Source organism: Nonomuraea sp. NPDC048892, assembly GCF_040649735.1.
GTDB lineage: Bacteria > Actinomycetota > Actinomycetes > Streptosporangiales > Streptosporangiaceae > Nonomuraea > Nonomuraea maheshkhaliensis.
This window is the reverse complement of the sequence record NZ_JBEZFZ010000001.1, coordinates 214,726-270,836: the sequence shown is the minus strand read 5'-3', so window position 1 is coordinate 270,836 and position 56,111 is coordinate 214,726. Positions and strand designations below refer to the sequence as shown.

Here is a 56,111-nt window from a genome sequence, read left to right as displayed (position 1 = left end):
GCCCCACGGCCACCAGCGCGTCCAGGAAGTCGGGCAGCAGCCTGGGGTGCAGCTCCAGCCGCGCCCTGATCTCCTCCACCGTGGCGGTGCGGCCGGCCAGCAGGTCGAACAGCCGCAACTCCATCGCGGTGAGCAGGGACATGTACCCGAAGAAGGAGATGCCCAGTTTCCAGATGGCAGAGCGGTCCAGGGTGTCGTCGAACGCCATGGTCACTACCTCACTTGTCCTTGTGTCCCACGATGAGGGACTCGCCCTGGGCCAGTGGCCGGATCTCGACGCGGGCGAAACCCGCCTGAAGCAGCCAGGAGCGGCAGTCCTCCATCAGCGGCACCCGCCCGTCCTTGGACACGAGCATGATGTTCAGGCTGACCATGAAGCTGGCCACGTTCGAGGACCGGGCGTCGTCGAGCATGTGGTTGGCCGCCAGGACGACGCCGCCGGGACGGAGCGCCTCGTACGCGGAGCGCAGCATAGCCAGCCGCTGCTCCTCGCTCCAGTCGATGAGCATCCCGCCGAACAGGACGGCGTCGGCCCGCGGCAGCGGGTCGGCGAAGAGGTCGCCCGTCTGGAAGGACACCTTCCCCTGCGTGCCGAGCCTGGCCATCTGCTCCTCGAAGGCGGGCTTGGCGTTGGGCAGGTCGAAGACCGTGGCGCGGACGTGCGGGTTGTCCCGTACCACGTGCGCCGCGGCGGTGCCGTTGCCGCCGCCGGCGTCCACGAAGTCGACGACTCCGCTCCAGTCCACCTGGCGTGCCAGGGCGACATTGCGCGCGGAGGCCAGGTAGTCGGCCCAGGCGAAGAACTTGCGCCAGTCGTCCTTGCCCTGGCGCAGGTTGTCCATGGTCGCGCCGGCCGGCTTCATCGTGACGAGCGGCTCTCCGGAGCGCAGCGCCTGCAGGAGGTTCTGCCAGCGGAACTGCGCGCCCTTGACGTACCTGATCACGTTCGTGGGGGACTGCTCGCGCAGGTAGTGATCGCTCAGCCGGGTGTTGCCGTAGTCGCCCGTCTCGCGCGTGAGCAGGCCGACGGCCACCAGCGAGTCGAGGAAATCGGCTGTCAGCCTGGGGTGCAGGCCCAGCTCCGCCCTGATCTCCGCCTCACTCAGGGTGCGGCCGGCCAGCAGGTCGAACAGCCGCAACTCCACGGCCGCGAGCGCGGTGGTGTAGGCGAAGTACTGGTGGCTGAGGCCGAGGATCGGCCCGGCATCGATCGAATCGTCGAAACTCATGATGGGTGTCTCCTTCATGCGGATCGCTGGTAGGAACGGAAGGCGTTCACAGCGATCAGGATGGATACGGTGCAGGCGGCGGTCAGCAGGCCGAGCCCGAGCCAGACGGCCGGCCAGTCCGGATGGGCGCTCAGTGCCGTCCTGCTCGCGTCCACGGCCCAGCTCACCGGGTTCAGCGTGGTCGGCAACCACGAGGCCATGAGACCTTCCGGCATGAAAGCCGTGGACAGGAAGGCGAAGGGGAAGATCAGCAACTGGATGACGGTGATCTGCACTTCCCGGCTGCGGACCCGAAGCGCGAGCGTGTTGGAAAGGGCCGCGACCGTGAGCGCCAGCAGCATGACCGCGGCCGTCATCACCGCCAGGCCGGCCGGCCCTCCCGGATAGCGGACCCCCAGCAGCAGGGCCGCGGCCAGGAGGACGAGGGTCTGCACGACGGCGATCAGCGCCTGGGGGATCAGGTTGCCCGTGATGATCGCGACGCGCCTGACCGGCGACATCAGCAGCCGGTCCAGCACACCGCGTTCGAGGTCCATGAGCATGGTCAGGCCGGCCCACGCGCTGCCGAACATGGCGCCCACGGCCGCCATCCCCGGCGTGAGGAACTGGGGGTAGCTCGCCGCAGGGAATCCCGGCAACCGGGCCACTCCACTGAGCAGGCCGCTGAGGAAGACCATCCAGATGAGCGGCTGGGCGAGGGTGGCGGCCAGATACCAGGAGCGGCCGGCGAACACGCGCAGCTGGCGCGTCGAGAGCAGGAGGGAGTGCTCCGCCACCGCCCTCATCGCCGGCCCCCGGCGTGCCGGAAGTAGATGTCGTTCAGCGACGGGCGGCTCACCGACACCGGCCCCGTGACCGAGTGAGCCGTCAGCACCTCCAGGACCGAGCCGAGCGCCCGCGCGTCGCCCTGAACGTCGACCCGCAACTCCGTCCCGGCCCAGGCCACGTTCCTGACCTGCGCGACCCGCCGCATCGCGGCCTCGACCCGCCTTGCCGTGGCGGAGTCGGTCAGCCGCACCGAGACCACGTCGCCCCTGAGCTCCTCCTTCAGATCCCGCGGTGATCCCTGGACGACCACGGCGCCCTTGTTGAGGATCACCACCCATGAGGCGAGCCGGTCCGCCTCGTCGAGCTGGTGCGTGGTGAGCAGGACGCTCATCCGCCGGTCCCGGCACAGCTCGGTGACCAGCGACCACAGCCCTTCGGCCGCCACGGGGTCCACCGCGGCGGTCGGCTCGTCCAGCACCAGGACGGCCGGCTCGTGGACGAGCCCCATGGCGAGTTCGAGCCTGCGCCGCATGCCGCCCGAGTAGGTACGCACCAGGCGTCCGGCGGCGCTGCCCAGATCCATCCACTCCAGCAGCTCGTGCAGCTGGCCGCGCAACCTGTCGCCACGCAGGCCGTAGATCCTGGCCTGGAGCCGGAGGTTGTCGTATCCCGTGGCCGAGGGGTCGGAGGAGTAAGCCTGGCTGACCACCCCGATCCTGCGCCGCACCTCGGCGGGCCGCGCGCGGACGTCGACGCCGTCCACGCCGATGCTTCCCGCCTCGAACCCCGTCAGCGTGGCCATCGCCTTGATCAGCGTGGACTTTCCCGCCCCGTTGGGCCCGAGGACGGCCGTGATCTCCCCGCGGGCGGCGCTGAAGGAGATCCCGTCCAGCGCCCGCACCCCGCGCGGGTAGGTCTTGACCAGGGACCGCACCTCGATCGCCGTCGGGCGAGCGGGATGAGCGGCGGGAGCGGCCCTGGCCGGCTCGATGATTCCCGGTTCCGCCGCCATCAGACGAGCCGCACTCGGTAACCGCTCAGCCAGGCGTTGAGCTGCAGGACCATGTGGATGTCGGTGCGGTCGCGCCACGCGCGCTCGGGCCGCGGCGGCGAATCGAGCAGTTCCCGGGCCGCGGGGACGTCGATGAGGTCCAGTGCGGGGCTGCCGCCGTCCTCGATCAGCGCGGCCAGCCTTTCCCGCATGGCCGCGCCGCCGTGCGGGCCGGCCCCGATGGGGAAGGGGCTCGGCGTCCTGTTCAGGATCGCCTCGGGCAGGTCGTCGCGCAGGGCCGCGGAGGCCACGTTCAGCGGCCCGCCGTCCTCACCCTTCATGTCGTACGGGATGTTGAAGCAGTATTGGATCATCTCGGGCGTGCAGTACGGCCAGCGGGCCGACAGGCCGGCCGTCTGGGTGAGCCCGGTGTCGAAGACCGTGACGTACTCGTGCCAGCCGTACAGGCTGAGATACCGCAGCTCGCGCGCCTTCCTGGCGGACTCGCTCTCCCCCTTGAGCACGGGCACGGCCGCGACGGTCTCCCGGTACCTCCTGGCGCAGTATCCGGGCAGGTCGAGCCGTTCCAGCAGGCCGGGCGCGAGCAGGCCGGTGCCGATGCCGCTCCGGTGGGTGCGGCGCTGGGTGAAGGAGATCCAGGGGAAGGTGGCGCCGCCGGTGCTCTGTTCGTCGCTCATGCCCAAGGCGCCGCCGAACATCAGCCCCGCCTGCTGTCCGCTCAGCACGACCGGCACGCTGGAGCTCACCGTCCGGCACAGGAAGCGCAAGGCGATGGCGAAGTCGCTGGTCGGTGTCGGGCGGTCCTGCTGCGCGGCGACCATCGTCCGCTGGAGCACCGGGTCTTCCAGCTCGGCCCGGTCGACCACGATCTCCGTGTGGTCGGTGCCGAACTCGCGGGCGACCATGGCCGCGTGAGGCGCGTCCCGCGACACCTGGAGCAGCCCGGGACCCGTCTGCGTGCCGGCGAAGTCCAGGGTGAAGGTGCGCAGGGCGGGCCCGCCTCTCTCACGCATCACCCGGGCCGCCAGCGCCACCAGCGCGCTGGAGTCCACACCGCCCGACAGCAGCACGCCGACGGGGACGTCCACGTCCAGCCGCGCGTGCACTGCCGCCTCCAGCAGCTCGCGCCAGGTCGCGGCGGTACGGGTCGCGGAGTCGGGATGCGGCGCGGCCTCAAGGGTCCAGTACCGCTGTTCCTTGACCCCTCCGGCGGTGATCCTGACCAGGTGTCCCTGGTTGAGCCGACGCATGTCCTTGTAGACCGACCTGCCGGGGACGACGGTGAAGGACAGCGCGTCCCGCAGCCCGTCCTCCTCCACCACGGCGTCGATCTCCGGATGGGCCAGGAGCGCCTTGGGCTCCGAGCCGAACAGGACCCCGGTGGGGGTGGTCTGGTAGTAGATGGATCTCAGCCCCAGCCGGTCTCCCACCAGCACCAGTTCCTCGCCGCGCACGTCCCAGATCGCGATCGCGAACACGCCGTCCAGCCTGCTCACGCACTCGATCCCCCACTCCAGGTACGCCCTGGCCACCACCTCGGCCTCGCCCGAGGTGCGGAAGTCGTGCCCGTGACCTTTCAGCGCGGCCCGCAGCTCGCGGTGGTTGTGGATGTCGCCGTCGAGGGCGACCACGACCAGCGGGTGCCCGTCCTCCTCGACGACGAGGGGCTGAGCGCTGCCCGCCACGTCGACGAGAGCGAGCCGGTGGTGCCCGATGACGGCGCGGGGGGAACTCCAGATCCCGTATCCGCCGGGCCCTCGCCAGGCGACCTGGCCGGCCATGGTGGCGACGATGTCACGGGCGGGTGTGAGGTCACGCTGGTAGTCGATCCATCCGGCCATCCCGCCCATGTGAAAGTCCTTTCTTCTCGCCGAAGCTGAGGCAGAGCATGCATGGGCGCTCTAGAGAGACGGTCGAGGAACGCTCGGCTCGGATCTCGACCGAGACTCGAATCGCGCGAATGACAATGACCCGGCCAGTCATCGCCCTCGCGAGGAGGAACCGTGTCGTCACCCCATTCCGACCGCCGTGCCGTCCAAGGTCAGGGAGCCCGGCTCCGCGATCTCATGCGAAATTCGGCGGTGTTCCCGCTCCTCGGCGTGCACGACGGGCTGTCCGCGCGCATCGGGAGCGACTGCGGGTTTCCCGCTCTGTGGGCCTCCGGGCTGGGCATGTCCACCGCCCTCGGCGTGCGCGACTGCGAGGAGGCGTCGTGGACGGAGCTGATCCAGGTCGTCGAGCACATCACCGCGGTGACGGACGCGCCCGTGCTGGTGGACGGCGACACGGGCCACGGCAACTTCAACACCGCGCGGCGGTTCGCCTGCCGGGCCGAGCGGGCGCGCGCGGCCGGCATCTGCTTGGAGGACAAGGCCTCGCCCAAGATGAACTCCTTCGTCGGCGACGCCCACGCCCTCGCCCCCATCGCCGAGATGTGCGGGAAGATCGCCGCCTGCCGGGACGCCGTGACCGATCCCGACTTCGTCATCATGGCCAGGGTGGAGGCCCTGATCGCGGGGGCCGGCATGGACGCCGCCCTGGAGCGGGCCACCGCTTACAAGGCCGCGGGCGCGGACGCCATCTTCATCCATTCGAGGCAGCCGACGGTCGCGGAGATCGCGAAGTTCTGCGCCCTCTGGGATGACCGGCTGCCCCTGATCGTGGCGCCCACGACCTACCACAGCACACCCATGAGCCAGTTCCAGAGCCTGGGCATCAGCGGGGTGATCTGGGCCAACCAGGCGTTGCGCGCGGCCACGGCCGCCATGCGGCGCGCCTGCCTGGTCCTGCGCGAGAACGGGCCCACGGGGCTGGACGACTCGATCAGCACGCTCAAGGAGATCTTCACGCTGCTGGAGTACGAGGAGCTCGAACGCGAGGAGCAGCACTACGCGGAGCTGCTCACCAAGCTCAACGGCTACGCCGAGTTGGGGGCGTGAGGCGGTGCTCGACCCCACCGCGTTCCTCTCCGCTCTGAGGCGACGAGGGGTGACGGCGTTCACCGGCGTTCCCTGCTCCCATGTGGCGTCGCTGATCAACGCGGTGGCGGGCTTCCCCGAGGTCGCCTACGTCCGGGCCACCCAGGAGGGCGAGGCGCTGGCCATCGCGGCGGGGCAGTGGCTGGCCGGCTCGACCGCGTGCGTGTTCAGCCAGAACTCCGGGCTGGGCAACATGGTGAACCCGCTGACGTCACTGACCCATCCCCATCGCATCCCGGTGCCGCTGATCGTGACCTGGCGGGGCGAGCCGCGGCAGCCCGACGAGCCGCAGCACGCACTCATGGGCGAGATCACCCGTGACCTGCTCGACCTGCTGCGGATCGGCTGGCAGGTGCTGCCCGCGGAGCCGGACCGGGTCGCCGCCACCCTGGACGAGGGATGGAGGCAGATGGAGGAGCGCTCCGTGCCGTACGCGTGGGTGGTGCGGCGTGGGACGTTCCTCTCCACGACGCTGCACGAGCCCTCGCCCGCCAGGACCCAGACCGAGTGCGTACGGTGGCCCGCGGTCGCCCAGGGGAAGGGGCCCACCAGGACCGCCGCCCTGAACCGGATCCTGGAAGTGGTGCCCGACGACGCCGCGATCATCTCCACGACGGGCATGACCAGCCGTGAGCTCTTCACCCTCGCGGACCGCCCCCAGCACTTCTATCTGGTGGGCGCGATGGGGTCGGCGGCGGCGGTGGGGCTCGGTGCGGCGCTGAGCACCTCCAGGTCCGTGGTGGTGATCGACGGCGACGCCGCCGCCCTGATGCGGCTCGGCACGCTCACGGCCGTCGGCGCGTGCCAGCCCCGGAACCTGGTGCACGTCGTGCTGGACAACGGCGTCCATGACTCGACGGGCGGCCAGCGCACGCTGGCGCACCAGGCGGACCTGCCCGCGATCGCCATGGCCAGCGGCTACCAGTACGTCCACGGCTGCCGCAGCCTCGACGAGCTGGGCCAGGCCCTGCGGGCCGCCGTGCTCGGATCGGGACCGGCCTTCATCCATCTGTCGATCAGGCCGGGATCCCCGGCCTCGCTGGGGCGGCCCACCGTGCATCCCGCCGACGTCGCCCGGCGCTTCAGGGATTTCCTCAGCCCCGCTCCGGCGAGGCCTTCCACCAAGAATTGAATGACGCTCTAATCGCTGCGCTCACCATCTCGTCATCACTCACAGGCACATTCAAGAGGAGCACGCGATGGTGGCCGATCAACGCAAGCTGTCTGTGTATCTCCTGCAACAAGGCGTCTGGGACATGCCGCTGGAGTCGATGCCACTCGCCTCGGGTTACCTCAAGGCCATGGTGTCGTCCGATGACCATCTGCGCTCGCGGGTGGACGCGACGATCCACAATTTCCGCGGTGGCGTGACGCTCATGAAGATGGCCGTCGAGGTTTTCCACGACGGCGCGCCGGACGTCATCTGTTTCTCGGTGCTCGGCTGGAACTACCAGAAATTCGGCGCGCTGGCCGAGACCTTCAAGCAGATGAACCCCGACGGCTGGGTGATCTTCGGTGGCACCCATGTGGCCAACCAGGCCGAGCGGACTTTCCGCATGTTTCCCGACGTGGACGTCATCGTCAACGGTGAGGGGGAGGAGGTGTTCGTCGAGCTGCTCAAGGCCCGGCTGGCCGGCGTCCCGGCGACCGACCTCGGCGGCATCGGCGGCATCTCGTTCGTGAACGCCGAGGGGGAAGTGGTCACCACGCCGCCCAGAGAGCGGATCAACGACCTCGACGTCATCCCGTCCCCCTTCCTGACCGGCGCCATCGAGCTCACCGACGCCGCCGGCCGCTTCAGGTACGACGTCGCGCTCATGGAGACCAACCGCGGCTGCCCGTACAAGTGCTCCTTCTGCTACTGGGGCGGCGCGGTGGGCCAGCGGGTACGGGCGTTCTCCCGCGAGCGGCTCCGCGCGGAGCTGGAGCTGTTCGCCGGCCACGGAGTGCACACGGTCGTGCTGTGCGACGCCAACTTCGGGATGCTGCCGATCGACGCGGAGTTCGTGACGGACCTGCTGGCGGTCAGGGACCGCTACGGCTACCCGCGAGCCCTGGAGACCTCGTGGGCCAAGAACAAGTCGAAGGTCTTCTACGACATCGTGCGCACCATGAAGCGCGAAGGACTGCGCAGTTCTTTCACCCTCGCCCTCCAGACGCTCACCGACGACGCGCTCCAGCTGATGAACCGGCGCAACATGAAGGTCAACGACTGGGAGGACCTCGCGGAATGGCTGGACCGGGAGGGACTCGACGCTTACGCCGAGCTGATCTGGGGTGCGCCGGGTGAGACGCTGGGCACCTTCTTCGAAGGCTACGACCGGCTCTCGCGGCACGTCTCACGTATCGCGGTCTATCCGCTCCATCTGCTGCCCAACACCGAATACGCGGAGAAGAAGGCCGAGCACGGGATCATCTCGGTCCGCGGTGACCATGACGATTTCGAGTACATTCTCGCCCACAACACCGTCTCCTTCTCCGACAACGAGCTGATGAAGCGCTTCCTGTTCTGGAGCCGCGTCGTCGCGGAGAACGCGGTCCTGCGGCACACCTGGGTCGGCCTGCGCGAGATCGGCGGGGTCTCCCAGTCGCGGGTGCTGCGCACGCTGGACGCGTGGGTGTCGAGGACCGACGATCCGGCCGCGCTCCCGCTCCAGACGGCGGTCACCGCCGCCACGGAGGCCAACAGCGACGTCGCCTACGGCGACGCGGTCAAGTATCTGTTCGGCGACCCAGAGGCGCGGCGGCTCCTGCGTCGATGGTGGGACGAGGCGGTCACGCCGCTGCTGGAACCGGAGTCACGGCCCGTTCTGGAAGTGATCTTCGACTACGACCTGCTGACTCAGCCCTTCTACCACCACCCCAAGGCCGGCACTCCCGCCGAGGTTCTCCCGACCCGCTCGGTCCGGGGGGAGACCTATTTCGTCCGTGAGGGCCTCGTGCTGAGCTATGACGCGCCAGGCATCATCCGTGAGCTGCGGGCCGGAGGGAAGCCCCGCATCGAGCCCGTGCGCACCGCGGTGACCCTGTACTACCGTGCGGGCGCGGAGAACTTCATCGGCTCCACGAACCACGAGGAGGTCGTGCACTTCGTCGGCATGCCCGAGGAAGAGGCCCTGGCCGCCGCGGCCGCCGGGGCGGCCGACCCGCTCGCCGTCCCGGCGGCCGGCCCCGTGGCCGGCCCCGTGGCCGGCGCGGTGGCCGCCCTGCTGACCGACAAGGGAGGCTGCGCGTAACCGGGTCACGCGTTCAGCGACAGCACCCGCTCCACGGCCCGGTCCAGCGGCTCCTCCAGATCACTCCGCCAGGCCACGAAGCCGTCGGGGCGCACCAGCACCGCTCCGTCGCCGCCCAGGCCGTAGGCCTTCTCCCAGCGGTCTTCCACATCGAGGAGTTCCCCGGCGAGCACGTGGACGTCGAGGCGGACCGACAGGCGTCGCGCGGTCCTGCGCGCCGGCTCCCGCCAGCGGTCGCCCTGCGGCCCGGCGAGCAGGACCAGGTCGCGACGGAACAGATCGATCACCGACATGGGCTCACCCCGCCGCTCGAGAACGAGATGCGGGGCACGCGCGCCGGGACAGGCGGCCGGGCGGTGCGGGTCCTCCGGATCCGCGCCGTACCGGTAGCCGAAGGTCATGGTCAGCTCGTCCAGGCCGTCGAGCGGCGCCGCGCCCGCGGTCACTCCACGTCCCGCGGCGATGCGGCGATGGCTGTAGGCCACGGTCAGGTCTCCGACCGCCCGGCGTTCGGCGTCGTACGTGTCGAGCAGGCCGGCTCCGGCCTCGCCGCGGAGCACATGGGCGAGCTTCCACGTCAGGTTGTGCGCGTCCTGCATGCCCAGGCTGGCGCCGAAGCCCCCGACCGGGGGCAGGACGTGCGCCGAGTCCCCGGCCAGGAAGACCCGGCCCGCCCGGTACCGCGTGGCCGACCAGGCCGCCAGTTCCCATGGCATGGCGGCGATGATCTGGGCGTCGAAGGCCGGGTCGCCCACCGCCCCGCGGATCAGGGACAGGCACCGTTCGCCGGTGAAGCTCCTGTCCTCCGGCCGGCACCGCACGATGAGGGTGCCGACGCTCAGGGTGTCGTCGTGCGCGAGAATCCCCTGCACCTCGGGGTTGACGATCTGGCAGACGGCGAAGCGGCGGCCGCGCAACGGGCCGCTGAGGTCACCGCGGAACAGAATGCTCATCTGGTTCGCCAGCACGCCGGGGCCGGTGCGGGCGATGCCGAGCTGCTCGCGGACCCCGCCCTGGGCTCCGTCCGCGGCGATGGCGTACCGGGCGCGTACCGTGCGATCCGGCAGCCGGGCGAGGACTCCCTCGTCGTCCTGCTCCAGCCCGGCCAGCTCGGTGCCGAACGACAGCCGGGCGCCCAGTTCCCGCGCTCGCGCGTACAACAGCGGCTCGACCCGGTCCTGGCTGGTCAGACACCACCGCGACGGGCTGATGTCGCGCAGGTCGGCGCGGAGCGGCAGCGTGACGCTCTCGAATTCCGGCCCCGTCAGCGACTCCACCCGCGCTCTGGTGACGAAGTCGGCGAACCCGCTGGTGCCGGCGAGCAGCTCCTCCTCCAGGCCGAGCGCCCTGAGCAGTTCCACGCCCCTGGGGTTGAGACCCCGGGCCCGCGGATGAACGGAGAGCCCTTCGTGCTTCTCCACGAGGAGAGTGGCCACGCCCTGGGCCGAGAGGAAGGCGGTGGCGGAGAGCCCGGTGAGTCCACCCCCCACGATCAGCACCTCGGTCGTCTCGTGCCTCATCGTTCCTCCTCGGAGTCCTGACGTCGCGTTGCGGAGGTCTGCGAGTGAAGCACCGGCGGCTCGCGATCCGCTTGGAGACGGTTCGAGCCTGTCTCACGAACCATTCCCTAACGGCCTTCGAAGCGCCTCGTCCACATTGAGGGGATATCTGCGCGCTCATAGGGAGTCTCATGCCGACCATGGACACTGTGATCGACTTCAGTGACGCCGTCGTCAACACCAAGCGCGGCGGCGAGATCCGCATCCTGCTCAGCCCGAAGAGCGGCGGCTCCTCCACGGGCCTGATGGGTGTGGTCACGCTGGCGCCTGGAGAGTTCGTCTCCGAGCACTACCACCCCTATTCGGAAGAGCACCTTTACGTGATGGCCGGGCGGCCGGTGCTGCGGATCGAGGGGAGCCCCGTTCCGCTCGCGCCGCGCCAGGCGATCCTCGTCCCCAAGGGCGTCCGCCACCGGCTGGAGAACCCCTCGGACGACCCGGTCGAGGTCCTCTTCCACCTGTGCCCGCTGGCTCCCAGACCGGAGCTCGGGCACGTCGACACCGAGGAACCGCCGGGCGGCCGACCCGACGGGGAGCCGGCTCGATGAGTTCCCGGCGGGCCGTCATCACCGGCATCGGTGTCATGGCACCGGGCGGTACGGGCCGGGAGGCGTTCTGGGATCTGGTGACGTCCGGCAAAACGGCGACGCGCACCATCTCGCTGTTCGATCCCACCGGCTTCCGGTCCAGGGTCGCCGCCGAGTGCGACTTCGACGCGGCGGCGCTGGGGCTCACCCCGCGGGAGATCCGCCGCATGGACCGCGCGGCCCAGCTGGCCGTGCTGAGCGCACGGGAGGCGATGTCCGACTCGGGGCTGGAGCCGGAACGGCTGAATCCGCACCGGGTCGGCGTGGCGCTCGGCAGCGCCGTGGGCTGCACGATGCGGCTGGAGCAGGAGTACGTCGTGCTGAGCGACCACGGCAGGCACTGGGACGTCGACCACTCCTACGCCGTGCCGCACCTGTACGACTACATGGTGCCCAGCACGCTGGCCCGCGAAGTGGCCTGGACCTGCGGCGCCGAGGGCCCGGTGGCCCTGATCTCGACGGGCTGCACCTCCGGCATGGACGCGGTGGGCCACGGCGCCCGCATCATCGAGGAGGGGGCCGCCGACGTGGTGGTCGCGGGGGCGACCGACGCCCCCATCTCCCCGATCAGCGTCGCGTGCTTCGACGCGATCAAGGCCACCTCGCCCAACAACGACGATCCCGAGCACGCCTCCCGGCCCTTCGACCTGCACCGTGACGGGTTCGTGCTGGGTGAGGGGGCGGCCGCGTTCGTCCTGGAGCCGGAGGAGGAGGCGAGGCGGCGCGGCGCATCCGTCTATGCCACCATCACCGGCTACGCCACCCGCAGCAACGCCTTTCACATGACCGGGCTCAAACCCGACGGGCGCGAGATGGCCGAGGCGATCGCGCGCGCGATGCACGAGGCCCGGGCGTCTGCCGAGGACGTTCACTACATCAACGCCCACGGCTCGGGGACCAAACAGAACGACAGGCACGAGACCGCCGCCTTCAAGCGGAGTCTCGGCGACCGGGCGCGCGAGATCCCGGTCAGCTCGATCAAGTCGATGGTGGGACACTCGCTCGGCTCGATCGGCGCCATCGAGCTGGCGGCCTGCGCCCTGGTGATCAACCGTGGCGTGGTCCCGCCCACGGCGAACCTGCACACCCCCGACCCCGAATGCGATCTGGACTACGTTCCGCTCACGGCACGGGAGTGCCGGGTGGCCGGCGTGCTGAGCGTGGCGAGCGGTTTCGGCGGTTTCCAGAGCGCGATGATCCTCCAGCGGCTGGGGGCGGTCCGGGGATGAGAGCTCGATCCGTGGTGACGGGCATCGGCGTCGTCGCCCCCAACGGCGCCGGCCTCGATGACTACTGGGCGGCCACGCTGAGCGGCAAGAGCGGCATCGCCCCCATGACCCGGCTCGCCGCCTCGTCCTACCCCTTCCGCCTGGCGGGGGAGGTGCCGGCGTTCGCCGCCGAGGATCACGTGCCGGGGCGCGTCGCGGTCCAGACCGACCGCTGGACGCACCTCGGCCTGGCCGCGTCGGCCATGGCTCTGGCCGACGCCGAGGCCGATCCGGCCGCCTTCCCCGAATACGACATGGCCGTGGTCACGGCCAGTTCCTCCGGCGGCACGGAGTTCGGCCAGCGGGAGATCCAGAAGCTGTGGAGCAAGGGACCGCGGTCCGTGGGGGCCTACCAGTCGATCGCCTGGTTCTACGCCGCATCCACCGGACAGACCTCCATCAGGTACGGGATGCGCGGCCCTTGCCGCGTGCTGGCCACCGAGCAGACCGGGGGGATCGAGGCGCTGGCCGAGGCCAGGCGGATCCTGCGCGGCGGCGCCCGCCTGGTGCTGGCCGGCGGCACGGATGCCTCGTTGTGTCCGTACGGGGTCGTCGCCCAGTTCGCCAACGGGCAGATCAGCCGCTCGACCGCCCCGGAACAGGCCTACCTGCCCTTCGACCTGCGCGCCTGCGGCTACGTGCCCGGCGAGGGCGGCGCCATGATGGTGCTGGAGGAGCTCGACGAGGCGCGGCGGCGCGGCGCCGCCGACATGTACGGCGAGATCGTCGGTTACGGCGCCACCTTCGACCCCCCTCCCGATGCGCGGCGGCCTCCCAACCTGCGCCGCGCCATCCAGCTCGCCTTCGACGACGCCGGACTGACCCCCGGGGACATCGACGTGGTGTTCGCCGACGCCCACGGGACGCCGTCGGCCGACCGGCTGGAGGCGGAGACCCTGGTCTCGCTGTTCGGCGCGCGGAGCGTCCCGGTGACCGCGCCCAAGACCATGACGGGCCGGTTGTACGCCGGCGGCGCCGCGCTGGACGTCGCCACCGCGCTGCTGTCGCTGCGCGACCAGATCATCCCGCCCACGGTGGGAGTCCACCGCCCCGCCTTCGCGTCCGCCCTCGATCTGGTCGTCGATCAGGCCCGCCCCGCCAGCCTCCGCACCGCGCTCGTCGTGGCGCGCGGCCACGGTGGATTCAACGCCGCGTTGATCGTTCGACTGATCCTCGACTGAACATCGTTCGGTAACCGACCCGCTTTTACCAGGATCACCAATGGTCGTTTCACCGTAACCGGAAACGACACGTCACCAGGGGAGAACGCACCGTGAGAGAGTTCACGCTCGATGATCTCAAGCGAATCCTCCGAGCGAGCGGAGGGGAGACCGACATCACCTCGCTGGACGGCGACATCGGCGACATCGCCTTCGGCGATCTCGGCTACGACTCCCTGGCCGTCCTCGAACTGGCCAGCCGCGTCGAGGACGAGTACGCCGTGGTCGTGCCCGACACCGCCGTCCAGGAACTGCCCACGCCCGCGGACGTGGTCGACTTCGTGAACGCGCGGCTGCGTGAGGCGGTCGGCCGATGAGCGTGCACACCGACAACGCCGTCGTCATCGACGCTCCGATGGACCTGGTCTGGCGCATGACCAACGATGTCCCCACCTGGCCGGAGCTGTTCAGCGAATACGCGGCGGCCGAGATCCTGGAGACGCGTGGCGCGACGATCCGCTTCCGGCTCACCATGCACCCCGACGAGAACGGCAATCAGTGGACCTGGGTGTCCGAGCGTACGCCTGATCCCGAGTCGCGCACCGTCACCGCGCACCGGGTGGAGAAGGGCGTGTTCGAGTTCATGAACATCCGCTGGGAGTATCGCGAGGTGCCCGGCGGCGTGGAGATGCGCTGGCTGCAGGAGTTCGCGATGAGGTCCGACGCTCCCGTCGACGACGCGACGATGGAGGATCGGATCAACCGCAACTCCGTCGTACAGATGGCCCGGATCAAGAAGCAGGTCGAGGCCGCGGCCGTCCCGTTGAGCGATCGGTGACCGAGGAGACGGACATGCAGGCATTTCTTCCGATCCTCATCGCAGTCGCGCTCCTGGCCAGCGGCATCGCCGCGGGCGTCCTGCTCTGGTCGGTCATGGGCGGGGTCCCGCTGCTGCTCAGCCTGCCCGCGGAGCGGTACGTCGAGATTCACCAGTTCTGGGGTAACCGCTTCGACGGGCTCCAGCCGCTGCTCGTCAGCGTGACCGTGGTCCTGGGCGTGCTCCTGGCGATCTTCGCGCCGGCGCAACCAGCGGGTGCGCTCTTCGCCGTGTCGGCCGTCGCCGCGCTCGCCGTGATCATCATCTCCCGCTTCAGGAACGTCCCGCTGAAGCGCAAGGTGATGCGCCTGGACGCGCACAACCTGCCCGCCGACTGGGAGCGGCTGGACCCACGGCGCGCGTGGGCCGCCTGGAACCTGGCCCGAACCGTCTGCGGAATCCTGGCGTTCGCGGTCAACGTGGCCGCCGTCTCCCTGCTCATCTGACGTGCGGCAGAAAGAGGTGACACCGGCGCATGAGCTTCGCGAAGACCTCGGTCCGCCACCTGATCCGTCGCATCGGCGCCTCCCTGCTGCGCGGGTTCCAGGAGTTCGGCGCCACGTGGCACCAATGGGACTACGGCATCTTCGGCCCCATGATCCCGTTCCCGCCCGAGACGGAAGAGAGGACGGATCGGTGACGGAATCCCCGGTATGGATCGTCTGTCAGCAGTGCGGCATCCGCCTCTACCGGAAGAGGTTCGAGCAGGAGCTCCACGTGTGCCGCGAGTGCGGCCACCACGCCAGGCTCGACGCGTTCCAGCGGATCGGGCAACTCCTCGACCAGGGCTCGGCCGGCGAGATGGACTTCGGGATCCCGGCCGGGGATCCACTCGGTTTCACCGACCGGCTGGCCTACCCCGACCGGCTGGCGGCGGCGCGGGCGGCCACGGGCCTGCGCGATGCCGCGGTCAGCGTGCGGGGCACGATCGAGGGCCGGCGGGTGATCCTCCTGGTGATGGACTTCGCGTTCCTCGGCGGCAGCCTGGGCACCAGCGTGGGTGACCTGGTGGTCGGCGCGGCGGACGCCGCTCGGCACGAGCGGATCCCGCTGATCGTGGTGACCGCGTCCGGCGGTGCCCGCATGCAGGAGGGTGCCCTGGCGCTCATGCAGATGGCCAGGACGAGCCAGGCGCTGGCCGCGCTCAACGACGCGGGCGTCCTGACGATCACCGTCGTCACCGACCCCACGTTCGGCGGCGTGGCCGCCTCCTTCGCCACACAGACGGACGTGATCATCGCCGAGCCGGGCGCCCGCATGGGGTTCGCCGGGAAGCGGGTCATCGAGCAGACGATCGGAAAACGGCTGCCCGCCGACTTCCAGACCGCGTCCTCCCTGATGGAGCACGGTCTCATCGACGATGTCGTACCCCGCGTCAGGTTGCGCACGGTCCTGTCCAGGCTGCTCTCCCTCACGGATCCGCCGTCCGGCGGCGACGACCTCCCGCCGGCGACGCCGCCCGGCCCGCTCGGGGAGCCGGAGGCGGCGGACCCCTGGCAGCGGGTGCGCAGGGCGCGCGAGCTGGAGCGGCCCACCACGCTGGACTACATCCACCACATGTACGACGGGTTCAAGGAACTGCACGGGGACCGGGTCTCCGGAGACTGCCCCGCCATGATCGCCGGATTCGGCCACCTGGCCGGACGACCGGTCGCCATCATCGGCCAGCAGAAGGGCCATGACGCGGCGGAGCTGGCGCGGCGGAACTTCGGGATGGCCTCACCGGCCGGCTACCGCAAGGCCGCCAGGTTGATGACGCTGGCGGAGAAGCTCCGCCTGCCGATCATCACGCTCATCGACACACCCGGCGCCTATCCAGGCATGGAGGCCGAGGCGCACGGGCAGATGAACGCCATCGCGGCCAGCCTCCGGCTCATGTCAGGACTGCGCGTTCCGCTGATCGCGGTGCTCACCGGCGAGGGTGGGAGCGGCGGAGCGCTGGCTCTCGCGCTCGCCGACCGCGTCCTGGCCCTGGAGCACGCGGTCTACTCGGTCATCTCACCCGAGGGATGCGCGAGCATCCTCTGGCGGTCGCGGGACGCCGCCCCGACGGCCGCCCGGGCGCTGAAGGTGACCCCGCCGGATCTCCTGCGCCTGGGGATCGTGGACGACATGGTGCCCGAGCCGCCGGGGGGAGCTCAGCGCGACCACGCGCGGGCCGCGGAGATCCTGCGGGCGCACCTCACCGCGGCTCTCGACGAGCTCACCCCCTGGGACGCCGACGCACTCGTACGCAGGCGTCATGCCCGTTTCGCCCGCTTCGGAGCGCAGTCGGTCAAGAAGGAGGTCAGCCTGTGAACGACGCCGAGAACCTGGCCCATCAGCTGGTGACGTTGCTGCGGCAGTTGCCGGAGACGCCCACGCGAATCCGCGTACGACAGGGCTCCAACAGCCTTGAGGTGGAGTGGCCGGACACCGCCACCGGACCCACCCGCCCGGCTCCGGCCGCCGAGCCGCTCGATGCGCCGGACGACGCGCCGGACGACGAGGCCGAGCGGACGGAGTACGTGCGCGCGCCGATGATCGGCACCTTCTACCGCGCTGCCAAGCCAGGCGCGCCGCCCTTCGTCGAGGAGGGCGCCGAGGTCGTCGCGGGCCAGCAGGTGGGGGTCATCGAGTCCATGAAACTCATGACACCGATCGAGACCAAGTGTGCGGGAATCGTCCGGCGGATTCTCGTGCCGGACGCGACGTCCGTGGAGTACGACCACCCACTGATCGAGATCGCGATGGCAGGGTGAGATGTTCAACAGCGTACTGATAGCCAACCGCGGCGAGATCGCGCTGAGGATCGCGCGGACCTGCCGGGAGATGGGCTTACGGACGATCGCGGTCTACTCCACCCCCGATCGCGACTCTCCCGTCGTGCGCTTCGCGGACGAGGCCGTGCACATCGGCCCCGCCGCCATCAGGCACAGCTACCTCAACATCCCCGCGATCATCGAGGCGGGGAAGGCCACGGGGGCCGAGGCGATCCATCCGGGGTACGGTTTCCTGTCCGAGGACCCGGACTTCGCGGAGATCTGCGAGATGGAGGGGCTGACCTTCATCGGTCCTCCGGCCGGCCTCATCGCTCAGTTCGGTGACAAGGCCGAGGCGCGCAAGCTGATGGCCGAGGCCGGCCTGCCGGTGGTGCCGGGGAGCGAGCGCGCCCTGGAGAGCACCGAGGCGCGCGAGCTGGCCGACGCCATCGGCTTTCCGGTCATCCTCAAGGCCTGCGCGGGCGGAGGCGGGCGCGGGCTGAACGTCGTCCGCAGCCTCAGGGACTTCCCGCAGGCCTACCGCAACGCCCGCGCCACGGCCAACGCGGCCTTCAACGACGGCCGCGTCTACCTGGAGCGCTTCGTCGAGAACGCGCGGCACATCGAGATCCAGGTGCTGTGCGACAACCACGGCAACGTGCTGCATCTCGGCGAGCGCGACTGCTCGGTGCAGCGGCGGCACCAGAAGCTGGTCGAAGAGACCCCGGCGCCCGGCCTGGCTCCGGACCTGGCGGAAAGGATGGCGCTGGGGGCGATGGAGGCGGCCAGGCGGCTGGGTTACCGAGGACTCGGCACCTTCGAGTTCCTCGTCGACGAGTTCGGGCGCTTCTTCTTCATGGAGATCAACTGCCGGATCCAGGTGGAGCACCCGGTCACCGAGATGGTGACGGGGCTCGACCTGGTACGCGAGCAGATCAGAGTCGCGGGAGGACTGCCGGCCTCGGTGTCCCAGAGCGACATATCGCTGCGTGGCGTGGCCATCGAGTGCAGGCTCAACGCCGAGGATCCGGAGAAGGGGTTCGCGCCGACGCCGGGCACCCTCACCGAGTTCGTGCCGCCCGCCGGGCCGTTCATCAGGACGGACAGCCATGCCGGCACCGGATACACGATTCCCGCGGAGTACGACTCGCTCATGGCGAAGATCGTGTCATGGGGGCCCGACCGCCAGCAGGCGCTCAACCGCATGATCCGCGCCCTCGGCGAGCTCCGGGTCTCGGGACCTGGAATCCGAACAACACTCGCATTCATCGAGGAGGTGATTACACATCCGGCTTATCAGGACGGAAAACACACCACCGCGCTCGTCCAGAAGCTGATCTCCGAGAGAAAGGAGCGGTAGGAGGCGGAAAGAAGGATGGAGTGTTTCGGTATAGAGCTGGTATATGAAAAGTATACGGCGAGTATACGGCGGGGCGCTCCGCCTGGCGGGCTTAAAGCGTTCCAGGTCGTTGTCACGCCGCTTCGAGCTGGGAAAACAGGGAATTGTCTCGTTGTCATGGCCGTGCCCGACTGCCTTAATGAAGGCAGCTGGGAGGGCAATCCCGCGGATATTCCGCCGCACACAACCGCCGATGGGCGATGTGCGGTGCAGAGTCCTTGCCTACCCAGATCAATTGTCCTAGCATGAATGAAAACTTAACAAAGATCAAATATCTGCGCCAACGGGGGAGCCCACCGTCGCAAGGTGACGTGTCATGAATGCTCCGCCGCTGAAAGTCATGCCGGCACCGGCCTCCGCGCCCATCTTGGAGCACTGAAATGACTCGATTGCGAGTACTCGGCACCTTAGAGCTGGAAATCCAAGATAAAATCTACTCGCCACGCCCGCCCAAACAGCGTCAGGTCCTGGGATTGCTCTCGGTCTGCGCCAACCGGATCGTGTCGCTGGAGTCGATCATCGAGGAACTCTGGGGCGACACACCGCCCCGCAGCGCCACGACCACGGCTCAGACGTACGTCTACCAGATCCGCAAAAACCTCAGCCGGCTGTGTGACGGCCCGGAAAGCGAGTTGCTCGAAACCGCCTCCCCTGGCTACATCCTCCATCTCGCCCCTGAACAACTCGACGTGGCGGTGTTCCGCGAGCATCTGGCCAACGCGCGGGCGCATTTCAAGAAGGACAACCGCGTGGAGGCCTCCCGCCTGTTATGGCGGGCGTTGCGGCTGTGGCGCGGCGGCGCTTTGGAGGACATCCCGCTGGGCCCCCTGCTCAGAGCGCATGTCGCGCATTTGGAGGAACAGCGCCTCCAGGCCCTGGAGATGCGGATACAGATGGATCTGCTGATGGACCGCCATCGCGACATGGTGGGCGAGCTGAAGCAGCTCATCGCCGAATATCCGCTCAACGAATGGTTCTACGCGCAGCTCATGAGAACGCTGCAACGGTCAGGACGCCGCGGCGAAGCCCTCCAGGTCTACCAGGTGCTCAGGCGGACCCTCCAGGAAGAGCTGGGGATCGAGCCTTCTCTCGATCTCCAGCAGCTCCAGCGGGCCGTACTGAAAAGCGGTGAAGGGGGGCAGCAGCACCTGCGCGTCCCGTCAGTGGAAGCCGGCTGAGCCGTTCCTGGTCGTGCGGAAGAACATCATGGCGCCGCTGTGCCTGATCCGCAGCTCGCCGAACCCGGCGGCACTCAGCCAGCCGCGCACCTCCGCGCCCGTCCCGACCCGCCCGAATATGCCGAGCTCGCGATTCTTGGCGATCACGGCGTCCTGGCGGCGGCCCGCACCCAGAACGATGGCTGTGCCGATCAGCTCCCCGCCGGTCCGAAGCACCCGCGCCATCTCGGCGACAGCGGACCCGGGATCGGGGAAGCAGTGCAGCCCGTTGTAGCTGACGCACAGATCGAAGCTCTCGTCCGGGTACGGCAGGTCCGTCACGTCGGCCTGCGCGAACTCGATGTGGGTCAGCCCACGGCGAACCGCCTCCGCCCTGGCCCTGTCCAGCATCACGGAGGACAGATCGGCGGCCACGTAACGCGGACCGGAGGCCGCTCGCAGGCCGCGAAACGCCACGCCGCCCCCGCACGGCACGTCGAGCACCGATCTGCTCGCCGCCAGTCTTCCCAGCTCGTCCAGCTCCGCGTACCACGGCCTCAGCCTGGCGCCCCAGAGCAGCCAGGCCATGACGCGTGCCAGGCGCTGGCGTTCGACGACGCGGTCGTAGAGCGACACGTTCGTCGAGTTCTTCCAGTGATCGGTTCTCATCGGCTCTCCGGTGATCTCAGGAAGGGCGCCGCCGCTTCTCAGGTGGTCGCGCCTCAAGCGAACACCTCTGCGGTCAAGGCGCCTTAGGAGGTCGTTCGAGTGGCCACCGGGCCCCGTACGCCGAGAACGGCCCTCGAATGTCAGTGCTATTCGCTAAGCTCTGCAGCGGCAAGGCTGTAGCGCAGAGGTCGTCGCGCCTTACAGCAGGTTGGAGGACGTCGGTTCGAATCCGACCAGCCTTGCCCCAACTCTTGAGGTCATCGGTGGGGGTGCGGGTGTCGGTCGTCGATCCTGACGTGGCCGGGGCTCCGCCGCCCGGGTCGGAGACCGGCCAGGCTGAGATCGAGACCTGTCTGCGGGTGATGGCCCAGGCGCGCGCGGCCGATCCGGCCGACCCTCGATGGGCGGCCGTGCACGAGGCGGCGGCGCACCTGTACCGGGCGGGGAAGAAGTCGCGCAAGGCGTCGCGGCACGCCGAGCGCAGGCGGCGCGACCACGAGGTCACGGCGGCCACGGTGCGCTATCGAGAGCAGGATCCGTCCCCCGCGCTCGTCCCGCCGGCGATCTCAGCCGGTCCTCGGGATCAAGCAGGTCCCCGGGCTCAGGCTGGTCCCAGCGATCAGGCCGGTGTCGCGGAGCCGGATTCGTCCGGTGATCGGGCCGCGCCGCCTCGTCGCTCGCTGGTGGGTACGCGGCGCTGCTACGTCTGCAAGTCCGCCTACCGGCAACTGCATCCCGAATACCACCTGCTCTGCCCGGCCTGCGCCGACGAGAGCATGGCCCGCCGGCACGCCCGCTGCGACCTGCGTGGCCGCCGGGCGATCGTGACCGGGGGACGGGTGAAGATCGGTTTCCAGCTCGCGCTGAAGCTGCTGCGCGACGGCGCGGACGTCCTGGTCACCACCCGTTTCCCGAGGGATGCCGCGCGCCGGTTCGCGGCCGTGCCCGACGCCGGAGCCTGGCTGGACCGGTTACACGTGCACGGTGTCGACCTGCTCGACCTGGCGGCCGTCGCGGGGCTGCTGGAGTCCGTGCAGCGGCGTTTCAGCCATCTCGACATCCTGGTCAACAACGCGGCCCAGACGATCCGCCGGCCCGCCGCCTACCATCGCGAGGTTCGCACCGCGGAGAGCGTGCCGCTGAGGGGCCTGGCAGCGCGGATCGACGTGCCGGAGCGGCTGGAGGTCGCGCCGGTTCCTTCGCACCCCGCCGTCAGGCAGCGGGACGCCCTGGAGGAGTGGTTCCCCGCCGGCCAGACGGACGAGACCGGTCAGCCGCTCGACCTGCGCGACCGCAACAGCTGGAGCCTGCGGCTGCACGAGGTGGACCCGGCCGAGTGGCTGGAGGTGCAGTTGGTGAACTCCTTCGCGCCGTTCCTGCTGACGTCCAGGCTGCGCGCTCTGCTGGAGGCGTCGCCGTGGCCGGACCGGTACGTGGTGCAGGTGTCGGCGATGGAGGGCAGCTTCTCCCGGGAGCAGAAGACCGTCCGCCATCCGCACACCAACATGGCCAAGGCCGCACTCAACATGCTGACCCGCACCGCCGCCGCGGACTACGCGGCCTCGGGCATCTACATGAACAGCGTCGACACGGGCTGGGTCACCGACGAACGCCCCCATCCGGACAAGATCGCGCAGCGGGAGGCGGGGTTCCGCCCGCCGCTGGACGTCATCGACGGCGCCGCCCGGGTCTACGACCCGATCGTGCGCGGGGTGGGCGGGGATCGGGTGTCCGGCCTGTTCCTGAAGGACTACCGACCGGTGGAGTGGTGAAGATGGAGCCGACGCCCGTACGCCGCCCTGCGATCGAGCACTTCGACGTGCCGACGCCCGTACGCTGCCCCGCGATCGAGCACCCCGACGTGCCGCCGGCCGATCCGGCGGACCTGGGTCCGCTGGTCGCGCGGCTGGCCGCACCGGCCAGAGTAGCGGCCGACGAGACCTTCCCGCTGGGCACCGTACGGCCGGACGGCCGGGTCGACCTGTGCAAGCAGGGCCTCGGAGCGGCGGGCGCGGCGCGGCTGCTTCCGGCCGCGGTGGCCTCGCCGCACGCCGTTCATCTGCTGCTGGGCACCAACGCCATCGGCGACGACGGAGCCAGGACCATCGCCGACGCGCTGGTTCCCGGGCACGGCCTGGAGACGCTCTACCTCGGCTGCAACCGCATCGAGTCGGCGGGCGCGCGGGCGCTCGCCGATCGGCTGGCCACCGACACCACCGTGCGCGCCCTGTGGCTCAAGCGGAACCCGGTGGGCGACGGCGGAGTCCTCGCCCTGGCCGCGATGCTGCGTCGCAACACCACGATCCGCACGCTCGACCTGGTCAACACCGGCCTCTCGCGGGAGGGGCTGCGGGCGCTGCTGGGCGTGCTCACCGAGCGGCCGACCCCGGTCGAGCGGCTGTTCCTGGGCGGGAACGGGCTGGGCCCCGAGTCCGGCGACCTGCTGGCCGCGCTGATCAGGGACGCCGGCGTACGCGAGCTCTACCTTCCGGCGAACCATCTCGGCGACGCCGGCGCGGCCACGCTCGCGGCGGCGGCCGACCCCGACCGGCCGGTACGCCTGGGCCTCGGCGGCAACGGCATCGGGCCGGAGGGCGCGCGTGTGCTGGCCGGCGCGCTCGGCGGCATCGAGGCGCTCGACCTGGGACGTCCGCCGTCGGAGCGGACCCTCGGCGCGCCCGCGAACGTCACCGGCGACACGGGCGCGGCCGCGCTGGCCGCGGCTCTGCCCGGCAGCCCGCTGCGCCGGCTGGAGCTGCGCCGCACCGGGGTCACCGGCCGGGGTGCCAAGGCCCTGCTGGCCGCCGTTCCCGAGGACACGCGGCTGGAGTACGTCGGGTTCGGCCCCGGCGTGCCCCGTCAGGTGAAGCGTGCGCTGGCGCCACGGCTGCGTCCCGCCGCCCGGACCCATCCGGACCTGCACGCGATCGGAAGCCTCTACCGATGAGTGCGGCGCCCCCGCCGGCGCGTACGCCGTCCCGTTCGTACCCGCCGCACGAGGCGTCCCGGTTACGGCGGATCCGGCGGTACGCGGTGCCCTCGTGGATGATCGAGGAGGCGACCGAACGACGGCTCGCCGGCGACTGGCGTGGCGCCTGCGCAGCGGCCAACGTCGACGTCGCCTTCGACCTGGCCGGCATCGCGAACGAGCACGGCGAGGCCGTCGCCATCGCGCTGGAAGACGACCTGTGCAACTTCGCCCCGGACCTGCTGCGCTGGCACCTGCCCCGCCTGGACCGCGGCCGTACGACGATCGTGCCCGACCAGGTGATGATCCTGGGGCGGCCGGGTGACGCCCCGGACGCCCCGTACCTCCACCTCCTGACGCCCCGCTGGATGGCCCACGGCCCGCAGCGGCTGCGGCTGCACGTCGGGCCGGTGCGCCGGCAGAACGCCTGTCTGGAGACCGACTGGGCGTACAGCGCGTTCTGGCGCGATGTCGTCCAGGACTGGAGCTCATCGCGTCACCTGTGGGATGCCCGCCAGGCCGGCGACCTGCGGGAGCGCTGCGGCGGCGGCAAGGATCGAGCCCCGTTCCTCCACGCCGACGGCACGCCGCGCAGTGCGGAGGAACTGCCCAAGTCCGACCCGGGCCACGCCGATCCGGCCTCGCGCACCGAGTGGGTCACGCTGTCGCACGAACGCGGCGAGGTCGAAGCGGCGTTCGCCGCCGCCGGCATCGAGCTGGACGCGGAGCCGCTCGAGGTCGAGCCCTATTTCTCGGTGCAGCTCGTCGACCCGCTCGACGTTCTCGCGCGGATGCCCCTCGCCCTGACCCGGATGGAGGCGGAGATCCGCCGCCTCGCGGCCTCGGCGGGAACCCGCCGTTTCTGGCTTCCCTACCGGCAGTACGCGGCGCTCCTCTTCGAGACGTCGGATGCGGGGCTGCGCGTCCGGATCGTCCCCTTCGAGCTGGGCACGGAGCCTGCGGACGCGGTGCTCCCAGAAGCGTGCTGGCGCCGCCTGCCCGACCTCGACCTGCTGCGGGACGGGCATCCGCCGGAGCTGCTCCATCCGCTCGTACGCGAAGCCCTGTTCCCCGGCCGCGCCGCCCTTCCCGCCGAGCCGTCCGGCCGGGAACTCCCGCGGCCGGTCAGGATCCGCTGCCGCGACGAGTGGCACGAGGTCTCCTTCCACGACGGCGCCCTGCGCATCCCGCACAGCGCGGAGGAGCAGCAGCGGGAGGACGCCATGCGGGCGTTCGGCGGCGCGGTCGCCGGCTGCTTCGCCGCCCGGCACACGTGGACCTCCGGAACAGGACGGCTGCCCAAGGCCCTGCGCGACCAGCGGGGGGACCTTTTCGCGCGGGTCCAGCACGGCGACCTCCCTGGCGTACTCCGGCTGCTGGACGCCGGCGTGGATCCACGCGTCCGCGACGGCCGCGGGCGCACCCTGCTCCACCTGCTGCACCTGCTCGACCCCGGCCCCGATCCGAGAGTGCCCGGCCGTGGCAGGCGCGAGCAGGCCCACCTGCTGCGGCACCTCGACCATGACGGTCTGCTCGGGCGGCTCCTGGCGGCGGGCCTGGACATCGACGCCAGGGATGGCGACCGGCGCACGCCGCTGTTCTCCGCGATCTGCGGGGACGGTTCGGTGGCGCTCGTTCACGCGCTGCTCACCGCGGGAGCGCGGATCGACCTGACCGGCGAGATCCACGGGCAGCCCGTCTCGCTCCACCGCCTGATCGCCTGGCTCGATCGCGATGACCTGGACTTCATCACGGACCGCATCGAACGCGAGCATCCGGAACTCACCGAGGAAGAATGAACGCCGTCAACTCGCCGATCCCCGCCACCGACGCGCCGATGCCGGTCCCCGCCACCGATACGCCGATGCCGCGCCGCACGCCGATTCCCGCCACGGATGCGCCGCCGCCGCGCCGTACGCCGTCGTACCCACCGCACGAGGCGTCGAGCCGGCGCCGGATCCTGCGCTACGCCGTCCCCCGGTGGATGATCGAACGGGCCACTGAGCGACGGCTCACCGGCGACTGGCGCGGCGCCTGCGCGGCGGCGAACGTCGACGTCGCGTTCGACCTGGCCGACATCGCGAACGAGCACGGCGGCGCCGTCGCGGCCGCGGTCGAGGACGACCTCCTCCATTTCGCACCGGACCTGCTGCGCTGGCATCTGCCGCGGGTACTGGGGGGAGGATGGACCACGATCCGCAACTTTCAGCGGGTGACCTTGAGCGCGGCCGGAGAAGAGTATTGTCTGCGCGTCACCACACCGGCGACGTGGGAGCGGCCGCAGCGGCTGCGCCTGAGCTTCGAGCGGATCGCCGGCTCGGGCGGCTACTGGGCCGGCACGCACAACTGGGCCACGCTGCGCCACCTGTGGGATGTGCGGCACACCGGCGAGCTGCTGGAACGCCATGGTGGCGGAGACCGGCCGCCGTTCTTCGACGCGGACGGGACCCTGCGGCCCGCCGGGAAACTGCCCACGGCCGACCCCGGTTCCGCCGACCCGTCGGCCCACACCGAATGGGTGACCCTGCTGCATGAGCGAGGGGAGGTCGAGGCGGCGTTCGCGGCGGTGGGGATCGAGGTGGATCCGTCACCGCTCCAGTCCGGCTACGCCGGCTTGATCGATCCCTTACGCGTCCTGGAGAAGCTTCCGGTGGCGCCGGCCAGGCTGGAGCCGGAGCTCCGGCGGCTCATCCGCGCGGGCCTCGGGCACCGCTTCTTCATCCAGCAGCCCCTCCCCGGCTCCCTGCTCCTCGAAGGCGACGAGCGAGCCGGCGGACTGCGCATCCGGCTCGTCGGCGGAAAGAAGGCCAGCGGCGCCGCGATGTTGCCCGAAGCGTGCTGGCGGCGGCTGCCGGACCTCGACGTGCTCCGGCAGGGCGACGTGGATCCGGACTGGCTGCATCCGCTGGTCAGGGAGGCGCTGTTCCCGCTGCGCGCGGAGCCCGCCGGTCCGGTCGGGCCGCCGGATCCGCGGCTCCCGTCCCCGTTCCGGGTGCGCTGCCGCGGCGAGTGGCACGAGCTGTCCTTCCAGGACGGCGCACTGCGGATGCCGCACAGCGCGGAGGAGCAGCGGCGTGAGCAGGCGCTACTTGCCTTCGGCGGCAGGATCGCCGGCTGCTTCGCGGTGCAGCGGGCGATGCGCTCCGAGGGTGGCCGGCTGCCGAAGGCCCTGCGGGAGCTGCGGCGGGAGCTGTTCCTGCGGGTCCAGCACGGTGACACGCCGGGCGTGCTCAAGCTGCTCGACGCCGGGGTGGACCCGCGGCTGCGTGACGGCCGGGACCGCACGCTCCTGCATGCGCTGATCCACCTGGACCATGAGGTGCTGCTGCCGCGCCTGCTGGCGGCCGGGCTCGATCTCGAGGCCGTGGACTACAAGGAGCGTACGGCGCTGTACGTGGCGGTCGCGGACGACGGCTCCCCAGCCCTGGTACGGGCGCTGCTGGCCGCCGGAGCGAACCCCCGCGTCACCGACGAGCGGGACCTGTCGATCTCCGAGCTCATCGACGACATCGAGCGCACCGACCTGGACTTCGTCCTGACCCTGCTGGAGCAGGACGAGCCCGCCGGATGACCTGGAAGGACGAGGCACAGTGAACGTCACCGACGAGGACGTCGCACCGGATCCGCTGGCCGCGGCCGACGACCTGGTCCGCCGGCTCGCGTCCGGACGTACGGAGCCGGCCGCGAACCCACAGCTTGAGGCGCTGTCGCTCGCGGTGTCGGCGAACCTGCCCGTGCTGCTCTGGGGCGAGCCGGGCATCGGCAAGTCCGCCGGCCTCCAGCAGTTGGCCGCCGGGCTCCGCGTCCCGCTGGAGACGGTGATCGCGAGCGTGCACGAGCCCTCCGACTTCGCCGGCCTGCCGATCATCGGCGACGATCCGGCCACCACCGGGGTGCCGATGGCCCCACCGGACTGGGCGGTGCGGCTGGCCGAGGCCGGGCGCGGCGTCGTGTTCTTCGACGAGCTGTCCTCGGCTCCCCCTGCCGTCCAGGCGGCGCTGCTGCGGGTCGTCCTCGAACGCCGGGTCGGCAGCCTGCCGCTCCCTGAGTCCGTCCGCGTGGTGGCCGCCGCCAACCCGCCGTCCAGCGCCGCGGACGGCTGGCACCTCAGCCCGCCGCTGGCGAACCGGTTCGTCCACCTGCAGTGGACGCACGATCCGCGGACGGTCGCCCGGGGCATGGCCGGAACCTGGCCGGCCGTGCCCCTGCCGCGCATCGACCCGGCCCGGGTGCCCAGCGCGGTCGCCCGCGCCCGAGGGGTGATCTCCGGGTTCCTCACCGCCCGGCCCGGCCTGGCCCACCACCTGCCTGCCGACGCGGAGAGCAGGGGGCGTGCCTGGCCGTCGCCGCGTACTTGGGAGATGGCGCTGCGCCTGCTGGCGGTCGGGTACGCCGCCGGCGCCGACCAGAAGGCGCTCGCGACCGCGGTGATCGGCGCGGTGGGCGACGGCGCGGGGCTTGAGCTGCTGAACTACCTCGAACAGCTCGACCTGCCCGACCCGGACCGCGTGCTGGCCAACCCGGACGCCTTCGCGCTGCCGGCCAGGGGCGACCGGCAGCTCGCCTTCCTGACGGCGGTCGTCTCGGCGGTGCAGAGCGACCTCACGCGGCGGCGCTGGGAGGCCGGCTGGACGGTGCTGGCCAAGGCCGTGGACGCCGGCGTACCCGACGTCGCGGCCAGGGCCGCCGCGGATCTCGCGGCGCTGCGCGACACCGACTGGCCGGTGCCGAGCGGCATCGACGCGTTCATCGACCTGCTCCAGCTGTCCGGCGCGCTGCCCGGCGCCTCCTGACCATGGTCGCGTTCGACCAGGTCAAGCTGCTCGCCGCGCGGTACCGTGCCGCGAGCGAGCGGCCCTACCTCGCCTCCGCGCTCTACTCGCTGACGGTCGTGCCGAGCGACGGCGTGCCGACGATGGCCGTCGACCGGCACTGGCGGTGCTACGTGTCACCGGCGTTCGTCGCGGCGACGTCCGTTCCCGAGCTCGCGGGCGTGTGGATCCACGAGCTGGCTCACGTGCTGCGCGACCACCACGGCCGGGCGGACCGGCTGCCGGCCGCCGACCAGCGCGACCGGTTGCGGGTGAACGTCGCCCAGGACTGCGAGATCAACGACGACCTGCTCGCCGACGGGCTGACACTGCCGCAAGGCCGGATGGAACCCGGCCTTTTCGGACTGGCGACCGGACGGCTGTTCGAGGAGTATCTCCCGCAGTTGCCACCGTCCGTCGTCTGCTCCGACTGCGGCTCCGGCGCCCACGGCGCAGCGGGGGAGTGGGAGATCACCGGCGACCGGGGCGGCGTCAGCCCGGTCGAGGCCGATGCTCTGCGCCGGCACACCGCCGAGGCGATGCGCGCCCATCAGCGCAACCGCGGCAGCCTCCCGGCCGGCTGGCGGCTCTGGGCGGACCAGGTCCTGGAACCGATGGTCGACTGGCGGCGCGTGCTCGCGGGCGCCGTAAGGGAGGCGGTCGCCTGGGCCGCTGGGGCGATCGACTACACCTATCACCGGCCGTCCCGCCGCACCGCCGCGCTGCGCGGCGTCGTGCTGCCGAGCCTGCGCCGCCCGCTGCCGGTCGTCGCGATCGTCATCGACACCTCGGGGTCCATGGGCGAGGACGACCTGGCGGCGGCCCTCGCCGAGGTCACCGGCGTGCTGCGGGAGGTCGGCGTCGGCGGCAACCGGGTCACGGTGCTCGCCTGCGACGCCGACGTGCACACCGCGGCCCGGGTGACGTCCGCGCAGCAGGTGACCCTGGCCGGCGGGGGCGGCACCGACATGCGGGTCGGCATCGAGGCGGCCCTGGCCCTGCCGGAGCGGCCCGGCGTCGTGATCGTGCTGACCGATGGCTTCACCCCGTGGCCCGAGGCGCCGTCGTCGGCCAGGCTCGTCGCCGCGCTCATCGGCGCGGATCCGCCGGCGCCGCCCGCCTGGGTCGAGGCCGTCCGAGTTCCGCGCATCGCCGACGCCTGATCCGCCCAGCTCAAAGCGATCTCAAGGCGACCTCGTGCTCATCCGTTCGGCGAGCCAGGCGGGCAGCGCCGGCGGCCGGGACCAGGCGGATCGCCAGGCGGTGCGGTCGGGGTCGGCCAGGACGGCGCAGGCCAGCCAGTGTTCCCCCGTCTCATGGCGGGAGACGAGCGTGGGCAGGGCGGTGCGCGGGGTGATCAGGTTGGTGTTGGGCTCGGTGAGGATCACGCGCCCGTCGCGCGTACCGGACATATCGAGCAGGCCGCTCCCGCCGGAAGGGCCGCACGCCCAGGTGCCGCCCACCATCTCCAGCGTGTCGAGCGTGTCGAGCGGGCCGGAGCGGCCGACGGCGAAGCCGCCTTCCGCCGCCGTCAGCGGGCGCTCGCAGCGTACGCGGTGGACGCGCAGGTGCCACGGCGGGCCGGGCACCAGCCAGGTCTCCACTTCGACGCCGGGCATGGGCCACCAGACCGAGCGCAGCGCCTCACCTTCCGCCGCCGCCTCTTCCGAACGCGCGCGTACGTGGTAGTGCACGCCGTCTTCCGACAGGGCCAGCATATTGTCGGCCGCCGCCTGCGCGAGGCCGCGGCTCCCGGCGGGAACGCTGAAGCCGAACGCGGAGGAATAGGCGAACTTGGTGTACTTCTCCGCCACGTGCCGCGGCTCCCAGTCCGCCCACTGGCCGCCGTCGGAAAGGGCGGTCACCTGGCGGCCCTCCTCGTCCCTGACCAGGAGCAGGCCGGCTTCCGGCACCGCGTGCACCCGTGGCAGATCGGGCAGGGGTGACTCCTCCGCGAGCCAGAAGGGGTGGGTCTCCGGCAGCGCGAGCGGCAGGAAGAACTTCAACGCCCAGTACGGCGAGCCCGGCGAGTTGTAGCCCTCCGCCATGATCAGGTTGGCGTAGCCGTACCCGATGGAGAGCGTCGCATCGGGCTGAAAGATCGGCAGGCGGCTCCACCAGCGCAGCTGCCGCAGCGCGAGTCCTTTGAGCACGCCCCAGGGCAGCGCCTCCACGTCGGCGAAGGCGAGTGCGCCCCAGAAGGCGCCCTGGGCGAAGCGGTAGGTGAGGCTGCGCCCGTACGGCACGGCCGCGCCGTCGGCGGTGAACCAGTGCGCGAAGTCCCGCGCGAACAACGCGGCCCGTTCACGGAATCGTTCCGCCCGCTCCGAGGAGTCGGCGAGCGCGGCGTAGATCAGGCCGTAGAAGTGCATGGCGAACGGTACGTAGTAGTCGCGCTGCCTGGTCGGCCCGTCGGAGTACCATCCGTGGTCCCCGAGGGAGAAACTCTCCAGGCGGTCCAGCGCCTCCCGCGTCGCGCCGGGGTCGTGGTCCGCGCCGACCCTGGCCAGGCCGAGGTTCACCAGCACGCGGAAGAACAGCCAGTTGTTGTCCGGGGTCTGCCGCCGGTTGATCTGGGAGAGCCAGCGCGCCAGGTGGTCGCGCGCCTGCGGCGTGAGCGGCTCCCACACCCGCTCGGGGACCAGGGCCAGGGCGAAGCCGATGGCGGCCATCTCCACCAGGCGCTGGTCGCGGTCTGCGGGGTCGCCCCAGAACTCCGGTCCGCCGGGATCGGCGCCGCTCGCCAGCCCTCGGACGTAGGCGTCCCAGCCGTCGAACTCGCCTCCTCCGGCGGCCAGCGGGGCGAGCCCCCAGAGCGGGCGGGCGAATCCCTCCAGCTCCGCGGCGGTGTCGTCGAAGGCGGCTCCCGAGCTGCCGAGCCGTACCCGCGCGCCGCCGGGGCTGAATCGCGGGGCGAGCGGCGCGCACAGGGAACGTACCGCCTCTTGCAGGTCCGCACGGGTACGCAGGGGGTTGCCGGCGAGGGGATTCGTCATCGGGCTCGCTTTCCGTGTCACGCCAGGCGGCTGATCGTGTCGGCACGTACAGGATGCGCGAACGGCAGGCCCCGTACGTACCGATCCAGCTCGTCGAGGACGGAGTGGGTCAGCCGGCGCAGCTCGCCGCCGACCGAGCCCGCGATGTGCGGGGTGAGCAGGACGTTCGGCAGGTCGTAGAGCGGAGAGTTCGCCGGGAGTACCTCGGGCTCCGTGACGTCGAGCACGGCGTCGATGCGGCCGGAGACCAGCTCCTTGGTGAGCGCGTCCATGTCCACCAGCGAGCCGCGCGCGGTGTTGATGAGCGTGGCGCCGTCGGAGAGCAGCCCCAGGCGCCGCCCGTCCAGCAGGTGCCGGGTCTCCGGCAGCGCCGGGGCGTGCACGGAGACCACGTCGGATGCGGCCAGCAGCTCGTCCAGGCCGGCCGGCCGCGCGCCGAGCGCGGCCGCTCCTTCCTCGGCGAGGTACGGGTCGTAGATCAGCAGGTCGAGGTCGAAGGGGCGGAGCAGGTCGAGCACCCGGCGGCCGATGTGCGAGGCCCCGATGATTCCGACCGTTCTGCGGTAGTTGCCGAGCGAGGGGAAGTGCGCGGCCCAGTCGAGGGAACGGCGCTCCCTGCGGTAGAGGTCCCTCAGACCGAGCACCCGCTTGCCCGCGAACAGGATCGCGGCGACGGTGTACTCGGCCACCGGGAGCGCGTTGGCGGCGGCCCCCGAGGAGACGGCGATGCCGCGTTCCCAGCAGGCGTCCGTGATCAGGCCCTTGACCGTGCCCGCCACATGGACGACCGCGCGCAGCCCGGGTGCGCGGCGCAGCACGGAGTCGTCGATGACCGGGCAGCCCCAGCAGGTGATGAGCAGCTCGGCCGAGGCCAGGTCCGGCACGCCGGCGAAGTCGCTGACGACCAGGCCGGGATCGACGTCGACCAGCCGGGTGAGCCGGTCGAGCTCGTCCGGGCCGAACAGCGCGTCCTTGAACCGCGGGGCCATGGCGAGCAACGCGCGGGGACGGCTCACTTGACGGCTCCGGCCGTCATGCCGGCTTTCCAGTACCGCTGCAGCGTCACGAAGACGATGACCAGCGGCACGACCGCGACCAGTGAGCCGGTGATGGCGAGCAGGTAGTCCTCCGGATGACCTTGGTTCAGCGACGTGGTCTGCCAGGTGTACAGGCCCAGATTGAGCGGATAGAGGTGCTGGTCGGTCAGCATCACGAGCGGCAGGAAGAAGCTGTTCCAGATGCCGGTGAACTGGAACAGGAAGATGGTGACGAAGGCCGTGCGGAGCATCGGGAAGCCGACGCTGAGGAAGGTGCGCAAGTCACCGGCACCGTCGACGCGGGTCGCCTCGATCACCTCCGCCGGCACGTACGCGGCGCTGAACACCCGCGCGAGATAGACCCCGAACGGGAAGACCAGGCTCGGCAGGAAGACGCCCCAGAAGGTGTTGACGATGCCGACCTTCGAGGCCAGCAGGTAGATCGGCAGGGCCGTCGCGCTGGCCGGCACGAGCACGCCGAGCAGGATCAACCCGAAGATCTTCTCCTTGAACGGGAAGGAGAGCTTGTCGAAGGCGTATCCCGCCGCGACGCACAGCGTGGTGGCGATGAGGGCGCCGCCCACGGCGTACAGCGCGGTGTTGCCGAGCCAGCGCAGATAGATGCCGTCCTGCGCGGTGAACAGGTGCGCCAGGTTCTCGCCGAGGGCGAAGGTGCGCCCGAAGACGAAGCCGCCGGTGCCGAACAGGTCGCGCATGTTCTTCGTGGCCGCCATGAGCAGCCACAGGACCGGCATCACCGTGTAGAGCACGGCGATGATCAGCACGCCGTTGACGACCGCGTGGGAGAGCAGGGGCGGCGCCGGGCGGCCGGGCCGCCTCCCGTGCCGCCGGGAGGCGGGGACCGGAGGTGCGGGCGTGGCGGTAAGCGTCATGGCTGCCTCCTCCGTGCGGAGAACCGGGTCACGATGAACGACAGGATCCCGCCGAGCAGGGCGACCAGGATCGAGGCGGCCGCGGCCAGACCGTAGTCGTGGTTCTCGAAGGCGGCGCGCATCGCGTACATGTTCGGGCTCCACGCGCTGCCGATCTCGGTCGACGCCTGGTAGATCACCTTCGGCTCGGTGAAGAGCTGCAGCGCGCCGATGACGGTGAAGAGCAGGTTGAGCGCGATGGCCGGGCGGATGAGCGGGATCTTGATCCGCAGGGCGATGCGCAGCCCGCTCGCCCCGTCGACCTTCCCGGCCTCCAGGACGTCCCTCGGGACCGCCTGGAGGGCGGCGTACAGGATGACCATGTTGTAGCCGATCCACTCCCAGGTGGAGATGTTGACCACCGAGAACATGACGTGATCGGCGGACAGGAAGCTCCACTTCACCCCGGCCGACTCAAGGGCGTCGATCACGGGGCTGAGGCCGGGCGTGTAGAGGTACACCCAGATGATCGCGGCGATGAGGCCCGGTACGGCGTGCGGCAGGAACAGGCCGAGCTGGAAGAAGCGCCTGGCCCGCGCCATGGCCGAGTCGAGCAGCAGGGCGAGCAGGAGCGCGCCCCCGATCATCACCGGGATGTAGAGCACCACGTAGGTCGCGATCACCACGAAACTGTCGCGGAACGCCGCGTCGCCGAGCGCCCTGGTGTAGTTGCCGAGGCCGACGAAGAGGGTCTCGACCCCGCCGAACCCGAGTCCGGAACTGCGTTCGGTGAACAGGCTCAGCCAGGCCGCGTACACGAGCGGCGCGACGGAGAAGGTGAGGAAGAGCAGCAGGAACGGGCCGACGAGCAGGGCGGCGGTGCGCCCCTGCCGCTGGGCCTGACGGGTCACCACGCCATCTCCTTACTGGACGACACTCAGGCCGCGGCCCTTGAAGTCCGCCACGGTGGCCTGCTGGGCGCTCGTGAGCACGTCGGCCAGCGTCATCTCACCGCCGGCGACCTTGCCGAGCGAGTCGGAGATCGCCGTCCCCGTCACACCGGCGCTCGGCCCCCACATCCAGCCGGACGGGACCGACTCGTACGACTTCGAGGCGAGGGCGAAGATGTCCTGGCCGTCGTAGAAGTCGGTCTTGAAGGCGCTGGTGGTCGAGAGCAGGGCAGGAGCTGCCGGGAGCATGCTGCTGGTGCCGCTGGAGAGCCAGGCCTTCATGCCCTCGGGATCCGTGGTGATCCACTTGATGAACTCAAGGGCCTGCTCGGGGTGCTTGGCACCCTTGGGGACGGTGAAGGCCGAGCCGCCGAACATGGCGGAGGCCGGCTGTCCGTCCCAGCTCGGCACCGTCGCGACGGCCCACTTGCCCTTCTGGTCGGGAACGGTGGACTGCAGGGCGCCCGCGCACCAGTTCGCGCAGATGTAGGAGACGACCTCGCCCTTCTGCACCGCCTGGAAGAAGGCGTCGTCGCTGGTGGAGTTGTAGCTGCCGACCAGCCCCTTCGACACCAGTTCTGTCCAGTACGCGGCCATCTTCTTGGAGGGCTCGTCGTCGATGGAGACCTTCCACGACTGGCCCTCGGTGCCGTACCAGTGTCCGCCCGCCTGCCAGGCGAGCGCGGCCAGCAGATTGGCGTCGGCGGTCGCGAAGATCCCGCCGCGGGCCTTGGGGTCGGCCTTCTTCACCTTCTCCAGCAGCTTCGTGTACTCGTCCCAGGTCTTCGCCGGTTCGAGGTCGTGCTTGGCGTAGAAGTCCTTGCGGTAGAAGAGCACCAGCGGGGCCACGTCACGGGGGACGCCCCAGGTCTTGCCGCCGAGGGTCACCAGTTGCTGGACCTGCGGCGGGAAGTTCCCGGTGACCACCTGGCCCGCCGTCTCGGTGAGATCCTCAAGCCCGCCCTGGCTGACCACGTCGGGCAGCTGGTTGTACTCGACGACGGCCACGTCCGGGACGTTTCCGGCCTTCACCGAGCTGGCGAGCTTGGTGTAGTAGTCGGTGCCGCTCGGCACGTTCTCCCACTTGACCTGGAAGTCCTTGTGGGTCTTGTTGAAGGCGGCGGTGACGACGTCGGAGGCCTTGACGAAGGAGCGGAACGTGATGACGTCCGCCCCCGATTTCGTGCCGGAGGCACCCGGGTCCGCACCCCCGCAGGCCGTCAGTGCCGACACCGACACGACGGCGCCCGAGAGAAGGGCCATGATCCGCAGGCCTCTTGGCTTCATAACGCACCGTTCCAGGGAGGGGGATGAAGGCTGGTGCAATCATTTGATTTCGAACGAAGCCTGTCAACGGACTGCGGCGCCTGTGTCGGTCACAATCCCGTCACATGCCGGAAATGCGAAAGAAAACGAAAGGAGGTTGGGTGGGTGTCGCGCCTTCAGATGGTGTGCCGTGCCTTCGGGCGGTGCCGCGCTTTCAGGCGGGCGTACCGCCGCACGAGGCCCGGATCCGCAGCTCCGGCCGCAGCAGCAGGCTGCGCAGCGGCCGGTCCGGATCGTTCAGCCGGTCGACGAGCATCCGCACCGCCGCGGCCCCCACCTCCTCCTTGGGCGGCGACACGGCGGTCAGCGGGATGTCGGCGAGCGAGGCGACCTCGTCGTCGTACGTCACGATCGCCATGTCCTCCGGGATCGAGACCCCGCGCCCGCGCAACTGCCTGACCAGGGAGAGCGCGTCCACGTCGTTGTGCACGAGGGCCGCGCGCACGCCCTCCTCCAGGAACTCGCCGACGTGCTCGCCCATCTCCGTCGGCGCGCCCACGGCCGCCCGCGGGAACATGCGCACGACCCCGGCCGGCAGACCGAGGGCGCGCTGGGCCAGCTCGTGCCCTTCGCGGATCCACGGGGTGGTCCTGCTCTCGCAGGCGAGCAGGGCCACCCGCTCGTGCCCCAGCCGGGCGAGATGGCAGGTGGCCAGATAGGCGCCGTACGCGTGATCGGTGGCCACCTGCTCCACCGCCGGCATCGACCAGGCGGCCTTCCGCTCGACCAGCACCACCGGCACGTCGAGCTCGTTGACCCACTGCTGCGTGGCGGGGGAGAGGGTGGGGTTCTCGCTCGGCGTCAGCAGCAGCCCGTCCACACCGGACGACAGTAGCTGCGCCACCTGGCGGCGGTCCTCGTCCAGGTCGTAGCGGGAGACCGCGAGGGTGACCCGCGCGCCGAGCTCGCGCGCGGCCGCCTGCGCGCCTCTGATCACGGCCGGGAAGTAGTACGCGTTCTGCGGCACGAGCATCCCGAGCACGTACGGCTCACGCCTGGTCCGCGCCTTGTCAGGCTCCGCGCGCTCCCTGCCCTGCCCTCCGGGTACCGGTTCCTCGGGCGGCGCCTCCCGAGGCGGCGCGTCCGGCATGGACACGGCGCCGCCGTGCACCCGGACCAACAGCCTGCGCCCGGCCAGCTCGCGCACGTCGTGCCGGATGGTGACGGCCGAGACGCCGAGGCCGGCCGCCAGCTCGGCGACCTTGACCGAGCCCTTGCGGCTCAGCTCCTGCAAGATCGCCTCGTGTCGCTCCTCGGCCAGCACGGGGGGCTCCTTCCGGTTCTGCGCGTCTTCCTCCGGCATCGTACCGCGAACGTTTGCTTTCGAAAGCGAACGCTTCCGTTTCCTGGCGCCAGGCGACCTTCACGTCCAGACCCTCACGTCCAGACCCTCACGTCCAGACCCTCACGTCCAGACCCTCACGTCCAGACCTTCACGTCCGCGGCCGAACAGCCATTAGTTGGGGCCCACTCCCCGCTGATTTGTTCCACGCGTTACCACCAGGCCCTCGAACTCCTCCGCGTCGGGCGGGATCGCGCGACAGAGGCCGAAACGCTGGTGCACCTCGGCGACGCGTACGCCGCCCTGCGCAGTGACCAGTCCGCGCGACAGGCGTGGCAGGACGCCCTGACCGTCCTCGACGAACTCGGCAGCCCCGACGCCGAACACGTCCGAGCGAAACTCCACGGCAGCCGTCAGTAGGCGAGAGCCACCGAGCAACGGCCTACTGGACCCCTTCCCGCAGCTCACCGGCCGGGAGCGAGACTGTTGACAGCGGTCTGAGAAGAAGGTCGCGGCACCCGTCACAAGTCTGGAGGCTGTCCGGTCTTAGTCGGTGTGCGAGCTCGATCGGCTCGTACGCGCCGGTGAGGCGATTGACGCCCGTCCCGGCGGACGACTAAGAGCGAAGGAAGCACATGAGCACCACATTGCAGGGAAAGGCCGTCCTCGTCACCGGAGCGTCGTCGGGCATCGGCGAGGCCACCGCGCTGGCTCTCTCAGCGCAAGGGGCTCGTGTCGCGGTCGGGGCTCGGCGCGCCGACCGGTTGAAGTCTCTGGTGGACAAGGCGCCCGGCGAGGTGCTGGCCCTCGAACTGGACGTGACCGACCAGGAGTCGGTACGAGCCGCGGTCGCGGAGACCGTCGAGCGCTTCGGCGCCCTGGACGTCCTGGTGAACAACGCCGGGGTGATGCTCGCCGGCCCGATCGTGGGAGCGGACACCACGGAATGGACGCGCATGGTCGAGACCAACCTGCTCGGGTCGATGTACGCGGTCCACGCGGCGTTGCCGCACCTGCTGGAGCGCAAGGGCACCATTGTGCAGATCTCCTCGACCTCGGGCCGGATCGCGTCCGCGTACAACGGTGTCTACGCCGCGACGAAGTTCGGCGTCACCGCCTTCTCCGAGGCGCTGCGGCAGGAGGTCACCGCCCTGGGCGTGCGGGTCGTGGTCGTCGAGCCCGGCTTCGTCGCCACCGAACTGGCCGGCCACATCACCGACCCCGCGATGCGGGCCGCCGCGCAGAACATGGCCGCGACCATGCGTACCCTGCGGCCCGAGGACATCGCCGACGCTGTCGTGTACGCGGTCACCCAGCCGCAGCACGTCGCGGTCAACGAAATCCTCATCCGTCCGACCGACCAGACGCAATAGGCGGACGCCGGCGCTGCGCGGGGGCGACCTTCGCAGCGCCGGAGGCGGCCGGCCCTCGCGTGGCGCCTAGAGGCGCCGATCACAGCTGCGTCGTCGCGTTGTTCGTGTCAGCCTGCACGTGAGTGATCAACGCGAGGGCGTCCGCCCCGGCGGAGCCCTGAGGCGCGGTGTGGACGACAAGCACCTGCTCCGGGCTCGCTCCGGAGCGCAGAGACTGCTGCAGGACCGTGAACGTCCCCAGCTCAGGGTGGCGCAGCTCGACGTCCTTCGCGGCGCAGGGCTCGATCGGATGGTCCTGCCAGAGCGCGGCGAACTCCGTGCTCCGGATGGTGAGCGATCCGACCAGGCGCGCCAGGCTCTCGTCCTCCGGATGCCGAGCGCAGGAGATGCGCAGATTGCCGACGACCGCCTGTGCCTTGCGCCGCCAGTTCACGTAGAGGCCGCGTACCGCGTCGTCCAGGAACACCATCGCCGCCATGTTCGGCGGCGCCGGACGACGTCCGGCCGTTCCTGATGCTGGACCGCGAAGAACGGTCGACCAGGCTCACGCCGAGAAGCTGGGCATCGCGTTCATCCCGTGGTTCCCGCTCGCCGGGACCGGTCTGCCCGACCCGGGGGGCGCGGTCGCGCAGGTCGCCGCCCGCCGCCAGGCTTCGATCAGCCAACTGGCTCTGGCGTGGCTCCTGCGCAGGTCGCCGGTGATGCTGCCGATCCCCGGCACCTCCTCGATCGCCCACCTGGAGGAGAACCTCGCGGCCGCGGCGATCGACCTCACCGACGAGGAGTTCCAGATCCTCGAGCAGGCCGCATGACCACGCTCAAACGCGCGCTCATCGTGCCGGCTGCCGACCTGAGCCGGCCACGCCCGATGCGGCTCCGTGTGGCGGCGAGGACAACGACCCGGGATGGCGCAACGTCGCCCCGTCGCCGATCAACTGTGCCGGGTCGGCCGATAGGTCAGCACCTGCGTACGGCCGTCGAAGGTCCGGGCGTTGAGCAGCTCAAGGTCGAAGTCGTCCACATCGTCGAAGATCCGGTCCACGCCGGTCGTCCCGGAGATCACCGGGAAGACCGTCACCTCGATGGTGTCGATCAGACCGGCGTTCAGCAGCGCCCGGTTGAGCGTCAGGCTGCCGTGGGAGCGCAGCGGCACATCGGATTCGGCCTTCAGACGCGTGACCACCTCGACAGGATCGCCGGACTCGATGGTCGTGCCCGCCCACGCGAGCGGCTCGGTCAGCCGGCTGGAGAGCACCGTGACCGGGGAGTCGAACATACGCGTGATCCACCCGTCGAACAGGCTGCGGTCGAAGCCCGCGTCAAGGAACGGCGCGTTCGACAAGTAGGTGTTGGCCCCGAGCACCATGCGCAGGGGGTCGCGGTAGGCAGCGGCGCGATAGGCGAGGAATTCGGGGCCCTGCTTGCCCCAGTAGCCGCCCCAGTCGCCGTTGTGGTTGGCGAAGCCGTCAAGCGTGGAGAAGATGTCGAAGGTGTAGGTGGCGGTCACGGTGTCTCCTTGCGGGAAGCTGGTCGCCCGCGCCTTGCGGCGGCCTTACCCCTGCTACGAACATCACCGCCCCGATCCGACACGCCTCCCGGATTTCTCGCACAACTTTCCAGGCTCATCCGAGGCGGAAGTGATCCATAGCAGAACGAAAGCCGCCTTATCTACGCTCATCCCAGCCCCTCAACCGCAAGGCGATTCGCCCCCGGTACGGAGACGAGGTAACGGCTGGATGCAATTCAAGATCATGGACCCCTTGGAGTCACCGGGCCCGACGGTGACGTGCCCGTCGGTCCGCCACAGCGCCGCATGCTTCTGGCCGCCCTGATAGTGGAGGGCGAACATCTGGTCACCCAGGAGCGCTTGGCCGACGTCTTGTGGAGCGAAAATCCACCGTCCAGCTCTGTCAAGAACATCCAGACCCACGTCTGCCATCTGCGGACGCTGCTCGGCCGAGAGAGGATCGAGCGCCGACCCACCGGCTACGCGTTGAAGATCGCGCCGGACGAGCGAGACGTGGACGTCTTCGAGCAACAGCTGAGGCAGGGACGGCTGCTGGTCACCCAAGGTCGTTTCAAGGATGCCTGCGCCACGCTGCGCCACGGCCTGGCGCAGTGGCGGGGACCGCTCCTGGCGGATCTCCCCAACCGCGAGGCCTGGCGTGGGCAGGCGAACCGGCTGGAAAGCCAGAAGGTGCTCATGATCGAGAGCCTCATGGAGGCCGAGCTGGGACTCGGCCACTACGAGACGGTGGTGGAGGAACTCTCGCTGCATCTTGAGATGCACCCGCTGCACGAACGGTTCTGGGCGCAGCGGATGCTGGCGTTGTCCCGATCGGGCAATCGATCATTCGCTGTGATGACGTATCAACAGGCGAGACAGGCCATGAACCAGGAACTCGGCCTGGAGCCGGGACCGGAGCTCCGCCACCTGCACCAGAAGATCGTCCAAGGCTAGAGCCCGCCCGCCCCTCCGAACGCTGGCACACGCCTCCTCAGACGGCGCACCTACGAAACCATCGCCTCCACATACCCGGCGCTGGCGGACGAGTGCCGGCGCCAACTCAACTGGCAAGAAGGCGGTTGAGGCCACCACGCCCAACGTGAGGACATCATCGGTTATGGCCGTCCGGGCGTTTCGGCGCGTGCGTCCTAAGCTCTGCGGATGCTGCGATTACTGGTGACACTGCTGGCGGTGACCGCACTCGCCAGAGGCGACCACCTCCTTCTCCAAAGCCTCACGTTCCACGACGACGCCACCCGCGCCGTCTGGACCTGGCGGCTCAGCGGTGCGGCCGAGATCTGGGACGACGGCTTCGTCCCCACGGGCGATCCGACCCAGATGCAGCAGAACGTGAAGAAGCAGATTCTGCGTGATGAGGAGTACGGCTTCGCCGTGGCCGGCCCCCTGCCCGCCACCCCGAAGGAGGCGCGGATCCGCTGGGACGACGGCTCCACCATGCAGGTCCCCCTGATCAGTGCACGCCAGGCGCTGGTTGCGCTGTCCCCGTACGAATCCGAGGCTTCAGCGCAGGACGAGCAGGCGTACAAGATGACCTCTGCCGTCTTCACGACCATGCGTCTGCGGACCGTGCGCGGCATCGCCACCGTACCGGCGTGGCGGCTGCACTTCTCGAATCTGCCCGGCCCCATCGATCACCTCGCGGTCGACCGAGCAACGCTCGGCACCGTCGAGGACGCCGTCGGCGACGACCGGCCCCACGACATCACCGGCTTCCAAATAATCGACGAACAGACACTGCGGGTGAACTATGACTACGGCATCTGCCTCGGCCGGAGAACACCGACGGTCCGCCTGCGGTCGGACGAGCGATCCGATGTCGTGGTCCTAGGAATAGAGGTTCACCAGCAGGCGTCCAAGGGCCTATGCGCCGGTGTCGGAAAGTCTGGCGAGGGCGTCATGCGTCTCGGAGAGCCGCTGGGCGATCGAGTGGTGCTGGACGCGAAAAGCCGGCTGCCCCTCTGCCTCCATTCGTCAGCCCCCTGCTACGCCGGGCATCCAACAGGCGCATCTTGACATCGGCCGCCGTCGCCCGTCGCGGTCCACCTTCCCGACCCGCCGCCCGATCGCGAGACACCTTCGTCGAACTTCAGCCCGCTCATCTGCGGAGCGCCATGCTCGACGGCCGGCCTCTCGACCCGGCCTCATTCGACGGCAACCGCCTGCCGCTGCAGAATCTGGCAGCGGGCGAGCATGAACTGCGCGTCGACGCCGCCATGCGCTACCCCCGCACCAGCGAGGGCATGCACCGCTTCACCGACCCCGCCGATGGCGAGACCTACGTCTACACCCAGCTGTTCATGAACGACGTGCAGTGAGTCTTCCCCGCCTTCGACCAGCCCGACCTGAAAGCCGTCTTCGACGTCAGCGTCACCGCCCCCAAGGGCTGGACCGTACTGTCCAACGGCGTCACCGAGCAGGTGGGAGACGGCCGCTGGCAGGCCGCCCCCACTCCATTGCTGTCCACCTGCCTGATAGCCGTCGCCGCCGGCCCGTGGCACGCTGTGCGCACCGAGCATCGTGGCGTCCCTTCGGCTGGTACTGCCGCCGCTCGATGGCGCCGTACCTCGACGCCGACGAACTCTTCGAGATCACCAGGCAGTGCTTCGACCGCTACCACGAGAAATTCGACGAACCCTATCCCTTCGACTCCTACGATCAGGCTTTCGTGCCGGAGTTCAACACCCTGGCGATGGAGAACCCTGGTCTGGTCACCTTCGCCGAAGAGCGTCTTTTCCGCTCCGCCGTCACCGACACCGGGCAGCAGGCCGCGCTGCTCAACTTCGACGGCATCTCCTACGCCAGGGGCGCCTCAGCGCTGCGTCAGCTGGTGGCCTGGCTGGGCGAGAAGGACTTCCTGGCCGGCATCAACACCCACTTCGCCCGCCACAAGTACGCAAACGCCACCCTTGCCGACTTCATCGACTCCCTCGCCACCTCCACCCAGCGCGACGTCCATGCCTGGGCCGACAGCTGGTTGCGCACCACCGGCGTCGACACCCTCACCCCAGCCGTCACGCCCGGCGACAACGGCACCTACGCCCTCACTGTCGGCCACGCCGGCGACCGCCCGCACCGCGTCGCCGTGGGCCTATACGACCGGGATCTCGGTGACGACGAGGGCCGCCTCGCTCTGCGGGAACGCCTTGACATCGACGTCCCGCAGACCGGCGCGCAGCCCATCGGCGAGCGCCCGGCCCTGCTGTTGCTCAACGACGGCGACCTGACCTACGCCAAGGTCCGTTTCGATCCCGGATCCCTCGACACTGTCCACAAGAGCCTCGCCGGCCTGCCCGACCCGCTCACCCGCGCGGTCGTATGGAACGCCTTGCGCGACGGCGAACTGGCCGCTGCCGCCTACCTGGAGACCGCCCTGGCCCACCTTCCGCACGAGACCGACCCGGCCATCGTCCAGGGCGTCCTCGCCTTCGCATCGGCTCACATCGCCGACCGCTACCTCCCTGCCGACGAGCGGCCCGCCGCGCTGAACACGCTCTCCGCCTTGTGCAGCAACCTCATCCACCGCACTGGCGGCGACAACCCCGGCCTGCGCCTGATCGCTGTACGGCACTTCATCGACGTCGCCGCCCACTCCGGCACGATCGCCGGTTGGCTCACCGACGGGACCGTTCCCGGCGGCCCCGAACTGCGCTGGCGCATCCTGGCCCGCCTCGCCGTGCTCGGCGCCGCCGACGAAGCGGCCATCGCCGCCGAACTGCGGCGCGACCCGAGCGCCACCGGCCAGGAGGGTGCCGCTCGCTGTCGGGCCGCTCTGCTGGACGAGGAGGCCAAGGCGAAGGCCTGGGAGGCCATGTTCGCCACGGACGCCGGCAACGATCTGTCCAACTACCTCTTCACCGCCACCGCCCAGGGCTTCTGGCAGCCCGAGCAACTCGACCTGCTGCTCACGTACGTCCCCCGCTACTACCCCGACGCCATCGCCCTCGCCGCCCGCCGCGGCCCCGCCATCGCCAAAGCAGCGGCCAAGCACGCCTTCCCCATCCACGCCATCAACGCCGAAACCCTCCGCCTCGGCCAGGAGTGCCTCAGCAACGGCGCGCCCACCCCCATGCTCCGCCGCGGCCTGGCCGACCAACTCGACGACCTGGCCAGGGCGCTGCGGGTACGGGAGCGATGATGCCTGCTCCGCAGCGACGCCTCCGGCCCTCGGCCGGCGGACGGCACCCGCGCCCTGTCACCACCAACCCGGCCGGCTCCGGTCGCATGGCGTGCCCATCAGTCATCGCCCCCGATCACGGCGGTGACGCGGATCTCTACGCGCATCTTCGGGGCGCCGAGGGCCAGGACGCCGATCTCGGTCCAGATGGGTGCGCGGTCGCCCATGCGCTTGCGGAACTGCTCGACCATGACCCGGTTGTGGACCTCGCCGATGAAGTCGACGGAGCTGGGGACGTGGTACGAGTTCACGGCGATGACGTCGCGCCAGGTGGCGCCGGCCGTGGCGAGGGTCCGCTCGACGTTCTCGAAGGCCTGAACGATCTCGTCTTCGAGGGACTCGGGGAAGTTCCAGTCATCGTCCCACCCTCCCTGACCTGAGGTCTCGACGCGGTCGCCGATACGAACCGCCTGGTGGTAATGCATGTCGGCCAGCTGCGTCTCGCCGTACCCGGGTGTGGCGAAGAACTCCGGCTTGCTCATGGCGATCCCCTCGAGTTGACTTCATGTTTGAAGTGAACGTATCAGGCTCTCACTTCACGCGTAAAGTCATGAGTGCTCGGTAGGGTGACCTCATGGCCGTCACCGCGACCCCGGAACCCGGCGGGAACCCCCCTGACGAGACGCTGTGGCTGACCGCGGACGAGAAAGAGGCCTGGACCGGGCTGGTCTCCCTGGTGCTGCTGCTGCCGGGCCGCCTGGAGGCGCCGCTGCAACAGGAGGCGGGTCTGACCCTCTTCGAGTACCTGACCCTCAGCCACATCTCGGAGGCCCCCGGGCGCCGCCTGCGGATGAGCGAGCTGGCCTACCTGGCCAACGGCTCCCTCTCCCGCCTGTCCAACGTCGTCAAGCGGTTCGAGCAGCGGGGCTGGGTGGAGCGTTCGCCCGACCCCGACAACGGCCGCTACACCATCGCCGCCCTCACCGACCTCGGCTTCGAGGTGGTCGTCGCCGCCGCGCCCACACACGTACGCTCGGTGCGGCAGTCCGTGCTCGACCTGCTCACCGCCGCCGACCAGAAGGCACTGGCACACATCGCCGCCAAACTGCGGACACGGCCCGTCGACCTGGCCTAGACAGCCCGGGGACGGCAAGCCGAGATCATCGCACACCGCCTGCACGGCGCACCCCGGGCGGCCCGGCAAGGTGGAATATCAGCTGGGTGCTTGAATCCCGGTCGCCGGCCTCCCCTGGCTGGCCGCCCACGACGCCAACAGGGCGAGACCCTCCGCGGTCGCCGTGCCGGCGGGCGCGGTGTAGACGTTCAGGAGCAGGCCGGGTTCTGCAAGCATCTCCATCGACTCGACGTCCAGGTCGAGCCGGCCCACTACCGGATGGTGCACACGCTTGCGGCCTGACCGGTGGAGCCGGACGTCATGAGACGCCCACCGCCGCCGGAACAGTTCACCGGGGGTAGACAATTCACCGACCAGGGCGATCAGCTCCTGGTCGTGCGGATTGCGGCCGGCTTCCATGCGTAGCTTCGCGGCCACGTCGGAGGCGATTCGGTCATAATCGACGAAGAACGTTCTCGCTGCTTCGGGATCTAGTGCCGCGTCAGGCCACGTTTGCCCTCTTCACGATGCGGCGTAGGCGAGGATCATCGGTGTTGCGGTTTCGCCAGGCGATGTAGCGGCGGATCATGCTGCCCTGCTCTCGGTGGCCGGCGTGGTCGGTGCCGTTGAGGGTGAACTCGCGCAATGCGGTGAACTGCGCCTCGATGCGGTTCAACCACGAGGGATTGGTGGGCGTGTAGGCGATCTCGACGTTGTTCGCCTCTGCCCACTCACCGACCCGCTGGTCTTTCTTGGTCGTCAGGTGCGGGCTGAAGTTGTCACAGATGATCGCGATGCGCACCTCCAGCGGGTAGAAGCTGCGCAGGTAGCGGCAGAACTCCAGGAACCCCTGCAGATCCTGGCCGATGCCGCCTACGCCGCCGCTGAACTGCGCGTTGACCTGACCGCAGGCGGGACACCGGCTGCTGATCAAGCCGCCCGCGCTCAAGCCGGCCGTGCCTGGCGGGTTCGCCCTGGACGACTTCGCCATCGACACCAGGGCCGGCACGGTCGCCCGCCCGCCGGCCACACCGTCCCCTCGCCGCACCAGGAGGCCGCTACCAGCAACGCCGTGCCACCTTCACTGGCCTGTGCGCCACCTGCCGCCTGCATGATCGGTGCGCCACCGCCAGGACCGGCCGCATCGTGACCATCCGCCCGATTGCCAAAAGCTGCAGGTCACCAAGTGAGTCGAGCATTCGAGCCTCACAGCGTGGCGTGCGGTCCCGCCCGGCGGTGAAGATCCCACAGACCATGATGTTGCGGATACCGATGGCAAGTTCTGCACCTTGCCGATCATCTCGCCGGGTCAGTCGATCGGTTCGGGGTCGAGAATGGCGCTTGCCCCGCGAAGGAGTTCGGCACGCAGGTCGTCCACCGGCACGTCTGCGAACTGACTGACGGGGTCGGTGGCTGCTGCGAATGCCTGGGCTGCACGGACGCGTCGACGCCAGTCAGGATTGGGTCCGGCGAGCAGGTCGATGGCCCGATTCACGATGGCAACCATGCGTGACATGACCTCGGTCGTCTCTTCGCCGTAGACCGAGGCGTCGCGCAGGAGCATGGCCATGATCTCGCGGTGAGCAAGCATGACGTCCAAGCAACCGCCCAACACGTGCTGCCTGATCTCGACCTGGGTGAGGCGAGCGGCCGCGTCGTCGACCGTAGCCTCTAGCTGGGCGATCGGCGGGCCGACCAAGTTGGCCAAAATTTCGCTTTTGCTGCGGAAATGATGATAGAGCGTGGGCTTGGTGATGCCGACTCGTTCTGCGATGTCGCGCATGGAGGCCGCGCGGTAGGTTTGCGCGGTGAACAGCTCCCGTGCTGTCTCGATGATGCGGCTGCGGGTGTCGCCCGGCTCGTAACGAGACAACGGTTATCCTCCACATTCGGCGTTCGGTTCATCGCAGCCTATCAGCCTACCTACCAATCGGTCGGTTGGCAGTCGAGCACGACGCAGCGGCCCATACGACCGGCGCTATGGCAGAGCACCACCCCGGCAAGCGGCATCTTCGCCGTACGGGCAGCGAAGTCGACGGCTGAGATTCGCGCTCAGATCGGCAGTCCCACCTGACCGACCGATCAGGGCGATCAGGTTCGTCATGGACCGATCACATTCCGCACTCCGCGAGGACGTGCGTGCTACACCTCGCCGGTGCTCACGGAAGCGCTCGACACAACGGGCGGCCGGAGCCCGACTTCGCGATGGACTTCCCATCGGGCTTGGCCCTCGGCCTGACATGCTGGGCACGAGCGCCATCGGAGTGATCGCCCGCCAGGGCGGTACACCACAGTCCGGCCGTCGCTGATAGAACGCAGAGCGCCGCCGACGGGTGATTATGCGAGCGCCTCGTACACCGTCACCGCCAGTCGCCTGGCGTTGGCGTCCGCGCCTTCGATGTAGCCGGATATGCGGTTAGGCACGTACGCGAAGGCCAAGTGGTTCGCGGGATCAGCAAAGGCGAGGGCACCGCTGGTGCCGCCGTGCCCGAACTGGGTACGGGTCTCGCCCGGCCACAGTGGCCCGCCGGGCAGCATGAACCCCAGGCCGAACCGGGTGTTCATGAGCAGGACCTGATCGTGGCCGTGGGACTCTTCCCGCACGGTGGCGTCCAGCAGATCGGGGTTGATCAACCGGTGCCCGGCCACCTCGCCGATCAGTGACGCGTACAGCCAGGCGAGGCCGGAGGCGCTGGCCACACCGCTCATCGACGGCTCGCCGACGGCCAGGAAGGCAGGATCGTTGAACTGATCCACCTTCGACATGGACAGCGCGTTGAGCGACCTGGCCAGTAGCGTCTTGGAGGAGAAGACCGCCTTGCTGAACTCGGCGAACTCGGGCTCCTTGGGCCGGGCCCGCATCAGCTCCATGATCGGGAAGATCAGCGGCGCCAACCGTACGGCCTCGCCTTCGTCGAGCCCGATGAACACATCCTCGCCGATCCGGTCAGAAAGGACCTTGCCGATGCCGGACCCGGTGACCCGGCGGGCGACCTCGTCGAGGATCCAGGCGCCGGTGCTCGGGTGGTAGCCGTGTGCCGTTCCGGGTTGCCAGGCGGGGACCTGTGCGGCGAGTGCTTCGGCCGGGCTGTCGCCGGCGATCAGGTTGCGCGAGGAGACCGGCTTGTCGAGCGCCGGAACTCCGGCGCGGTGCGTCAGCACCCACCGCACGGTGATGTCCTGCTTGCCGTCGGCGGCGAAGTCCGGCCAGTACTCCGCCACGGGTGTGTCCAGGTGGAGGACGCCGTCTTGGACGAGTGACAGCACCGCGACCGTCAGCAGCCCCTTGGTGGCGCCGGTGATCGGGGCGATCGTGTCGGCGGCCCACGGCCGGCGCGTCTTGACATCGGCGGTGCCCGCCCAGATGTCGATCACGGGGATACCCCGGTGGTAGACGCAGAGCGCCGCCCCCCGGTCGGTGCCCTTTCCGACGATCTGCTCGAACACCTCGGCGACGGCGGAGAAACGCGGTTCCAGCACCGTCAGAGCCTCCCTTCGTACAGCGCGGCGATCAGGCCACGAACCCGGAAGTCGCCACCTTCGAGAAGCTCGGAACCACGGTTGGGAACGTAGGCGAAGGCCAGGCCGCGCTCGGGGTCTGCGAAGGCGAAGGAGCCGCTGGCGCCGCTGTGCCCGAACAAGCCCGGGATCTCCTCCGGTACCGGCCACATCGGGCCGCCGGGCAGCGCGAAGCCCAGCCCCCACGAGGTCCGCACCTGCAGAATCTCGTCGACGCCATCGCCATAGGAGTGCCGTACCTGCTCCATGAGCTGAGGGCCGAGCAGCCGGACGCCGTCCACCTCGCCGATCAGTGCGGCGTAGTAACGGGCCAGCGATGGCGCGGAGGCGACTCCGTCCATGGACGGGCTCTCCACCTGGTAAGTGCTCGGGTCGTTGGTGGCGTCCCAGCCGATGGCGACGCTGCCGAACATCGACCGGTAGGTCAGCGAGGTCGGATCGTTCAACGCCTGGACCATGTCCTGCAGCTCCGGCACCTCCATTCCCAGCATGAGCTGTTCGCTGTCGGGAACCACCATGGTGGCCATCCGGGACAACTCGGCGTCGGGCACGCGAATGTAGCAGTCGAGAGCGAGCGGAGCGGCGATCTCGCGGGCGAAGAACTCGCCCAGGCTCATGCCGGACACCCGCCGGACGATCTCACCGGTCAGGTGGCCGAACGTGACGCCGTGATAGCCGTGCGATGTGCCGGGCGGCCATTCGGGCGCCGCGGCGGCCAGGGTGTCGGTGATCGGTGTCCAGTCGCGCAGGTCCTCCCAGGTGACCGGTCTGGCCTCCATCGACGGCAGCCCGGCGCGGTGGCTGAGCAGCACGCGTACGGTGATCTCGCCCTTGCCGTTCTGGGCGAACTCCGGCCAGTAGCGCGCCACCGGCGCATCCAGCTCCACCCGTCCGCGTTCGACCAGCAGCAGCAACGCCCCGGCCGCGAAGGTCTTGGTGGTCGAGGCCAGGACCGCGATCGTGTCGTGCTCCCACGGACGGCGCGTGTCAGGGTCGGCCTCGCCACCCCACACGTCCACCACCGGCTGTCCGTTCTGGTAGACGGTCAGCCCTGCGCCGACCTCCGCGCCTTGGGTGAAGTTGCGCTGGAAGGCGTCCCTCACCGACTCGAAGCCTTTGGCGACGGTTCCCTGGATATCAGTGTCTTTCACCATGCTCCTCTCGACCGACCGGTCGGTCGGCTTCGAGAGAGTAGACTACCTACCGGTCGGTCGGGGCACAACCGGAGTCGATCGGAAATACGGCGAGCGCCCCCACCAGCGCGAGAAGTGCCACGGCGGCACCGATGACGAACGCCAGCCGGAAACCCTCCTCGGTGGGAACACCGGTCACCGGGTCCAGACGAGGCTTTCGCCTCGGCGTTCGGCGGGGATGAGGAGCGCGGTCAGTGCCCGTGTCCGGTCGGCTGATGAGTCCCGTGCTGGTGGGGCGGACGCGAACGTGCGGCGCTGGCGGCTGCTCTCGGCGTCGACGGCTTGCCGTTTGGGCCGTTCGTCACGGCACTGCGTCGGCTGGTGCGCGAGCTCGACGCGCCACCGGTGATCGCGCTGCTGCCCTGCGGTGGCCGGCGCGGTCTGGCGCGAACTCTTGGAAAGGATCAGGCGGACAGGCGGCGGGCAATGGCCGGGACCACGATCGCGGCGGCGACCACGTGCGTCATCATCAGCAGCACCCTTGTGCCCGGGGCCGCATCCACAAGCACATCCGGCACCAGCGACAACACGGTGAGCACCATGGTGGTTCGGACGAATATCGTGCGCGGACGGCCAACCGAGCGAGCCAGCACCAGCGCCAGCACTAACCCCACCGCGGAGAAGATGACGGTCAGCACGGCGAACCCGGGCACCGGTATCGGCGCGCCGCCGACAACCAGGCTGATCCCGACGAACTCACCCACCGCTGCGATGGCCGCGGTCGCCGCGCTGGCGACCACCGCGGCGATCAAGCCACCGATGACCATTGGCTGCGCGGAAGGCCTAAGAGCTGGTTCTTAGATCTGCTGACCAATCGTGGTTAGGTTGTCACGATTGGTGTATGGGTCGAGGTGACTTAACGAACGCCGAGTGGGAGCGGCTCAGGCCGCTGCTGCCCGAGGGGGGTCGTCGGGGCGGGCGGTGGAATGACCACCGCACGACGATCGATGGCGTGTTGTACCGGGCCCGCACCGGGCTGCCCTGGCGTGACCTGCCCGAACGGTTCGGCTCCTGGATCACGGTGTACAAGCGGCACCGACGATGGTCGGCAGATGGCACCTGGCAGATGCTGCTGACCGCGATCCAGGCCGAGCAGGACGCCGAGGGGCGGGTGGACTGGGACATCTCTGTCGACTCCACTACGGTCCGGGCGCACCAGCACTCCGCCGGCGCGCCACGTACACCGCCGCCGTCGTCTTCGCCGTCGCCCGCACCGGGAGGCGAAAGGGGGACGTCGCCGGGACGAACCGGGGTGATCCGGTGCTGAACACTCTGGCCGCCCGGCTGGCGGAGGTGGTCAGGCTGGGGAGTGCTCAGGCCGTTCCCGGGGCGGATTCACCACCAAGATCCACCTGTCGGCGGATGGCCACTGCCGGGTGCTGTCGCTGGTCCTGACACCGGGTCAGTACGGCGACAGCCCCCCGTTCCGGCGGGTGCTGGGCAACATCCGCATACCCCGGCTCGGACCGGGACGCCCGCGCACCCGCCCCGACAGCCTGGCCGCGGACAAGGCCTACTCCTCCTGCGCCAACCGCGCCCACCTGCGCCGCCGCAAGATCCGCCACACTATCCCCGAACCACGCGATCAACGCGCCAACCGCCGTCGGCGCGGCTCGGCCGGGGGACGGCCCACCGGCTTCGACGCCGAACGCTACAAAGCGCGCAACGTCGTCGAACGGGCGATCAACCGGCTGAAGAACGTTCGCCGGTCGGTGGGCGTCGTGCGGGTCAAGGGGGAGGGGGCCATCGTGAAGGAGGGCGACACCAAGACCGCCAAGCCCCGCGTGGTCGATCTCGACACGGCCACCGTGGCGTTACTCAAGGCGTACAAGCGCGAGCGGGGCGGGATGGCTCTACTGCTCGCCCGGGACGATGCGCTCGTCTTCGGGGACCAGGAGGGCGACCACCGGCACCCCGAGCGGTTCTCGCGCGGTTTCCAGGACCAGCTTGGGCGCTGCGCGAGGGCGTTCGAGAAGGCCGGGCGCGAGGCGCTGCCGCGCATCCGCGTTCACGACCTCCGCCACACCCACGCCACGATCCTCATCGCGGGCGGCAAGCCCGTGAAGGTGGTCTCCGAGCGGCTCGGCCACGCCGACCCCGCGATCACTCTGCGGGTCTACGCTCATGTCATGCCCGGCAATCAGCGAGAGGCCGCCGACTGGTTCGCGGCCCTGGTCGAGAGCGCGTAACCCTTGTGCTCAGGCCCACAAGTATCAGCGGAGTATCACGGCTCGTTCTGGAGGCGGAAATGAAAAAGCCTCGAGCCTGTGACCTGCACATTCTCAGGGCCTTCATGGTGTCCGAGGGGGGACACAGCCGATACGTACATGCCGTTCAGCGCCTCCACCACGCTTGTTCTCCCTGGTCGGGAGGGCTGAACAGTCGTGGAGCCGAATATGGGGGCCGTGCGTCGCATCCGGCGTACGACGATCACGGGGGTTCTCCTCGCGGGCGTCGCGGCGGTCGTGTCGTTCCGGCACATGCATGAGCTGTGTCTCCGGCACGGTGAGGATCAGTTGGCGGCGGTGCTCATCCCGCTCGCGGTGGACGGAGCGATCGTGGTCGCTTCGATGTCCATCCTCCTGGCCAATAGGTACGGGTCGCGTGGCAGTGCCCTGGCGTGGATCATGTTGATGATCGGCAGTCTGGCCAGCCTTGGGGCGAACATCGCCATAGCCGAACCGAGCCTGATCTCCACCGACGAGAAAACCTCGATCCAGGCACGCTGCCGCTGCAATCCCACCCTGCCGCCCGGCCCCGCCCGGGCGATGCGCGTCAACCACGACTACGACTACGACCGCGGCGGCGCGCTGGCCTACCTGGCCGCCTCAACACGCTGCAGATGCTCGTGACCATAGGCTCGGCTACCGGCTGGAACGCCCGAACCGTGATCTACTCAGCGGCTCCGATCACGGAATGTGTGCCTGACCCAGTATTCACGCGTCGTCGACATGAAGCGTCAGGTCGTTCCGCAACCGGATACAAAGGTCATCTACCCGCTGATCCTCATCGACCAGCGATCCGAGACTCGCTTTGAGCGACATGTTGGCCCTGAAGCCCGCCCACGTCCACCAGCGAAGGGCGGCGCCATCTCGAACGATAACCGTTCCCCCTGGATGCACGGTGGCGATGGAGTCCTCACGAACCGTGGAAAGCGCAGTCGTCGCACGCTGCGTGAGCCGTACTGGTGGGTCCGCCCCAAGAAGCACATCGCGCATGGCTCTGGCGAGTTCGAAAGAGGTGCCATCGATCGCGGATGAGCCCCGGCGAGCTTTGCCGCCGAATCTCTCGAAGGGCTCGACGAAGCTACGAATTCAACCTGTGTAGCAATCTCTAGTTAGCCGAGAACGCCAGATCTGACCGCATGTGCAATATGTTGCCACGCCGCGGAGATGGACCCATGGGAACCCAATAAGCATCTCCACACTAAGTGATTGAACGGTATATAGCTCTGCTTGGGCATGTCGGGCGCAGCGTTGCCTGATCGCCGAAGTAGTGTTGTGGCGACCCCATCGAAGGAAGGAATCAACCGCTCATGCGTTTCGCTTCCCGTATGCTCGCACTGGCTGCTGCGACTGCCGCTCTGGCCGTTCCTCTGCTGACCGCAGGACCCGCCTCCGCCAGTCGCACCATTGCTGTCAGCCCCTGTGATCCGCCCATGAATGCTCTCGCATACCAGCTGATCACCATCGAACTGCCATTGCTTGCACCCGAGAACATGGGATCCGTTGGTCCCGGCGGCGTTCAGAATATCTGCTAGAAATTCGAAAACCGATCACAGTTTCAACCGGCCCTGCCGGCCCATCCCGTCGCACCAGCGAAGTGGGGGCCGGCAGGGCCGGTTGACGTTTTCCTGAGTTATCATACGAGCGCAGCTGATCAGCAGGCTTTCGTGTTGCTTGGATGGAGTGAGGCGGATACCTGATCAGCCGGCGGCCGCCTCATTCTCACCTGTCATGGTCAGGCAGTGACCAGAACGGAACTACCCAGCGGGATTCGCGACAGTACGCGCAGAGCAGTGGCGGGAATTCGCACACAACCGTGGCTGACCGCTTGGCCGAACACACTCGCGTCCGGCCATCCGTGCAAGGCGATCGTGCTGGGCCCGCCGTCGAAACTGTCAAGTGTGGTCGAGTGCATGCCCAGTGGCAGGATCAGTGGGGTGTAGGTCGGATTGGGAGGGGACAGGACGGCCATCAGGAACGTCCGTCCCGTCGGTGTGGGTGTGGTCGCCGCGCCCACGGCCACCGTCCATGAACGCAGTCGATGTCCGGCCTTGAACAGGGTGAGTCTGCGAGAGGACAGCTCGATCTCTACTCGGTACGGGCTGTAGGCATTCTGCAGCCCTCCGCCGTCGCTGTAGATCCATCCTGTCGACTTGTTCGGCCGGCTGGGCAGCAGAACGCGAATCCAACCCGGCTGAGTCTGTACCACCGGAACCCATGTCGCGCTTCCCATCTCGGTGGTCGGCAATACACCCACAGGGGGCCCGCCTGGATGGGCATAAACGATCTGTGGTCGCGTGGGGTGTGTCACGACCCCATCTCCCATACCGCGAGAGTCGGTGTCCTTCGGCGCTCCGCGCAATTTGGTGAAGGTGGTTGCCCGCGGCAGTCGCGCCATTTGTTCCGCGGACACGGATACCGGCCTGACCGTGTGCGTGGCCGCGACCGGCGCCACCGTACGTGTTGGCCTGTCCGGGGCTGTGCCGCAAGAAGCGGCCAGAGGCATAACCGTCAGTGCGCTGTACGCAATAATCTTCGTCGACCAGCCTGCCCCGCAGCCGGGCATGGCCAGCTTGAAACAATCACGCAAGAAGAACTCTCCAGAATTCGACGACGGAGCCCGGAGGAAAGATGAACGCTGCAGCTAGTACTTGTGGATGCAGTGGTGAACAACCACTCCAGGCTTGCAGAGCGTTCCAGATATAGCATCGTCGAAGGCAGTCGATCGCCTTTCCTCCGGCTCTATGAGTGCAAAGACTTGCCCGGCTGCAAGCTGGCAGAGCATATATGCGACTCCATTACGCGTTGCCGCACATCGTCCTATATGAGCCCTTTTCGACCGAAGCACCTCATGTCCAGTATGAGATGTACGCCTGGTGCGGTTCTGGCAGCACCGCTGCTCCATGAATGCGGTCGAAGCAGATATCTGTAGCGCAGTGACCGGCCTGAGTCGCCACGGATCGTCGAGTTTGTCGCCGGTAGTGCACATGAAAGTGACAAACCGGACTAAGTGCGCCGTAGCCGTCCTTTGTGTGCGAGGTATAAGCGGCAGTCAAAATGGAACCGAGTTTATGTGCCTTTTAAGTGTCGGTGCTCACTATTGCTGACGTTTGCAAGTAGCGTGCCAAGTCGCAGGGGTAGTGCTCTCGGGCGCCAACCGTTCCATGTTGGCAAGCCCGGTGGGGTGGTATCTCAGCGCAGGTGTATGGCTCGCCTTCTGTAGACACGAAACCGGGCGTATCCGATGCCCTTCTGCAAGGAGAACGACTCGCTAAATGAACGGAACCTTCAGACAGACCTTGCTCGGGCTGCCCGGATTTTCCCGACTGGCCGCGGCTTCGGTACTCATCGCCATCGTAGGCGCTCTCGCTCTCATACAATCGCGTGAGAGCATTGCTCAAGTGGCCCCCGTTGACCTGGGAACGGCCGCCAGCTTCTCAGTTCTGGCCGGGTCCGCCGTCACCAACACCGGTCCCAGCGTGATCGCGGACGATCTTGGTGTGAGCCCAGGTACCGCGATCACCGGGTTCCCGCCTGGCATTGTCGGGGGGGTGCAGCACAGTGCTGACGCGGTAGCACTTCAGGCGCAATCCGACTTGACCGTCGCGTACAACGATGCTGCGGGCCGGACTCCGGCAACCAGCGTTTCAGGCGATCTCGTCGGCCAGACACTCCCACATGGCATCTACGCCTCGACTTCTTCACTCGGTCTGACGGGCACGCTCACTCTCGACGGCGAGGGTGATCCCAATGCCGTCTTCATTTTCCAGATCGCCTCTACCCTGATCACCGGATCAGGCAGCAGCATCAATTTGATCAACGGCGCTCAAGCATGCAATGTCTTCTGGCAGGTGGGCAGTTCGGCGACACTGGGAACGAACTCCACCTTCGTCGGCAACATTCTTGCCCTGACCTCGATCTCCGCGACCACGGGCGCCACTGTCAACGGTCGGCTCCTGGCCCGTAACGGTCAGGTCAGCCTCGACACCAACATCGTTGACATCGATGAGTGCACAACAACGACTCCCACTCCGACGGTGACCCCGACGGTCACTCCGACGGTGACCCCGACGGTGACCCCGACGGTGACCCCGACGGTGACCCCGACGGTGACCCCGACGGTGACCCCGACGGTGACCCCGACGGTGACCCCGACGGTGACG

The 56,111-nt window shown here is 69.4% G+C and carries 55 protein-coding genes, 1 tRNA gene and 4 pseudogenes (1 of these 60 running past the window's edge); 35 read left to right on the top strand and 25 right to left on the bottom strand.

Annotated features, from left to right (window positions below; genetic code table 11):
- The 5 genes in view from AB0C28_RS01310 to asnB are tightly spaced (at most 14 nt apart) and all read right to left on the bottom strand, a layout consistent with a single transcriptional unit that may run on beyond the window.
- Positions 1-208, bottom strand: the beginning of a protein-coding gene (locus AB0C28_RS01310) for a methyltransferase (protein WP_358072620.1). The gene continues 809 nt to the left of window position 1, outside the view; only the first 208 of its 1,017 coding nucleotides appear in the window; it begins with the start codon at positions 206-208; its stop codon lies off the left edge, out of view.
- A gap of 10 nt (positions 209-218) precedes the next feature.
- Positions 219-1,229 (bottom strand): methyltransferase, encoded by a 1,011-nt coding sequence (locus AB0C28_RS01305; protein ID WP_358072618.1) that lies wholly within the window; start codon positions 1,227-1,229, stop codon positions 219-221.
- A gap of 14 nt (positions 1,230-1,243) precedes the next feature.
- A complete protein-coding gene (locus AB0C28_RS01300; RefSeq protein WP_357840219.1) occupies positions 1,244-2,005 on the bottom strand; it encodes an ABC transporter permease in 762 nt (253 codons plus the stop codon).
- A 5-nt stretch (positions 2,006-2,010) separates the two neighbouring features.
- Positions 2,011-3,009 (bottom strand): ABC transporter ATP-binding protein, encoded by a 999-nt coding sequence (locus AB0C28_RS01295; protein WP_358072616.1) that lies wholly within the window; start codon positions 3,007-3,009, stop codon positions 2,011-2,013.
- Positions 3,009-4,859: an asparagine synthase (glutamine-hydrolyzing) gene (gene asnB, locus AB0C28_RS01290; RefSeq protein ID WP_358072614.1), complete on the bottom strand. Its 1,851-nt coding sequence runs from the start codon at positions 4,857-4,859 to the stop codon at positions 3,009-3,011. Before asnB ends, AB0C28_RS01295 begins: the two co-directional genes overlap by 1 nt.
- Positions 4,860-5,012: 153 nt before the next feature.
- Between asnB and AB0C28_RS01285 the strand changes: the two genes are divergently transcribed.
- The 3 genes from AB0C28_RS01285 to AB0C28_RS01275 all read left to right on the top strand — a co-directional run bounded on the left by AB0C28_RS01285 (position 5,013) and on the right by AB0C28_RS01275 (position 9,223).
- A complete protein-coding gene (locus AB0C28_RS01285) occupies positions 5,013-5,948 on the top strand; it encodes an isocitrate lyase/phosphoenolpyruvate mutase family protein (RefSeq protein ID WP_357840228.1) in 936 nt (311 codons plus the stop codon).
- A 4-nt stretch (positions 5,949-5,952) separates the two neighbouring features.
- Positions 5,953-7,119, top strand: a complete 1,167-nt coding sequence (gene aepY, locus AB0C28_RS01280) for a phosphonopyruvate decarboxylase (RefSeq protein ID WP_357840231.1) — start codon at positions 5,953-5,955, stop codon at positions 7,117-7,119.
- Between the two features lie 67 nt (positions 7,120-7,186).
- Positions 7,187-9,223, top strand: a complete 2,037-nt coding sequence (locus tag AB0C28_RS01275; RefSeq protein ID WP_357840234.1) for a KedN5 family methylcobalamin-dependent radical SAM C-methyltransferase — start codon at positions 7,187-7,189, stop codon at positions 9,221-9,223.
- A 5-nt stretch (positions 9,224-9,228) separates the two neighbouring features.
- Here the strand turns inward: AB0C28_RS01275 and AB0C28_RS01270 are convergent, their stop codons facing one another.
- Positions 9,229-10,743, bottom strand: a complete 1,515-nt coding sequence (locus tag AB0C28_RS01270; RefSeq protein ID WP_358072612.1) for an FAD-dependent monooxygenase — start codon at positions 10,741-10,743, stop codon at positions 9,229-9,231.
- A 179-nt stretch (positions 10,744-10,922) separates the two neighbouring features.
- Between AB0C28_RS01270 and AB0C28_RS01265 the strand changes: the two genes are divergently transcribed.
- The 11 genes from AB0C28_RS01265 (at position 10,923) to AB0C28_RS01215 (ending at position 19,992) form a co-directional block, all read left to right on the top strand.
- A complete protein-coding gene (locus AB0C28_RS01265; RefSeq protein WP_357840240.1) occupies positions 10,923-11,330 on the top strand; it encodes a cupin domain-containing protein in 408 nt (135 codons plus the stop codon).
- A complete protein-coding gene (locus AB0C28_RS01260) occupies positions 11,327-12,598 on the top strand; it encodes a beta-ketoacyl-[acyl-carrier-protein] synthase family protein (RefSeq protein ID WP_357840243.1) in 1,272 nt (423 codons plus the stop codon). The genes AB0C28_RS01265 and AB0C28_RS01260 overlap by 4 nt, the downstream gene beginning before the upstream one ends.
- Positions 12,595-13,818 carry a ketosynthase chain-length factor gene (locus AB0C28_RS01255; protein WP_357840246.1) on the top strand — a complete coding sequence of 408 codons (1,224 nt, stop codon included), beginning with the start codon at positions 12,595-12,597 and terminating at the stop codon, positions 13,816-13,818. The genes AB0C28_RS01260 and AB0C28_RS01255 overlap by 4 nt, the downstream gene beginning before the upstream one ends.
- Positions 13,819-13,910: 92 nt before the next feature.
- Positions 13,911-14,174, top strand: coding sequence for an acyl carrier protein (locus tag AB0C28_RS01250; RefSeq protein WP_357840248.1), 264 nt, complete (start codon positions 13,911-13,913; stop codon positions 14,172-14,174).
- Entirely contained in the window at positions 14,171-14,635 is a 465-nt protein-coding gene (locus tag AB0C28_RS01245; protein ID WP_357840251.1) for an SRPBCC family protein, read from the top strand. The genes AB0C28_RS01250 and AB0C28_RS01245 overlap by 4 nt, the downstream gene beginning before the upstream one ends.
- A 14-nt stretch (positions 14,636-14,649) precedes the next feature.
- The gene (locus tag AB0C28_RS01240; RefSeq protein WP_357840254.1) at positions 14,650-15,120 is read left to right on the top strand and encodes a DUF1772 domain-containing protein; all 471 of its coding nucleotides are present in this window, start codon (positions 14,650-14,652) and stop codon (positions 15,118-15,120) included.
- A gap of 29 nt (positions 15,121-15,149) precedes the next feature.
- Complete coding sequence (locus AB0C28_RS01235; RefSeq protein WP_357840257.1) at positions 15,150-15,314, top strand: hypothetical protein; 165 nt, start codon at positions 15,150-15,152, stop codon at positions 15,312-15,314.
- The gene (locus tag AB0C28_RS01230) at positions 15,311-16,972 is read left to right on the top strand and encodes an acetyl-CoA carboxylase carboxyltransferase subunit alpha (RefSeq protein WP_357840260.1); all 1,662 of its coding nucleotides are present in this window, start codon (positions 15,311-15,313) and stop codon (positions 16,970-16,972) included. Before AB0C28_RS01235 ends, AB0C28_RS01230 begins: the two co-directional genes overlap by 4 nt.
- Positions 16,969-17,415: a biotin/lipoyl-containing protein gene (locus AB0C28_RS01225; protein ID WP_357840263.1), complete on the top strand. Its 447-nt coding sequence runs from the start codon at positions 16,969-16,971 to the stop codon at positions 17,413-17,415. Before AB0C28_RS01230 ends, AB0C28_RS01225 begins: the two co-directional genes overlap by 4 nt.
- A gap of 1 nt (position 17,416) precedes the next feature.
- Positions 17,417-18,775 carry an acetyl-CoA carboxylase biotin carboxylase subunit gene (locus AB0C28_RS01220; RefSeq protein WP_357840266.1) on the top strand — a complete coding sequence of 453 codons (1,359 nt, stop codon included), beginning with the start codon at positions 17,417-17,419 and terminating at the stop codon, positions 18,773-18,775.
- A 419-nt stretch (positions 18,776-19,194) separates the two neighbouring features.
- Positions 19,195-19,992, top strand: a complete 798-nt coding sequence (locus tag AB0C28_RS01215) for an AfsR/SARP family transcriptional regulator (protein ID WP_357840269.1) — start codon at positions 19,195-19,197, stop codon at positions 19,990-19,992.
- Here the strand turns inward: AB0C28_RS01215 and AB0C28_RS01210 are convergent.
- Positions 19,975-20,640 (bottom strand): class I SAM-dependent methyltransferase, encoded by a 666-nt coding sequence (locus AB0C28_RS01210; RefSeq protein WP_357840272.1) that lies wholly within the window; start codon positions 20,638-20,640, stop codon positions 19,975-19,977. The two genes, AB0C28_RS01215 and AB0C28_RS01210, sit on opposite strands and share 18 nt — an antisense overlap.
- Before the next feature lie 170 nt (positions 20,641-20,810).
- Here AB0C28_RS01210 and AB0C28_RS01205 point away from each other — a divergent pair.
- The 7 genes from AB0C28_RS01205 to AB0C28_RS01175 all read left to right on the top strand — a co-directional run bounded on the left by AB0C28_RS01205 (position 20,811) and on the right by AB0C28_RS01175 (position 29,582).
- Positions 20,811-20,882: transfer RNA gene (locus AB0C28_RS01205), tRNA-OTHER, on the top strand.
- A gap of 21 nt (positions 20,883-20,903) precedes the next feature.
- Entirely contained in the window at positions 20,904-22,412 is a 1,509-nt protein-coding gene (locus AB0C28_RS01200) for an SDR family NAD(P)-dependent oxidoreductase (RefSeq protein ID WP_358072610.1), read from the top strand.
- A 2-nt stretch (positions 22,413-22,414) separates the two neighbouring features.
- Positions 22,415-23,587, top strand: coding sequence for a gala protein (locus AB0C28_RS01195; protein WP_358072608.1), 1,173 nt, complete (start codon positions 22,415-22,417; stop codon positions 23,585-23,587).
- A complete protein-coding gene (locus AB0C28_RS01190; RefSeq protein WP_358072606.1) occupies positions 23,584-25,407 on the top strand; it encodes a hypothetical protein in 1,824 nt (607 codons plus the stop codon). Before AB0C28_RS01195 ends, AB0C28_RS01190 begins: the two co-directional genes overlap by 4 nt.
- Entirely contained in the window at positions 25,404-27,179 is a 1,776-nt protein-coding gene (locus tag AB0C28_RS01185; RefSeq protein ID WP_358072604.1) for an ankyrin repeat domain-containing protein, read from the top strand. The genes AB0C28_RS01190 and AB0C28_RS01185 overlap by 4 nt, the downstream gene beginning before the upstream one ends.
- A gap of 19 nt (positions 27,180-27,198) precedes the next feature.
- A complete protein-coding gene (locus AB0C28_RS01180) occupies positions 27,199-28,401 on the top strand; it encodes an AAA family ATPase (protein ID WP_357840287.1) in 1,203 nt (400 codons plus the stop codon).
- A 2-nt stretch (positions 28,402-28,403) separates the two neighbouring features.
- Positions 28,404-29,582, top strand: coding sequence for a VWA-like domain-containing protein (locus AB0C28_RS01175; protein WP_358072602.1), 1,179 nt, complete (start codon positions 28,404-28,406; stop codon positions 29,580-29,582).
- A gap of 21 nt (positions 29,583-29,603) precedes the next feature.
- Here the strand turns inward: AB0C28_RS01175 and AB0C28_RS01170 are convergent, their stop codons facing one another.
- The 7 genes from AB0C28_RS01170 to AB0C28_RS01140 form a co-directional block, all read right to left on the bottom strand.
- Positions 29,604-31,415, bottom strand: coding sequence for a DUF2264 domain-containing protein (locus AB0C28_RS01170; protein ID WP_358072600.1), 1,812 nt, complete (start codon positions 31,413-31,415; stop codon positions 29,604-29,606).
- Between the two features lie 17 nt (positions 31,416-31,432).
- Positions 31,433-32,431 carry a hydroxyacid dehydrogenase gene (locus AB0C28_RS01165; RefSeq protein ID WP_358072598.1) on the bottom strand — a complete coding sequence of 333 codons (999 nt, stop codon included), beginning with the start codon at positions 32,429-32,431 and terminating at the stop codon, positions 31,433-31,435.
- Positions 32,428-33,345, bottom strand: a complete 918-nt coding sequence (locus AB0C28_RS01160; protein WP_358072596.1) for a carbohydrate ABC transporter permease — start codon at positions 33,343-33,345, stop codon at positions 32,428-32,430. The genes AB0C28_RS01165 and AB0C28_RS01160 overlap by 4 nt, the downstream gene beginning before the upstream one ends.
- Positions 33,342-34,238, bottom strand: a complete 897-nt coding sequence (locus AB0C28_RS01155) for a sugar ABC transporter permease (protein WP_357840302.1) — start codon at positions 34,236-34,238, stop codon at positions 33,342-33,344. Before AB0C28_RS01155 ends, AB0C28_RS01160 begins: the two co-directional genes overlap by 4 nt.
- Positions 34,239-34,247: 9 nt before the next feature.
- A complete protein-coding gene (locus AB0C28_RS01150; protein WP_357840305.1) occupies positions 34,248-35,537 on the bottom strand; it encodes an extracellular solute-binding protein in 1,290 nt (429 codons plus the stop codon).
- Between the two features lie 217 nt (positions 35,538-35,754).
- Entirely contained in the window at positions 35,755-36,864 is a 1,110-nt protein-coding gene (locus AB0C28_RS01145; protein WP_358072594.1) for a substrate-binding domain-containing protein, read from the bottom strand.
- Between the two features lie 192 nt (positions 36,865-37,056).
- On the bottom strand, positions 37,057-37,287 hold the full coding sequence (locus AB0C28_RS01140) for a hypothetical protein (RefSeq protein WP_358072592.1): 231 nt from the start codon (positions 37,285-37,287) through the stop codon (positions 37,057-37,059).
- A 230-nt stretch (positions 37,288-37,517) separates the two neighbouring features.
- Here AB0C28_RS01140 and AB0C28_RS01135 point away from each other — a divergent pair, with 230 nt between their 5' ends.
- Positions 37,518-38,255, top strand: coding sequence for an SDR family NAD(P)-dependent oxidoreductase (locus tag AB0C28_RS01135; protein WP_358072590.1), 738 nt, complete (start codon positions 37,518-37,520; stop codon positions 38,253-38,255).
- A 79-nt stretch (positions 38,256-38,334) separates the two neighbouring features.
- On the opposite strand, the gene AB0C28_RS01130 is transcribed toward AB0C28_RS01135, so the two are convergent.
- A complete protein-coding gene (locus AB0C28_RS01130) occupies positions 38,335-38,724 on the bottom strand; it encodes a hypothetical protein (protein WP_358072588.1) in 390 nt (129 codons plus the stop codon).
- 7 nt (positions 38,725-38,731) lie between these two features.
- Here AB0C28_RS01130 and AB0C28_RS01125 point away from each other — a divergent pair, with 7 nt between their 5' ends.
- Positions 38,732-39,067, top strand: coding sequence for an aldo/keto reductase (locus AB0C28_RS01125; RefSeq protein WP_358072586.1), 336 nt, complete (start codon positions 38,732-38,734; stop codon positions 39,065-39,067).
- A gap of 119 nt (positions 39,068-39,186) precedes the next feature.
- Here the strand turns inward: AB0C28_RS01125 and AB0C28_RS01120 are convergent, their stop codons facing one another.
- Positions 39,187-39,762: a dihydrofolate reductase family protein gene (locus AB0C28_RS01120; protein ID WP_358072584.1), complete on the bottom strand. Its 576-nt coding sequence runs from the start codon at positions 39,760-39,762 to the stop codon at positions 39,187-39,189.
- Between the two features lie 306 nt (positions 39,763-40,068).
- Here AB0C28_RS01120 and AB0C28_RS01115 point away from each other — a divergent pair, with 306 nt between their 5' ends.
- The 5 genes and pseudogenes from AB0C28_RS01115 (at position 40,069) to AB0C28_RS01095 (ending at position 43,918) form a co-directional block, all read left to right on the top strand.
- Positions 40,069-40,716, top strand: a complete 648-nt coding sequence (locus tag AB0C28_RS01115) for an AfsR/SARP family transcriptional regulator (protein ID WP_358072582.1) — start codon at positions 40,069-40,071, stop codon at positions 40,714-40,716.
- Positions 40,717-40,923: 207 nt separating this feature from the next.
- Positions 40,924-41,796, top strand: coding sequence for a hypothetical protein (locus AB0C28_RS01110; RefSeq protein WP_358072580.1), 873 nt, complete (start codon positions 40,924-40,926; stop codon positions 41,794-41,796).
- 98 nt (positions 41,797-41,894) lie between these two features.
- Positions 41,895-42,098 carry a hypothetical protein gene (locus tag AB0C28_RS01105; RefSeq protein WP_358072578.1) on the top strand — a complete coding sequence of 68 codons (204 nt, stop codon included), beginning with the start codon at positions 41,895-41,897 and terminating at the stop codon, positions 42,096-42,098.
- A 12-nt stretch (positions 42,099-42,110) separates the two neighbouring features.
- Positions 42,111-42,197: pseudogene (locus tag AB0C28_RS01100) on the top strand (hypothetical protein); the annotation flags it as partial.
- A gap of 137 nt (positions 42,198-42,334) precedes the next feature.
- The gene (locus AB0C28_RS01095; protein WP_358072576.1) at positions 42,335-43,918 is read left to right on the top strand and encodes an ERAP1-like C-terminal domain-containing protein; all 1,584 of its coding nucleotides are present in this window, start codon (positions 42,335-42,337) and stop codon (positions 43,916-43,918) included.
- 98 nt (positions 43,919-44,016) lie between these two features.
- On the opposite strand, the gene AB0C28_RS01090 is transcribed toward AB0C28_RS01095, so the two are convergent.
- Positions 44,017-44,439: a Rid family hydrolase gene (locus AB0C28_RS01090; RefSeq protein WP_357840337.1), complete on the bottom strand. Its 423-nt coding sequence runs from the start codon at positions 44,437-44,439 to the stop codon at positions 44,017-44,019.
- A 92-nt stretch (positions 44,440-44,531) separates the two neighbouring features.
- Between AB0C28_RS01090 and AB0C28_RS01085 the strand changes: the two genes are divergently transcribed.
- Positions 44,532-45,032 carry a MarR family transcriptional regulator gene (locus tag AB0C28_RS01085; RefSeq protein WP_357840340.1) on the top strand — a complete coding sequence of 167 codons (501 nt, stop codon included), beginning with the start codon at positions 44,532-44,534 and terminating at the stop codon, positions 45,030-45,032.
- A gap of 78 nt (positions 45,033-45,110) precedes the next feature.
- Here AB0C28_RS01085 and AB0C28_RS01080 read toward each other — a convergent pair.
- From AB0C28_RS01080 to AB0C28_RS01050, 7 genes and pseudogenes are all read right to left on the bottom strand, one after another.
- Positions 45,111-45,497 (bottom strand): annotated as a pseudogene (locus AB0C28_RS01080) (transcriptional regulator); the annotation flags it as partial.
- 16 nt (positions 45,498-45,513) lie between these two features.
- Positions 45,514-46,041 (bottom strand): hypothetical protein, encoded by a 528-nt coding sequence (locus AB0C28_RS01075; protein ID WP_358072572.1) that lies wholly within the window; start codon positions 46,039-46,041, stop codon positions 45,514-45,516.
- A gap of 279 nt (positions 46,042-46,320) precedes the next feature.
- Positions 46,321-46,884 (bottom strand): helix-turn-helix domain-containing protein, encoded by a 564-nt coding sequence (locus AB0C28_RS01070; RefSeq protein WP_358072570.1) that lies wholly within the window; start codon positions 46,882-46,884, stop codon positions 46,321-46,323.
- A 464-nt stretch (positions 46,885-47,348) separates the two neighbouring features.
- Positions 47,349-48,491: a serine hydrolase domain-containing protein gene (locus tag AB0C28_RS01065; RefSeq protein WP_358072568.1), complete on the bottom strand. Its 1,143-nt coding sequence runs from the start codon at positions 48,489-48,491 to the stop codon at positions 47,349-47,351.
- A gap of 2 nt (positions 48,492-48,493) precedes the next feature.
- Positions 48,494-49,681, bottom strand: coding sequence for a serine hydrolase domain-containing protein (locus AB0C28_RS01060; protein WP_357840348.1), 1,188 nt, complete (start codon positions 49,679-49,681; stop codon positions 48,494-48,496).
- 49 nt (positions 49,682-49,730) lie between these two features.
- Positions 49,731-49,862, bottom strand: a complete 132-nt coding sequence (locus AB0C28_RS01055; protein ID WP_357840351.1) for a hypothetical protein — start codon at positions 49,860-49,862, stop codon at positions 49,731-49,733.
- A 265-nt stretch (positions 49,863-50,127) separates the two neighbouring features.
- Positions 50,128-50,490: a DUF6069 family protein gene (locus tag AB0C28_RS01050; protein WP_358072566.1), complete on the bottom strand. Its 363-nt coding sequence runs from the start codon at positions 50,488-50,490 to the stop codon at positions 50,128-50,130.
- A gap of 74 nt (positions 50,491-50,564) precedes the next feature.
- Here AB0C28_RS01050 and AB0C28_RS01045 point away from each other — a divergent pair.
- From AB0C28_RS01045 to AB0C28_RS01030, 4 genes and pseudogenes are all read left to right on the top strand, one after another.
- Positions 50,565-50,912, top strand: a pseudogene (locus tag AB0C28_RS01045) (IS5 family transposase); the annotation flags it as partial.
- Positions 50,913-51,024: 112 nt separating this feature from the next.
- Positions 51,025-51,420 (top strand): annotated as a pseudogene (locus AB0C28_RS01040) (transposase); the annotation flags it as partial.
- On the top strand, positions 51,406-51,912 hold the full coding sequence (locus AB0C28_RS01035; RefSeq protein ID WP_358073173.1) for a tyrosine-type recombinase/integrase: 507 nt from the start codon (positions 51,406-51,408) through the stop codon (positions 51,910-51,912). The pseudogene AB0C28_RS01040 and the gene AB0C28_RS01035, both read left to right, overlap by 15 nt.
- A gap of 207 nt (positions 51,913-52,119) precedes the next feature.
- Complete coding sequence (locus tag AB0C28_RS01030; RefSeq protein WP_358072564.1) at positions 52,120-52,575, top strand: DUF2637 domain-containing protein; 456 nt, start codon at positions 52,120-52,122, stop codon at positions 52,573-52,575.
- 1,108 nt (positions 52,576-53,683) lie between these two features.
- Here the strand turns inward: AB0C28_RS01030 and AB0C28_RS01025 are convergent.
- On the bottom strand, positions 53,684-54,205 hold the full coding sequence (locus tag AB0C28_RS01025) for a L,D-transpeptidase (RefSeq protein ID WP_358072562.1): 522 nt from the start codon (positions 54,203-54,205) through the stop codon (positions 53,684-53,686).
- 82 nt (positions 54,206-54,287) lie between these two features.
- Between AB0C28_RS01025 and AB0C28_RS01020 the strand changes: the two genes are divergently transcribed.
- Together AB0C28_RS01020 and AB0C28_RS01015 are read left to right on the top strand one after the other, a co-directional pair.
- A complete protein-coding gene (locus AB0C28_RS01020) occupies positions 54,288-54,596 on the top strand; it encodes a hypothetical protein (RefSeq protein WP_357840359.1) in 309 nt (102 codons plus the stop codon).
- A gap of 627 nt (positions 54,597-55,223) precedes the next feature.
- Positions 55,224-56,111, top strand: an 888-nt coding sequence (locus AB0C28_RS01015; protein ID WP_358072560.1) for an ice-binding family protein, incomplete at its 3' end; no start/stop codon positions are given.

What these genes read in the sequence shown, in the direction of transcription:
- AB0C28_RS01185 (WP_358072604.1), top strand. Translation starts at nt 25,404, where the DNA reads ATGAACGCCGTCAACTCGCCGATCCCCGCCACCGACGCGCCGATGCCG.
- AB0C28_RS01305 (WP_358072618.1), bottom strand. Translation starts at nt 1,229, where the DNA reads ATGAGTTTCGACGATTCGATCGATGCCGGGCCGATCCTCGGCCTCAGC.
- AB0C28_RS01175 (WP_358072602.1), top strand. Translation starts at nt 28,404, where the DNA reads ATGGTCGCGTTCGACCAGGTCAAGCTGCTCGCCGCGCGGTACCGTGCC.
- AB0C28_RS01265 (WP_357840240.1), top strand. Translation starts at nt 10,923, where the DNA reads ATGGACACTGTGATCGACTTCAGTGACGCCGTCGTCAACACCAAGCGC.
- AB0C28_RS01270 (WP_358072612.1), bottom strand. Translation starts at nt 10,743, where the DNA reads ATGAGGCACGAGACGACCGAGGTGCTGATCGTGGGGGGTGGACTCACC.
- AB0C28_RS01150 (WP_357840305.1), bottom strand. Translation starts at nt 35,537, where the DNA reads ATGGCCCTTCTCTCGGGCGCCGTCGTGTCGGTGTCGGCACTGACGGCC.
- AB0C28_RS01105 (WP_358072578.1), top strand. Translation starts at nt 41,895, where the DNA reads ATGCTCGACGGCCGGCCTCTCGACCCGGCCTCATTCGACGGCAACCGC.
- AB0C28_RS01085 (WP_357840340.1), top strand. Translation starts at nt 44,532, where the DNA reads ATGGCCGTCACCGCGACCCCGGAACCCGGCGGGAACCCCCCTGACGAG.
- AB0C28_RS01235 (WP_357840257.1), top strand. Translation starts at nt 15,150, where the DNA reads ATGAGCTTCGCGAAGACCTCGGTCCGCCACCTGATCCGTCGCATCGGC.
- AB0C28_RS01130 (WP_358072588.1), bottom strand. Translation starts at nt 38,724, where the DNA reads ATGGTGTTCCTGGACGACGCGGTACGCGGCCTCTACGTGAACTGGCGG.
- AB0C28_RS01125 (WP_358072586.1), top strand. Translation starts at nt 38,732, where the DNA reads ATGTTCGGCGGCGCCGGACGACGTCCGGCCGTTCCTGATGCTGGACCG.
- AB0C28_RS01090 (WP_357840337.1), bottom strand. Translation starts at nt 44,439, where the DNA reads ATGAGCAAGCCGGAGTTCTTCGCCACACCCGGGTACGGCGAGACGCAG.
- AB0C28_RS01170 (WP_358072600.1), bottom strand. Translation starts at nt 31,415, where the DNA reads ATGACGAATCCCCTCGCCGGCAACCCCCTGCGTACCCGTGCGGACCTG.
- AB0C28_RS01030 (WP_358072564.1), top strand. Translation starts at nt 52,120, where the DNA reads ATGGGGGCCGTGCGTCGCATCCGGCGTACGACGATCACGGGGGTTCTC.
- AB0C28_RS01050 (WP_358072566.1), bottom strand. Translation starts at nt 50,490, where the DNA reads ATGGTCATCGGTGGCTTGATCGCCGCGGTGGTCGCCAGCGCGGCGACC.
- AB0C28_RS01210 (WP_357840272.1), bottom strand. Translation starts at nt 20,640, where the DNA reads ATGAGAACCGATCACTGGAAGAACTCGACGAACGTGTCGCTCTACGAC.
- AB0C28_RS01275 (WP_357840234.1), top strand. Translation starts at nt 7,187, where the DNA reads ATGGTGGCCGATCAACGCAAGCTGTCTGTGTATCTCCTGCAACAAGGC.
- AB0C28_RS01095 (WP_358072576.1), top strand. Translation starts at nt 42,335, where the DNA reads ATGGCGCCGTACCTCGACGCCGACGAACTCTTCGAGATCACCAGGCAG.
- AB0C28_RS01160 (WP_358072596.1), bottom strand. Translation starts at nt 33,345, where the DNA reads ATGACGCTTACCGCCACGCCCGCACCTCCGGTCCCCGCCTCCCGGCGG.
- AB0C28_RS01245 (WP_357840251.1), top strand. Translation starts at nt 14,171, where the DNA reads ATGAGCGTGCACACCGACAACGCCGTCGTCATCGACGCTCCGATGGAC.
- AB0C28_RS01255 (WP_357840246.1), top strand. Translation starts at nt 12,595, where the DNA reads ATGAGAGCTCGATCCGTGGTGACGGGCATCGGCGTCGTCGCCCCCAAC.
- AB0C28_RS01115 (WP_358072582.1), top strand. Translation starts at nt 40,069, where the DNA reads ATGCTTCTGGCCGCCCTGATAGTGGAGGGCGAACATCTGGTCACCCAG.
- AB0C28_RS01295 (WP_358072616.1), bottom strand. Translation starts at nt 3,009, where the DNA reads ATGGCGGCGGAACCGGGAATCATCGAGCCGGCCAGGGCCGCTCCCGCC.
- AB0C28_RS01135 (WP_358072590.1), top strand. Translation starts at nt 37,518, where the DNA reads ATGAGCACCACATTGCAGGGAAAGGCCGTCCTCGTCACCGGAGCGTCG.
- AB0C28_RS01260 (WP_357840243.1), top strand. Translation starts at nt 11,327, where the DNA reads ATGAGTTCCCGGCGGGCCGTCATCACCGGCATCGGTGTCATGGCACCG.
- AB0C28_RS01190 (WP_358072606.1), top strand. Translation starts at nt 23,584, where the DNA reads ATGAGTGCGGCGCCCCCGCCGGCGCGTACGCCGTCCCGTTCGTACCCG.
- AB0C28_RS01195 (WP_358072608.1), top strand. Translation starts at nt 22,415, where the DNA reads ATGGAGCCGACGCCCGTACGCCGCCCTGCGATCGAGCACTTCGACGTG.
- asnB (WP_358072614.1), bottom strand. Translation starts at nt 4,859, where the DNA reads ATGGGCGGGATGGCCGGATGGATCGACTACCAGCGTGACCTCACACCC.
- AB0C28_RS01220 (WP_357840266.1), top strand. Translation starts at nt 17,417, where the DNA reads ATGTTCAACAGCGTACTGATAGCCAACCGCGGCGAGATCGCGCTGAGG.
- AB0C28_RS01240 (WP_357840254.1), top strand. Translation starts at nt 14,650, where the DNA reads ATGCAGGCATTTCTTCCGATCCTCATCGCAGTCGCGCTCCTGGCCAGC.
- AB0C28_RS01110 (WP_358072580.1), top strand. Translation starts at nt 40,924, where the DNA reads ATGCTGCGATTACTGGTGACACTGCTGGCGGTGACCGCACTCGCCAGA.
- AB0C28_RS01215 (WP_357840269.1), top strand. Translation starts at nt 19,195, where the DNA reads ATGACTCGATTGCGAGTACTCGGCACCTTAGAGCTGGAAATCCAAGAT.